33 protein-coding genes, 1 tRNA gene and 1 pseudogene are annotated in these 56,817 nt (G+C 50.5%); 24 read left to right on the forward strand and 11 right to left on the reverse strand.

What is annotated here, in order from left to right; all coding sequences use genetic code 11:
* Positions 1–310: 310 nt before the first annotated feature.
* Positions 311–384: transfer RNA gene (locus tag HMPREF1640_RS07985), tRNA-Ile, on the reverse strand.
* Positions 385–1,188: 804 nt separating this feature from the next.
* On the opposite strand from HMPREF1640_RS07985, the gene HMPREF1640_RS07990 reads away from it, so the two are divergent.
* Genes HMPREF1640_RS07990 through HMPREF1640_RS08000 form a run of 3 tightly spaced genes read left to right on the forward strand, consistent with a single transcriptional unit; the run spans position 1,189 to position 5,681 of the window.
* Positions 1,189–3,921: a calcium-translocating P-type ATPase, PMCA-type gene (locus HMPREF1640_RS07990; RefSeq protein ID WP_036893771.1), complete on the forward strand. Its 2,733-nt coding sequence runs from the start codon at positions 1,189–1,191 to the stop codon at positions 3,919–3,921.
* Entirely contained in the window at positions 3,902–4,849 is a 948-nt protein-coding gene (gene ribF, locus HMPREF1640_RS07995; RefSeq protein ID WP_036893773.1) for a riboflavin biosynthesis protein RibF, read from the forward strand. The genes HMPREF1640_RS07990 and ribF overlap by 20 nt, the downstream gene beginning before the upstream one ends.
* Positions 4,836–5,681, forward strand: coding sequence for a CPBP family intramembrane glutamic endopeptidase (locus HMPREF1640_RS08000; protein WP_156098758.1), 846 nt, complete (start codon positions 4,836–4,838; stop codon positions 5,679–5,681). Before ribF ends, HMPREF1640_RS08000 begins: the two co-directional genes overlap by 14 nt.
* A gap of 236 nt (positions 5,682–5,917) precedes the next feature.
* Here HMPREF1640_RS08000 and HMPREF1640_RS08005 read toward each other — a convergent pair whose 3' ends face one another.
* The 7 genes from HMPREF1640_RS08005 to HMPREF1640_RS08035 all read right to left on the reverse strand — a co-directional run bounded on the left by HMPREF1640_RS08005 (position 5,918) and on the right by HMPREF1640_RS08035 (position 14,509).
* Positions 5,918–6,412: a hypothetical protein gene (locus HMPREF1640_RS08005; protein WP_036893775.1), complete on the reverse strand. Its 495-nt coding sequence runs from the start codon at positions 6,410–6,412 to the stop codon at positions 5,918–5,920.
* A 113-nt stretch (positions 6,413–6,525) separates the two neighbouring features.
* A complete protein-coding gene (locus HMPREF1640_RS08010; RefSeq protein WP_036893776.1) occupies positions 6,526–7,038 on the reverse strand; it encodes an RNA polymerase sigma factor in 513 nt (170 codons plus the stop codon).
* A gap of 95 nt (positions 7,039–7,133) precedes the next feature.
* Positions 7,134–9,026, reverse strand: coding sequence for a biosynthetic arginine decarboxylase (gene speA / locus HMPREF1640_RS08015; protein WP_036893777.1), 1,893 nt, complete (start codon positions 9,024–9,026; stop codon positions 7,134–7,136).
* Between the two features lie 53 nt (positions 9,027–9,079).
* Positions 9,080–9,637: a shikimate kinase gene (locus HMPREF1640_RS08020; protein ID WP_036893778.1), complete on the reverse strand. Its 558-nt coding sequence runs from the start codon at positions 9,635–9,637 to the stop codon at positions 9,080–9,082.
* 24 nt (positions 9,638–9,661) lie between these two features.
* The gene (gene topA / locus HMPREF1640_RS08025) at positions 9,662–11,995 is read right to left on the reverse strand and encodes a type I DNA topoisomerase (RefSeq protein ID WP_036893779.1); all 2,334 of its coding nucleotides are present in this window, start codon (positions 11,993–11,995) and stop codon (positions 9,662–9,664) included.
* A 625-nt stretch (positions 11,996–12,620) separates the two neighbouring features.
* The gene (locus HMPREF1640_RS08030; RefSeq protein ID WP_036893808.1) at positions 12,621–13,190 is read right to left on the reverse strand and encodes an NUDIX domain-containing protein; all 570 of its coding nucleotides are present in this window, start codon (positions 13,188–13,190) and stop codon (positions 12,621–12,623) included.
* Positions 13,191–13,339: 149 nt separating this feature from the next.
* The gene (locus HMPREF1640_RS08035) at positions 13,340–14,509 is read right to left on the reverse strand and encodes a thioredoxin-like domain-containing protein (protein ID WP_036893780.1); all 1,170 of its coding nucleotides are present in this window, start codon (positions 14,507–14,509) and stop codon (positions 13,340–13,342) included.
* 166 nt (positions 14,510–14,675) lie between these two features.
* Here HMPREF1640_RS08035 and pnp point away from each other — a divergent pair, with 166 nt between their 5' ends.
* Complete coding sequence (gene pnp / locus HMPREF1640_RS08040) at positions 14,676–16,973, forward strand: polyribonucleotide nucleotidyltransferase (RefSeq protein ID WP_036893781.1); 2,298 nt, start codon at positions 14,676–14,678, stop codon at positions 16,971–16,973.
* A gap of 89 nt (positions 16,974–17,062) precedes the next feature.
* Here pnp and HMPREF1640_RS08045 read toward each other — a convergent pair whose 3' ends face one another.
* Positions 17,063–17,953 (reverse strand): DMT family transporter, encoded by an 891-nt coding sequence (locus HMPREF1640_RS08045; protein WP_036893809.1) that lies wholly within the window; start codon positions 17,951–17,953, stop codon positions 17,063–17,065.
* A gap of 292 nt (positions 17,954–18,245) precedes the next feature.
* Between HMPREF1640_RS08045 and pncB the strand changes: the two genes are divergently transcribed.
* Positions 18,246–19,463 carry a nicotinate phosphoribosyltransferase gene (gene pncB, locus HMPREF1640_RS08050; RefSeq protein ID WP_036893782.1) on the forward strand — a complete coding sequence of 406 codons (1,218 nt, stop codon included), beginning with the start codon at positions 18,246–18,248 and terminating at the stop codon, positions 19,461–19,463.
* 152 nt (positions 19,464–19,615) lie between these two features.
* Here pncB and HMPREF1640_RS08055 read toward each other — a convergent pair whose 3' ends face one another.
* Both HMPREF1640_RS08055 and HMPREF1640_RS08060 read right to left on the reverse strand, forming a co-directional pair.
* Positions 19,616–21,862: a glycoside hydrolase family 3 C-terminal domain-containing protein gene (locus tag HMPREF1640_RS08055; protein ID WP_052051766.1), complete on the reverse strand. Its 2,247-nt coding sequence runs from the start codon at positions 21,860–21,862 to the stop codon at positions 19,616–19,618.
* 276 nt (positions 21,863–22,138) lie between these two features.
* On the reverse strand, positions 22,139–22,714 hold the full coding sequence (locus tag HMPREF1640_RS08060) for a BACON domain-containing protein (protein ID WP_036893784.1): 576 nt from the start codon (positions 22,712–22,714) through the stop codon (positions 22,139–22,141).
* 293 nt (positions 22,715–23,007) lie between these two features.
* Between HMPREF1640_RS08060 and HMPREF1640_RS08065 the strand changes: the two are divergent.
* From HMPREF1640_RS08065 to HMPREF1640_RS08160, 19 genes and pseudogenes are all read left to right on the forward strand, one after another.
* Positions 23,008–24,294 (forward strand): annotated as a pseudogene (locus HMPREF1640_RS08065) (IS1380 family transposase).
* A gap of 206 nt (positions 24,295–24,500) precedes the next feature.
* Entirely contained in the window at positions 24,501–25,808 is a 1,308-nt protein-coding gene (locus HMPREF1640_RS08070) for an inositol-3-phosphate synthase (protein ID WP_036893786.1), read from the forward strand.
* Between the two features lie 280 nt (positions 25,809–26,088).
* A complete protein-coding gene (locus HMPREF1640_RS08075) occupies positions 26,089–28,821 on the forward strand; it encodes a substrate-binding domain-containing protein (RefSeq protein ID WP_036893812.1) in 2,733 nt (910 codons plus the stop codon).
* A gap of 175 nt (positions 28,822–28,996) precedes the next feature.
* Positions 28,997–32,113, forward strand: coding sequence for a TonB-dependent receptor (locus tag HMPREF1640_RS08080; protein WP_036893788.1), 3,117 nt, complete (start codon positions 28,997–28,999; stop codon positions 32,111–32,113).
* A 22-nt stretch (positions 32,114–32,135) separates the two neighbouring features.
* The gene (locus HMPREF1640_RS08085) at positions 32,136–33,875 is read left to right on the forward strand and encodes a RagB/SusD family nutrient uptake outer membrane protein (RefSeq protein WP_036893790.1); all 1,740 of its coding nucleotides are present in this window, start codon (positions 32,136–32,138) and stop codon (positions 33,873–33,875) included.
* 206 nt (positions 33,876–34,081) lie between these two features.
* The gene (locus tag HMPREF1640_RS08090; protein ID WP_231565868.1) at positions 34,082–35,767 is read left to right on the forward strand and encodes a DUF4980 domain-containing protein; all 1,686 of its coding nucleotides are present in this window, start codon (positions 34,082–34,084) and stop codon (positions 35,765–35,767) included.
* Between the two features lie 29 nt (positions 35,768–35,796).
* On the forward strand, positions 35,797–36,972 hold the full coding sequence (locus HMPREF1640_RS08095; RefSeq protein ID WP_036893791.1) for an MFS transporter: 1,176 nt from the start codon (positions 35,797–35,799) through the stop codon (positions 36,970–36,972).
* A 164-nt stretch (positions 36,973–37,136) separates the two neighbouring features.
* Positions 37,137–38,021 carry a carbohydrate kinase gene (locus tag HMPREF1640_RS08100; RefSeq protein ID WP_036893792.1) on the forward strand — a complete coding sequence of 295 codons (885 nt, stop codon included), beginning with the start codon at positions 37,137–37,139 and terminating at the stop codon, positions 38,019–38,021.
* A 1,039-nt stretch (positions 38,022–39,060) separates the two neighbouring features.
* The gene (locus HMPREF1640_RS08110) at positions 39,061–42,144 is read left to right on the forward strand and encodes a TonB-dependent receptor (protein WP_052051767.1); all 3,084 of its coding nucleotides are present in this window, start codon (positions 39,061–39,063) and stop codon (positions 42,142–42,144) included.
* Between the two features lie 20 nt (positions 42,145–42,164).
* Positions 42,165–44,069 carry a RagB/SusD family nutrient uptake outer membrane protein gene (locus HMPREF1640_RS08115; protein ID WP_036893797.1) on the forward strand — a complete coding sequence of 635 codons (1,905 nt, stop codon included), beginning with the start codon at positions 42,165–42,167 and terminating at the stop codon, positions 44,067–44,069.
* A 225-nt stretch (positions 44,070–44,294) separates the two neighbouring features.
* Complete coding sequence (gene rimP / locus HMPREF1640_RS08120; protein ID WP_036893798.1) at positions 44,295–44,762, forward strand: ribosome assembly cofactor RimP; 468 nt, start codon at positions 44,295–44,297, stop codon at positions 44,760–44,762.
* 3 nt (positions 44,763–44,765) lie between these two features.
* Entirely contained in the window at positions 44,766–46,040 is a 1,275-nt protein-coding gene (gene nusA / locus HMPREF1640_RS08125; RefSeq protein ID WP_036893799.1) for a transcription termination factor NusA, read from the forward strand.
* A gap of 177 nt (positions 46,041–46,217) precedes the next feature.
* Positions 46,218–49,142, forward strand: a complete 2,925-nt coding sequence (infB, locus tag HMPREF1640_RS08130; RefSeq protein ID WP_036893800.1) for a translation initiation factor IF-2 — start codon at positions 46,218–46,220, stop codon at positions 49,140–49,142.
* 199 nt (positions 49,143–49,341) lie between these two features.
* A complete protein-coding gene (gene sufB / locus HMPREF1640_RS08135; protein WP_036893802.1) occupies positions 49,342–50,799 on the forward strand; it encodes a Fe-S cluster assembly protein SufB in 1,458 nt (485 codons plus the stop codon).
* Between the two features lie 93 nt (positions 50,800–50,892).
* Positions 50,893–51,657 carry a Fe-S cluster assembly ATPase SufC gene (gene sufC, locus HMPREF1640_RS08140; RefSeq protein ID WP_036893803.1) on the forward strand — a complete coding sequence of 255 codons (765 nt, stop codon included), beginning with the start codon at positions 50,893–50,895 and terminating at the stop codon, positions 51,655–51,657.
* A gap of 130 nt (positions 51,658–51,787) precedes the next feature.
* Positions 51,788–53,134, forward strand: coding sequence for a Fe-S cluster assembly protein SufD (gene sufD, locus HMPREF1640_RS08145; protein WP_036893815.1), 1,347 nt, complete (start codon positions 51,788–51,790; stop codon positions 53,132–53,134).
* A gap of 230 nt (positions 53,135–53,364) precedes the next feature.
* Positions 53,365–54,591, forward strand: coding sequence for a cysteine desulfurase (locus HMPREF1640_RS08150; RefSeq protein WP_081935319.1), 1,227 nt, complete (start codon positions 53,365–53,367; stop codon positions 54,589–54,591).
* A 26-nt stretch (positions 54,592–54,617) separates the two neighbouring features.
* Positions 54,618–55,295, forward strand: coding sequence for a ribonuclease HII (locus HMPREF1640_RS08155; protein WP_036893816.1), 678 nt, complete (start codon positions 54,618–54,620; stop codon positions 55,293–55,295).
* Positions 55,285–56,190, forward strand: coding sequence for a YafY family protein (locus HMPREF1640_RS08160; protein ID WP_052051769.1), 906 nt, complete (start codon positions 55,285–55,287; stop codon positions 56,188–56,190). Before HMPREF1640_RS08155 ends, HMPREF1640_RS08160 begins: the two co-directional genes overlap by 11 nt.
* Positions 56,191–56,817 lie beyond the last annotated feature (627 nt).

Raw genomic sequence — 56,817 nt, forward strand, 5'->3', positions numbered from 1 at the left:
TTTTTTTTATATGTATTGCTGGTTGTTTCTTTACCTCGCCGAGAGATGCAGACAGCCTCTTGATACGCTTCGAGAACGTCTGCATCTCTCGACGAGGGGTACTCTTTTATTGCACTTCGATTTTTAATCTGCACGTAGAAATCTTACGATTTGAGGTTGTATAAGGTTTGTTAAAATAGGAAAAACAAAGGACAAATAGATAATGGATAATTATAATTGCATGTATTCTGTGATATCCCGTGTTCGCAATGTGTTCGCAAGCAAAAGAAAAAGGAGTTGCGCTAATAGCGTAACTCCTTGATTTTCAATGTGGACCAGATAGGGCTTGAACCTATGACCTCCAGATTATGAGTCTGTTGCTCTAACCAACTGAGCTACAAGTCCATGTATGTTTGCAATGACGCAAACGAGTTAAGTGGCCACAAAGGTAGTGGGTTTTTAGCAAAATTCCAAATGTTTTTGGCAAAAAAAAGGCAAAACGTGCAATTTTGACAACTTGATGCTCTGTTTTTGGTCTTGTGTGAGGTTGGGACTGACGTGACATGGCAAGGCAAACGCTGTTTTGACGACAGAAAACACTCTTGCCCGTGACAGAACGTCGCGTGGCATGCAATGCGGCGACGAGCGTTTGGCTCGCGCCGTTTTGAGGCGTCGATGGCATGTGTAAAAAACATGACAAAAAGGTCTCCATGCTTAGCGTACACACAAATGTGTCTTGTGTTTTTGTAAATGCGCCCTGATTTGGAGTTTTTATCAAATCATTGTGCTTCAGGATTTTATGGCAATGGAATGGCGTGTTGCGCGATAAAAGTTTTTTGTGGGTTTGCGTTTAGGGCTTAATCGCGTGGTGAATGAGCGTCAATCGCGGCGTCGTTGGGTGTCGGTCGCGCTTTCGTTAAGCGCTGAACGTGTCGCCATTAGTGCTTTCGCGCGTGCCGAAACAAAAAACGCGCTCTCTTTTATGGCTTGGATGGCATTATTGACTTGGGTCGGATGCCTTTCCCATCGCTAAAACACCCCCTCGTCCTTGCTTGTTTTTTGTGATTAAAATTTGACATAAAATATAAATCTTTGATGGTGGCATGCCATTGCGCGCTTTTTAGTTTGTGTTGCCGGAACAAATAACAAGCGAATATATTGGTCAATTTTTGTATTTTGAGTAACTTTGCCAATATAAAAACATTATTTATGACAGAGCAGACCTCCCGTGACATGTTGACGCGCGGATTGACAGACGAGCAAGTGTCGGCAAGTCGCCGAGAGCATGGCGACAACGTGTTGACGCCTCCCAAGCCAGCGTCGTTTTATAGACTTTACTTGGACAAATATCGCGATCCCATTATCCAGATACTGCTTGTGGCTGCTTTCGTGTCGTTGTTTTTGGCTTTCGTGGAGAACGATTTCGTGGAGACCGTTGGTATCTTCGCGGCCATATTTATAGCCACGACGGTAGGGTTTTATTTTGAGATGGACGCCGCCAAGAAGTTCAGGGTGCTCACTTTGATCAACGAGGACCAGCCCGTCAAGGTGCGTCGCGATGGCCACGTGACGCAGATACCGCGTCGCGACGTGGTGGTGGGCGACATCATGCTTTTGGAGGTGGGCGATGAAATACCGGCCGATGGGTTCTTGACAGAGGCTGTCAACCTGCAAGTGGACGAGTCGAGTCTCACCGGCGAGCAGATGGCCACCAAATCATTGCGTGCCGACACGCAGGCTAACGGCGTCGCGGAGAGTCTTGAGGGAGCTTCGTCGCGCCGGTCGTTTTCCACGGCCGCTTCTTTGCCCGACGCCGACAAGCATGCCGCCTATCCACCACATGTGGTGCTGCGCTCGTCGATGGTCATGAACGGACGGGGCGAGGCCGTGGTGACTCGGGTGGGCGACCATACCGAGATAGGCAGGGTGGCAATCAGCGCCACCGAGCAAACCGGGACCAAGACACCGTTGGGAACGCAGCTTGACAAATTGGCCAAGTTCATATCCAAGGTCGGCACGGCCGTGGCCATAGTGGCCTTTGTGGTTTTTATGGCGCGCGACATCCTCACCAACGCCATTTGGCAGGGCTCTGACTATCTTGGCATGGCCCACGTCGCGCTCAACTATTTCATGGTGGCGGTCACGCTTATCGTGATGGCGGTGCCCGAGGGCCTGCCCATGGCGGTGACGCTCGCGTTGGCGCTCAACATGCGGCGTATGCTCAAGTCGAACAACTTGGTGCGCAAGTTGCACGCCTCGGAGACCATGGGAGCCGTGACAGTGATATGCACCGACAAGACGGGCACGCTCACGCGAAACCGCATGGTGGTGAAAGCGTGCGTGGCGGCAGGCCCATCTGTGATGGATAGCGTCTTCAGGGGGGTGGCCGTCAACACCACGGCTCATCTGGATGGGCGCAAAGGCGTGGGAAATCCCACCGAGGTGGCGTTGCTGAGATGGTTGCAAGCGCGGGGGCAAGACTACCGGTCCATTCGCGCGGCGGCCCATGTGGCCAAGCAGCAGCCTTTCTCTACCGAGAGCAAGTACATGGCAACGGTGACTGATGACCGGCAAATCTACGTCAAGGGCGCGCCGGAGGTCGTTTTGAGCATGTGCGACATGCGAGCCGGTGAGCGCGCCGACGTGGCCGAAAAGCTGGCCTCCTACCAGCGCGCCGGCATGCGCGTGATAGCGCTGGCGTGTGGGCAAGGCGCGGATCTTGCCACCGCGGGCTTGCGCTACCAGGCCATGTTCGCCATAGAGGACCCAATCCGCCCGGACGTTCCGCAGGCTGTCGAAGAGTGCCTCAAGGCCGGTATAGAAGTGAAGGTCGTTACTGGCGACAACTCGGCCACGGCCATAGAGATAGCCCGGCAGATAGGTATATGGAACGATCACGATCCAAACGCGGAGGATCGGCATGCCCATGATTTCGAGAAACAAAACGAAGTGGATAGTTGGCACGTCACCGGCGAGGCGTTCGCGGCGTTGAGCGACGACGAGGCTTACGAGTTGGCGCCTAAGCTCAAGGTGATGTCCCGGGCGCGACCGGCCGACAAGCGGCGGTTGGTGCAATTGTTGCAGCGTCGAGGCGAGGTGGTGGCCGTCACGGGTGATGGCACCAACGACGCGCCGGCGCTCAACCACGCGCACGTTGGATTGTCGTTGGGGTCGGGCACGTCGGTGGCCAAGCAGGCGTCGGACATCACGATCTTGGATGACAGTTTCCGCTCGATCGCCGCTGCCGTGATGTGGGGACGCTCGCTCTACAAGAACATACAGCGCTTCCTCTTCTTCCAGCTTGCCATCAACTTGTCCGCGTTGACGCTTGTGCTCGCAGGCTCGTTCGTAGGCACGGAGGTTCCGCTCACGGTGACGCAAATGCTATGGGTCAACCTCATCATGGACACATTTGCGGCTATCGCCTTGGCCTCGCTCCCCCCGTCGCGTGAGGTCATGCTCGACAAGCCTCGCCAACCAACCCAATTTATCATTACCAAGGCCATGCGAAACGCTATTTTATGGTGCGGCACGCTATTTTTCGCGGCGATGCTCGCGTTTCTGCTTTGGTGTGAGAGACATGGCCCCGGCAGTGTGATAGATGTGCATGAGCTGACCCTTTTCTTCACCACGTTTGTCATGTTGCATTTTTGGAATCTCTTCAACGCTAAATGCCTGGGTAGCCATCACAGCGCGTTTCGCCACCTGGCGCGCGACCGCGGGCTGTTGTTCGTGTCGGTTCTCATCTTGGTGGGACAATGGGCCATCGTCACTTTTGGCGGCAGAGTGTTTCGCACGCTTCCTCTCAGCGCGGCGGAGTGGATGGCGATAGTGGGCGGCTCGTGCGTGGCGGTGCTTGGCTCGGGCGAGTTGACACGTGCCGTGGGGCGTTGGAGAATGGCCCGGAAACAAAAGGCTGACCATGAGAACGATATATCTTGATAGTGAAAGCGTGACGTTGGCGCGCCCTGTCGTGGCGACGGTGGGCTTCTTTGATGGGGTGCATCGGGGGCATCAGTATCTTGTGAGACAAGTGGTGGATCGCGCCCGCGCGTTGGGTTTGGGGTCCATGGCAATCACTTTCGACCGCCATCCGCGCTCTGTGTTGCGACAGGATTTCCAACCATGTCTACTCACCCCGCTCGACGAGAAGTTGCGATTGCTTGGGCTAACGGGCGTGGACGTGGCGGTTGTGCTGCGTTTTGACAAGGCGATGGCAATGTTGTCCGCTCGCCGTTTCATGGATGAGGTGCTGCGCGCGCGGCTGTGTGTCCGGCAATTGATTGTCGGGTATGACAACCGTTTCGGGCACGATCGCGCGGATAGTTTTGACGATTGCGTCCGTTATGGGCGCGAGATGGGCATGCGGGTTACGCGTGCGTCTGCCTTCGTGGCGGATGGCATGGCAGTCAGTTCGTCGGCGGTGCGGGCTTTTCTCCGTGCGGGCGACGTGGCGTCTGCGGCTCGCTGCTTGGGCCGCGACTACACATTGTATGGATGGGTGTCTGATGGTTACAAGGAGGGTAGGAAGTTGGGCTATCCCACGGCCAATCTCGACGTGTCGCGTATAGGTCAGTTGATACCGTGTAATGGTGTGTATGCGGTGATGGCAAGGGTTGGGTCGGCCGGCCGCTCGCTGCCCGCCATGACCAACATAGGGTTGAGGCCTACGTTCGCCGGGCGCGGGCTGACGGTGGAGACACATATCTTCAATTTTAGCGAGGATATATACGGGCAACGGCTCGGCTTGTCTTTCGTGCGTCGGGTGAGGCCTGAGCGCAAGTTCGAAGACGTCAACGCTTTGGCGGACCAACTAAAACTGGATGAGAAAGAAATAAAAAAAATATTAACGGAGAATGCTTTTGAATAAACAAGCTCGTGTTTTTTTTGACGTCGTGCTGTATGTGGTGATGTTTTTTGTCATACAGTATTTTGTGTTGGTTGGCGTGTCGGGAGCTGACGCTTGGCGTAACGGCATGTCGTGGGCTGAGTTCGCGGGCCATGTCTATCATGGGTCCATCGGCGTGGGCGGCAAGTCGTTGGTGGCTGTATCGGCGCTGAGCAGCGTTGTCACTGTCGTTGTGTTTGTGTACGCCCGATGGGCGCGCCTGACGCGCGCGTGGCTCTTTATGCGCGCGTGGACGGTCTTGGCGTGGGTGGCGTGCTTGGCCTTGGGCTCCATCTTGCCGGCGCAATGGTTGCAAGAGCGGATGAATCTTGCGATGCCCGAGAGTGCGATGCGGACGTTTGAGAGCATCATGAGTGAGCCGGTGGGGTACATGGCCATAGGCGTTTTGGCTCCTTTGGCGGAGGAGGTGGTGTTCAGGGGAGCTATCCTTGGCAAACTGTTGCATGTATTTGCTGGGCGCATGCATTGGATAGCCATTGCCATTTCTGCCCTCATCTTTGGCGCGGTGCATGGCAACGAAGCCCAATTCGCGCATGCCATGATTATCGGTTTGCTGTTGGGATGGATGTATTATCGCGCCAATTCCATAATCCCGGGTGTGGTGTTCCACTGGATAAACAACACGGTGGCCTATCTCATGTTCAACCTGCTACCCTCATCGGCGGATGGTCAACTCATCGATTTGTTTCACGGAGACAGTCGAACCATGTGGTTGGGGTTGTTGTTCTCGGTGTGTATCATCGTGCCAAGCCTGTATCAATTGGCGTTGAGACTGAGGCGACCGCGGGGTTGACACGCGATGATGCGAAGCGACACGACGCCTCTTTGGTCGCTTGGGGTGCGCCTTGCCATTGCTGATGGCTGCGCTTGTTTGGCCTGTGGGCATAAAATAAGGGGTCACGGCTCGATGTCGAGTGGTGACCCCTTCTCTACGTTAGTATGTTATGAAAAATTTGAGAGAAACGAAGCTTCACAGCCTCAAGTTGTTTTACTAAACATTATTTTATAGAGAAAGCATAGAAAATAGTCTTATTTCAGCATGGATTTGTCATGCGTTGTGGCTGGCAGAGCCATGGTTTGCTTCATGGTGTCGATAGTGGCGCTGTCGCCCATGGCCATTGGGTTTGCCTTGTCTATCTCCGGCATGGCGTAGCCGTCATAGCTGCTCATGGGGTCGGTGTTGTGACGATCGAACGAGAACTGCATGGCATTGCCCAACGTGAGGATGATGGCGACGGTGGCCGCGGCCTTGAAAAGCGGCTTGAAACGCTGTGTCATGGTGATCGCGCGAGCTTTGACCGGCTCGGGTTCGCCTATCATGGCCATCAGCTTGTTGTCGAAATCATCTCCCAACACATCGTGTTTGCGCTCGCTTTCTCCATAGCGGAAGAGAGCCTTGTAGCGCGACAACTCCACTGGAACGTTGTCTTGGCTGAAAAAAACGCGCAAGATATCCTCCTCCTCAAGGGTGGTCTCACAGCGCCAATAGCGCTCTAAGAGTTGGTCGATGTATTTGTAATCCATTGTCGATATTCTTGTTTGCTGTAATAATGACGATTGGGCGGGAGTAAAGTTACGGCGCGATGGCGTTTTAACTTTTGTTTTGTTTTCTGGGTGTTAAGATGTAGGCATGGTTTTCATAGTCCGTAAGCGTCCAAGTCTTGAAATCTTAGTTTGATGGTTTGGCGTGCCCTGAAAATGTTCACCTTGACCTGTTCGGCGGATATGCCGAGAATTTCGGCGATGTCTTTGTAGGTTTTGCCCTCGAAGTCGCGTAGTTGTATGCAGCTGCGTTGCTTCTCGGGCAGGTTGTCCACGATGCGCCGTACCAAGCTCACTTGGTCTCGCTGGATGGTTTTTTCGGATGGCGTGATGGTGTTGTCGGCATGTTCCACGGGTGTGTTGTCCAGCGATTGGTGCTGGTTGGCCTGCCGCTTGATGCTGTCCAAGGATAGGTTTCGGCAGATGGTGAAGCAAAAAGCCGGCATGTTTTCTATCCCGTTCCATCGATCGCGCTGGTTCCAAACCTTGATAAGCGTTTCTTGCACGATGTCCTCCGCCTCCGCATCGTCGAGTGTAATGCGTAGCGCCAGCCGGTACAGCTGGTTCTTGAGCGGCATGATATCGTTTCGAAAACTAATTTCTGACATGTTTCAAGGCTTTTCCCTCCACGTTTGCTCGCGTGGAGAGGGTTGTGCGATGGGCTCTCGCGAGTGTTTCGCGCGAGGCGGGGCAAGGTTTGGTCTCACTCTAAATAGGTGTAACCGTAAAGCCCCGATCGGTAGTTGTTGAGAAACTCTTTGCCCTCCGTGATTGATATTTTTCCCTGCTTGACACTCTTGGCCACCCATTGTTCCAATTGGCGCACGAGTTTCTTGGGGTTGTATTGTACGTATTCAAGCACCTCCTCGACGGTCTCCCCGTCAAAAATTTGGTCTATGTTGTATCGCCCATCCTTCACGCTGATGTGCGCCGCGGTGGTGTCTCCGAATAGGTTGTGCATGTCGCCGAGTATCTCTTGGTAGGCTCCGACAAGGAAAACGCCCAAGTAATAAGGCTCGTTTTTCCTCAAGGCGTGTAGTGGCAGCACGCTGCAAACGTGCCCGTCGGCCACGAAATTGCTGATCTTTCCGTCAGAATCGCACGTGATGTCTTGCAACGTGGCCTTGCGGGTGGGACGCTCGTTGAGCCGTTGCAAGGGCACGATGGGGAACAATTGGTCTATGGCCCAAGAGTCTGGAAGGCTTTGGAAGAGCGAGAAATTGCAGAAATATTTGTCGGCTAACAATTTGTCCAGGCTGCGAAGCTCATCGGGTACGTGTTTCATGCTTTTGGCAATGGTGTTCACTTCGTGGCAAACGCTCCAGTACATAGCTTCTATTTCGGCGCGCGTTTGCAGGTCTACGATGCCATGTGAGAATAGTTCGAGCGACTCTTCGCGTATTTGCTCGGCGTCGTGCCAATCCTCGAGCATGCGCTTGGGGTTGATGTTGCACCAAATATTGTACAGCTCTTTCACCAAGGGGTGGTCTTCTTCCGTGGCCTCGAACTCTTCGGGCATCTCTGGTAGCGACGCCGTTTCCAGCACGTCGATGACCAATACCGAGTGGTGAGCGGCCAAACTGCGCCCGCTTTCGGTGATGATGTTGGGATGCTGGATTCCGTTTTTGTCCGCGGCTTCTACGAAAGTGGACACGCAGTCGTTGACATACTCTTGTATGGAATAGTTCACCGAGCTTTCGCTGCTTGAGCTTCGGGTGCCGTCATAGTCCACGCCGAGACCTCCTCCACAGTCAACGAAGTTGACGGCGTAGCCCATTTTGTGCAGGTTGATGTAGTATTGCGCCGCCTCTCTCAGCGCGGTTTGTATGCGTCTTATTTTTGTTATCTGGCTGCCGATGTGAAAATGGATGAGCCTTAGGGAGTCGTGCATGCCCATTGTGTCGAGTTTGTGCAGGGCCTGTAGCAACTCGGTGGCTGTCAGCCCAAACTTGGAGGCGTCGCCACCACTCTCTTCCCACTTGCCCGAGCCTGATGAGGCGAGCTTGATACGTACGCCGAGGTTGGGTTCCACGTGTAGCTTTTTGGCCACTTTGGCTATGGTGTCCAGCTCGCTGAGCTTCTCCACGACGATGAAGATGCGCTTTCCCATCTTCTGCGCGAGCAATGCCAGCTCTATGTAGTCTTCGTCTTTGTAGCCGTTGCAGACGATGAGCGAGTCGCTTTGGCATTGCACGGCGATCACCGCGTGTAGCTCTGGTTTGGAGCCTGCCTCAAGGCCGAGGTTGAATTTCTTGCCGTGACCGATCACCTCCTCCACCACTGGCTGCATCTGGTTAACCTTGATGGGATAGATAACGAAGTTTTCCGCTTGGAAATTGTATTCTTCCTTGGCTTTGGTGAAACATGAGGCCGTCTTCTCTATGCGGTTGTCGAGTATGTCGGGAAAACGTAGCAGCACGGGTGGCGTGACGTCTCTCAGCGCCAATTCGTCCATTACGTCCCGGAGATCTATCTCTGTGTTGTCTTTGCACGGCGTGACGTACATGTCGCCGTTATTGTTGATGCCAAAGTAGGAAGTGCCCCAACCGTTGATGTTGTAAAGCTCTTTCGAATCTTCAATAGTCCATTTTTTCATGTCTGTAAGCGGGTCTTTTTATTAAAAAATGAATGTTGTGTCGCATACTGCCGTTATCCTATGCGCAACGTTTCTTTCAATTTGGCCACCGTGTTGCTTATTTTTAGGCAGCTGTCCATCAGCGTCACGTCCACCGTGTGCTTGGCCATGAGGTAGTATGGCTCGCGTTCTTCCAATTGGTCGGCGATGTATTTTTTCATTTCGTCAGAGTTTTTCCCGAGCAGCAGTGGTCGCACTGCCCGTCCCATGCGCAGGTGGGCGTAGAGTGTGTCCGGATGGCATTTCAGGTAAACGCTCCGCGCTTGTTGGTTGATGTACCGCATGTTGTCGAAAAAACATGGCGTCCCCCCCCCGCAACTGATGACCACGTCCTCGAACTCGGCCACCTCGTGCAGCATGTTTCGCTCAATGAGTCGAAAGCCTTCCTCGCCTCGCTCGTCAAAGATTTGGCTCACGCTTTTGTGCATGCGGTTTTGGATGTACCAATCGAGGTCGTAGAACGACAGCGCCAAGTCTTTTGCCAAAGCCTTGCCAATGGTGGTCTTGCCTGCCCCCATATATCCTACAAGCGCAATTCGGGTTATGTCCTTGCCGCGCGATTCGTTTGTCATGCCTTGCGCCGTTTTTGTGGGTGGTTATTTCTTGCGCCTGCTTGTCTTGGGCTCCGGGGCGTTTCTCACGATGTCCATGCACTCCTCGTAGCTCAGGTCTCCGGCCAAGGCGCGCTCGTGCAGTTTCTTGTCTATGCGATAATTTTTGCCGTCATAGGCCACGTACGGTCCGTAACGCCCTTTCAGCAACTCCATCTTGTTGTCTTGCTCGAACTGTTTGATGTGCCTCTCCTTTTCCTGTAGCCGTTTGGTCTCGATGAGCGCCACGGCTGTTCCAAGTGTCACCGTGAGAGGGTTCTCACCCTTGGGCAGCGATACGTATTTCTTGTTGTGCAGCACGTAAGGGCCAAACCTCCCGGTGCCGATGGTCACCTCGGACCCCTCAAACTCGCCAATGTGGCGCGGCAGCTTGAACAGTTCCAGCGCCTCGTCAAGCGTAATGGTCTCTATGCTCTTGTCCTTGGGCACCTGCGCGAAGCGCGGCTTCTCTTCGTCGTCGGCCGATCCTATCTGCACCACGGGGCCAAATCGTCCTATCTTGACAGACACTGGCTTGCCCGTCGCTGGTTCCTCGCCCAGCAGCCGTTCGCCCACCTTGTGCTCGGAGCGACTTTGTATCACCTTGTCCACTTCAGGGGCGAAATCTTTGGTGAATTGCTTTACCATGTCTTTCCACTCCTCTTTTCCCTCGGCGATAAGGTCAAACTGTTGCTCCACCTTTGCGGTGAAGTTGTATTTCATTATTTCCGGAAAGCTGTCCACCAAGAAGTCTGTCACCACGATGCCGATGTCGGTGGGCAGCAACTTTCCTTTTTCCGATCCTACCATCTCCGTTTTTTTGTCGGATGTTATGCCGTTGCCTTTCAGCGTGTCCACCATGTAGGTGCGCTCGTTGCCTGGCTTGTCTCCCTTTACCACGTACTCGCGCTGTTGGATGGTGGATATTGTTGGGGCGTAAGTGGATGGGCGCCCTATGCCGAGCTCCTCCAGCTTGTGCACCAAGCTCGCCTCTGTGTATCGGTATGGGCTTTGCGAGAAACGCTCCGTGGAGGCTATCTCCTGCCTCTCCAGCCTGTCGCTCACTCTTAGGGTCGGCAAGAGCGTGGCCTCCTCGCGGGTGTTGTCGTCTTCGTCGGTCGACTCGCGGTATACTTTGATAAATCCATCGAAGTCCAAGACCTCGCCGGTGGCCACGAATTTCTCGTCCACGCCTTCCACGTCAATGGTCACGATGGTCTTCTCCAGTTGGGCGTCGGCCATTTGCGAGGCTATCGTGCGTTTCCATATCAGGTCGTAGAGCCTGCGCTCTTGGCTTGAGAGGTCTTGCCCGCGCTCGCTCGCGAAAGTGGGCCTGATGGCCTCGTGCGCCTCTTGCGCTCCTTTGGAGTGCGTGTGATAGTTGCGAGGCTTGCTGTATTTCTCGCCGTACGACTTGGTGATTTCCTCCTTGCACGTGTTGATGGCCAACGTCGACAGGTTTACGCTGTCGGTTCTCATGTATGTGATGCGGCCGGCCTCGTACAGCCGTTGGGCCACCATCATGGTTTGCGACACGGTGAACCCCAGTTTCCGCGCGGCCTCTTGTTGTAGCGTAGAGGTGGTGAAGGGTGGGGCCGGCGTGCGTTTCGTGGGTTTTTTAACGATGTTGTCCACGGTAAACGTGGCGTTTTTGCATTTGTCAAGAAACGCCACCGACTCCTCGTGCGTCTTGAACCTGCGGTCCAACTCGGCTTTCACCTCGCTTTTGCTGCCATCCGTGTTTCTCACGGTGAAGATGCCGCTCACCCGATAGTAAGGCTCGGTGTTGAACGCTTGTATCTCTCGCTCTCGCTCCACGATAAGTCTCACGGCCACGCTTTGGACACGGCCGGCCGAGAGCTGGGGCTTCACTTTGCGCCAAAGCACGGGCGAGAGCTTGAAACCCACGATACGGTCCAGCAGGCGGCGCGCCTGCTGTGCGTCCACCAAGTTCATGTCCAAGTGTCGCGGATGGGCAATGGCCTCCTTTATGGCACTTTTCGTAATTTCATGGAATACGATGCGGGCGGTCTTCGCCTCGTCCAAGCCAAGCACCTCGCAAAGGTGCCAACTGATGGCCTCTCCCTCGCGGTCCTCATCCGACGCGAGCCAAATCTTGCCCGCTTGCTTGGCGTTTCTCTTGAGTTCCGCTACAATTTTTTTCTTCTCTTCCGGAATTTCATAACACGGGTCCAACGTGTTCTCGTCTATGCTTAGCTCCTTTTTTTTGAGGTCTCGAATATGCCCGTATGAGGACATCACCTTGTAATCTTTTCCGAGAAATTTCTCTATGGTCTTAGCCTTCGCCGGGCTCTCTACGATAACTAAATTGTCTTGCATACTTGCGTACATGTTATTTATATGGTTGGCAAAAGTAATTAAAACATTTTCTTATACATTATTATATATAATATTTTTTGTTTTTTTAATAGAAAAGAAAAGGTAATAATTCGTAATTCATAACGTACATTGCACATTTTCATGGTATGTGCGAGTCATGTTTTGAGTTTGAATTATGTTGACAAATATACGCTCATATTTGGCTTGCTTGCGCATGGACGTGCCTTTGCTTCCAAATATGCAAGAAATGGGCATGTTTGGTAACTGCCTGAAAGTCAGGGTCGTGTTACGATTGCTCGTTTGGCGTTAAACAATTCGTTTGCGTGGGTGGTGTCTTTAGGGCTTAATCGCTTCGCCATTAATGCTTAATCGTGGCGTGAATAGTATTTAATGGGTAAACGTTTAATGCTTTGTCGCGCCACGATTAAGGTTTGGACGCATAATGGCAGTGGCATTCGACCGCTAAAAATAGAGTTTAGACACCTCTTGTTGATGGGGTAAGGGCTGAAAAAGTTGATTTTCGTGTGCTATTAGACAAGTTTTTCTTGTCACGATTTTATGTATTTTTTTTTGACAGTTGTGCACATGTCTCATTCAAAACGGAGTGATCGAAATGCGTATTTTATCATACAAATTTCTCAATACTTCCACTTTCCGCCTCCCCGTTTCTCTGTTTGTCATACCAGTCTATAAAGTCGTACAGCCCCTGACGGATGGATCTCAAGCCGAAAAGCTCGGTGTGGATGTCGCGCAGCGAAATCCATTGGTAAGCGGCCGCGTCGTCCAAAGCTTTGACCACCGACACGTCTTTCACTTGGCAAAAGAAAAAACAGTCCGCGGTTCTCACCTCGAAGCCGGCGTACATGTACACGTTGGGCTGGCTGAAAAGAAATTTGGCGCGCGTCACGTCCAAGCCGGTTTCCTCTTTCACCTCGCGCGCCACGCCTTGCTCCACGGTCTCGCCGATGTCCACGAAGCCACCCGGCAGGTCGAGCGTGCCTTTGGCGGGGGCTTTTTTCCGGGTTAGCACGAGCAGCTCGTCATGGTCGTTGAGTATGATGGCCGCGGTGGCCGCGCTGGGGTTTAGGTAATATTCGAACCCACAGTTGTCACATTTCTTGCTTTTGTCGTCTTGCGCGTCAAAGTGCTTGCTTCCGCAAACGGGGCAGTACCTGAATTTTTCGAGTGGATGCATGGTGTGTTTTTTTTGCGTTCTTGGCCCGACGGCTTGGCTCGAGTGGCCGGCTTGGGATTGGCGGCGCTTGCCAGCCGCCGGGAGCCTTCGCCGCTGGAGCGGCGTTGGCGGTTGGCTTTCAGGATGTGGCCGCAAAACGCGTCGCGCCGTTATAGCATGGATTTGATTTCTTTGTCGATATCTCCAATTTGGGAGTCTCGCTTTTGCAGCACGTTGTTTTTGTCTATGAGGAAGAAGGTGGGCACGCTTTGCACGTTGTAGTGGGCGGCGTTCACGGACGACATGGCATCCTCGTCGCGCACGCATATCCAAGGCAGCGCGGCCACGCTCTCTTTCCAGAAGTGCTCGTCCGGGTCAAGGCTCACTTGGTATATCTCGAGCCCCCGGCGGCTGTACTTGTTGTATAGCTCTCGCAATTTCATGATGCGTTGCGCGCTGCCCTTGCTTTCGAACACGTGAAAATCTAACAGCACCACCTTTCCTTTCAGCGAGGTCAGCTTCCTGATGTTGCCTTTGTTGTCTGGCAAGGCAATCTCTATTACGCCTGCGTCCACAACTTTCGAGGCGTCTATGGCTTGTTTTTGGCCAGCTTGGATTATGCGCACGTTCTTCATGCCCTCGATGGCGATGTTGTGAAGGTTTTGCCCGCGCTCGGAACCTGGGTAGAAAGTGTCCCAGCTGGTGGCCACGGCGGCAAAGACTTGCACGTCGCTTTTCTTGCTGCGTGGGTCGAAGATGAGCATTGTCCTGCCGTTCACGGAAAAAGTTTGGAACAGCGCGAAGTAGGAGGATGTGGCCTTGGGCTCTTTGAAAATGAAGTCTTTCTTCACAATGTTTTTATAGGCTTCTATCACGGTTTGTATGCTGTCGGCCTCCTTTTGGTAAGTCACGTTTGGGTTTTGCGCGATGGCGTTCACCGCGATTTGCAATCGCGTCTGCATGGTGGCGAGCTGTTTGATCTTGGCGCACTGCTCCGATCCCTCCACGTGGTAGTCGGTGGACATTGTGGGATAGGAAGCCCTCACGCTGATGTTCTCGGTGGAATCCACGCCAATGTTAATGATTTGGCGGTCTATGCGCAGTCTGTAAAACTCGGGGTTCCCCTTGGTTTCTCCCTCGAAGGTGAACGAGCCGTCCGCTCCCAATTTGATGGAGTCTATCGCCACGGGGCCGTTCAGGCTCATGTTCTCAAAATAGAGCGTGGAGTCTTTGGCGTCCGAGATGTTGCCGCTCACCTTGAATTTTTCCCCGGAACAAGAGGAGACGGCGGTGGCGGCGAGCGCCAAGGCCACGGATACAATGAGTTTGTTTATCTTCATTTCTGTGTCACGGTTACTAAGTTGTTGATTGCAAAGTTAGTGCCTAATCGCCAAAAAAACAAAAAATATTGACGTTTTCTTCCCTTTTCTCGTGTTAAATGGGTAACTTTGCATCACTATATTTTATTAGATGTAAGTCAAAACAATAAGTTTTTTAGATTTTTAGATGAACGTAATTACAAAGACCGTTCAGTTGCCAGATGGCAGAACCATCTCAATTGAAACCGGAAAGGTTGCGAAGCAAGCCGACGGTGCCGCAGTCCTTCGTTTAGGGAACACCGTTTTGTTGGCCACGGTTTGCGCAGCCAAAGAGGCAGTTCCGGGTACAGATTTTATGCCTTTGCAGGTTGATTATCGCGAGCAGTACAGTGCCGCGGGTCGTTTTCCCGGCGGATTTACCAAGCGCGAAGGCAAGCCAAGTGACGAGGAGATACTCACCTCGCGCCTTGTGGACCGAGCACTTCGTCCACTTTTCCCAGCAGATTATCATTGTGAGGTTTATGTGCAAGTAATGCTACTCTCCGCCGATGGGGTGGACCAGCCGGATGCTTTGGCTGGATTTGCTGCGTCCGCGGCTATGGCATGCTCTGACATTCCTTTCGATTATACCATCTCAGAGGTCCGTGTGGCTCGCGTAAACGGCGAGTATGTGGTAAACCCCACGTTCCAGCAGATGGAAGAGGCCGACATGGATCTCATGGTCGGAGCCACCAAAGACAATATCATGATGGTGGAGGGCGAGATGAAAGAGGTGCAGGAGACAGACCTTATCGCCGCCCTCAAAGTGGCCCACGAGGCCATCAAGCCCATGTGCGAGTTGCAAGACGAGTTGGCCAAAGAGCTTGGCACCGACACCAAACGCGCTTACGAGGATGAGGTGAACGACGACGAGCTGCGCCAACAAATCAAGGACGAGCTTTACAAACCTGTGTATGACGTCAACCGCCAAGCGTTGGAGAAACACGCGCGCCACGACGCTTTCGACAAGATTATAGCCGACTTCCTTGAGAAGTACGACGCGGCGCACGCCGAATTGTCCGAGGATGAGCTTGAGGAGAAGCACGCGGAGGCCGCTCGTTATTACGAGGACGTGATGCGCGACGCTATGCGCCGTTGCATACTCGACGAGGGCAAGCGTCTTGACGGTCGCGCCACCACCGACATTCGCCCCATCTGGTGCGAGGTGTCTCCACTGCCAATGCCTCACGGAAGCGCTATTTTCCAGCGCGGTGAGACCATGAGCCTTTCTACCTGCACGTTGGGTACGAAGCTGGATGAGAAATTGGTGGACAACGTGTTGAACCGTGGATACCAGCGCTTCTTGCTGCACTACAACTTCCCACCGTTCTCCACGGGCGAGGCCAAAGCGCAACGAAGTGTGGGCCGTAGAGAGATAGGGCACGGACATTTGGCATGGCGTGGACTGAAAGATCAGATTCCATCTGATTTTCCTTACACCGTGCGTCTTGTGAGCCAAATATTGGAATCTAACGGCTCCTCGTCCATGGCGACTGTTTGCGCGGGTACGTTGGCGTTGATGGACGCTGGCGTTCCTATGAAAAAACCTGTCTCCGGCATTGCCATGGGACTTATCAAGAACCCGGGAGAAGACAAGTACGCCATACTGAGCGACATTCTTGGCGACGAGGACCACTTGGGTGACATGGACTTCAAGACTACCGGAACGAAGGATGGCTTGACCGCCACGCAGATGGATATCAAGTGCGACGGTCTGTCATTTGATATTTTGGAGAAAGCTCTGATGCAGGCTAAGGCTGGTCGTGAGCATATCATGGGCGAGATGATGAAGACCATGTCCGAGCCTCGCGCCGAAATGAAACCACAAGTGCCGCGCATTGTTGCCATAGAGATTCCCAAGGAATTTATCGGAGCTGTGATAGGCCCCGGTGGCAAGATTATCCAGCAAATGCAAGAGGACACGGGATCTACCATCACCATAGACGAGATTGATGGCGTTGGCAAGGTGCAGATATCCGCGCCCAACAAGGACAGCATCGATGCCGCGTTGGCCAAGATCAGGGGCATCGTGGCATTGCCCGAGGTTGGCGAGGTGTATGAGGGCACGGTGAAAAGCGTGATGCCTTACGGTTGCTTCGTGGAGATCTTGCCCGGCAAGGAGGGCTTGCTGCATATCTCGGAGATAGCTTGGAAACGTCTTGAGACGGTGGAAGAGGCTGGCATCTCGGAGGGCGACAAGATCAAGGTGAAACTCCTTGACATAGACGCCAAGACCGGCAAGTATAAACTTTCGCGTCGTGCGTTGCTTGAAAAGCCCGAAGGATATGTGGCTCGCGAGCGTCGCCCGCGTCGCGAAGACCGCAACGGTGGCGAGCGCAGGCCACGTCGTGACAATGATCGCCATGGCTTCAGCGGTGATCGCGGAGGCGATCGCGCCGAGCGTAACAATGACGACGCGCGCAACGACAACGGTTCTGCCGAGTAAGCCAAGAGCGAATTTTTCGATATAACGATAGCCCCACAACGTCAAACGTGATGTTGTGGGGCTTTTGGGATGTCTCTAATTGTGAAGCGTCAGCGGCGCGTGGTCACGATATAGGCGCTCAGCAATACCAAGACGAGAGCTGTGGGCTTGTCCCATGTGAGCGTGTCTTGCCCGATGGCGATGGCCACTGCCGACGCCACGATGGGTTGTAGGTTGGTGTAGACGCTCACCGTGGTGGCCCGAAGGTAGCGCATGGCGAATGGTATGGCAAAATAGCCGGCCACGGTGGCGAACGCCACGATGAAGCCCATCTCTAACATGCCGCTCCATTGCCACGCCGCGCTATAGAGCGGGGCCGATAGCAAGTCGGGCCATGAGAATGGCAATACCGCGACGGTCGATACCAAGAAAATCCACTTCATCTGTGTCACGGCGGTGTATTTAACCGATACTTTGCGCGTGACGATGAGGTACACAGCCCATGTGAGCAGGCTCAATATGGCCAGCCCAATACCTAACAGGTCGTTGCTGCCACTGCCACGTTGCCATCCCATCAGCACCATGAGCATGGCTCCGACGATGCCCACTGCCACTCCTACAACGCCACGCTTTGACATTTTCTCTCCGATGAAGAGGGCCGCGCATACCATCGTGGCCACCGGCGTGAGCGTGGCGATGAGGCTGAAGTACACGGGCGTGGTATAGTTGAGTGCCCAAGCCGTGAGCGTTTGCGAGATGACAAATCCCAACAATCCACCTATCATAATCACCAAGAGGTCTTTTCGCTCCACGTTTTCTTTGGGCATGAACAGCGATATGAGCCAGAAAATGGCCGCCGCGCCGATGCAACGCGTTGCCATATAGGCCATGGGCGATACCCATTGCTCCAAAAGCGACTTGGTCACGGGCACGCCGAGACCGAAAATGATATTGGCTAACAGGACGGCTGTGTGTCCTTGAATCTTTGTTTTTTCCATCATGCCGACAAAGTTAAGCATTATTCGTTATTTAATGAAGCTTGGATGCTGTAAAAAGTGAGACGAGGAGTTTGAATGTAATCATTTTTATTGCTTTCCCAAGCAAATTCGCTTCCCAATCGGCAAACGCATTCCAGTACATGCGATAATTTTTGCCCGCGGTGGCTTATTGGCGCACGTTTGGTACGCATTATATTTCACCATTTCATGTCAAATGAAAAAATCATGGCGCGCGCGTTGCTTTTTTCGGAAAAAAAGATGTAAGTTTACGCCTTGTAACCATATCGTAAAAAGAATGAAACCTATCATTAGCCATTTCACCGACGATGACCTTTACAAGTTTTCGATGTGTTGCGCCGTTATCGACAATTATCCACGGGCTCGAGTGAGATACTCGTTTTTTGACCGAAACGACACTGTATATCCAGACGGTTTCGCCGAATTGGTGCGCGAGCAAATCAAAATGTTGGAGGCTCTTGTCATTACGGACGAGGAGATAGCCTTTATGAGACGTGAGTGTTATTATATACCTTGCTGGTTTTACACCTATCTTAAAGGGTTCAGGTATAAGGAAGAGTGGGTGGACGTGTCACAAGACGCGGAGGGAAAACTGCACATTGAGATAGAGGGCAACTGGTCTGACACCATCCTGTTGGAGGTGAAAGTGCTTGCCATTGTCTCCGAATTGTACTACCAAGTGACCGGGCAGGACGCGGCGTTCGATTATGACGACTACTATCGCAAGGCTTACCACAAAGCCGAGCGGCTTTTGAAAGCTGGGTGCATATTCTCCGATTTTGGCACGCGCCGTCGCGCCTCGTTCAAGGCCGAGGACACCGTGGTGAGGGCCTTCAGGGATTGTTCCGACAAGATGGGCAAATCCGCCACGGGCAAAATAGTGGGTACCAGCAATGTTTATCTGGCCATGAAATATGGCTTCAAGCCTGTGGGCACCATGGCGCACGAGTTCGTTTGCGCCTTGGGCGGCATGTTCGGCCCACAGATGGCCAACCATTTGGCCATGGAGGCGTGGCGTGGCACGTTTCGTGGAGCCTTGGGCGTGTATCTCTACGACAGCTATGGCTGGGACATCTTCTCGTTGAACTTCTCTGAAGACTTTGCCAATTTGTTCAAGGGTTTGCGTGTGGATAGTGGCGACAACCGTGAGGAACTGCGTAAAATCGTGCGGAAATACGAGTCGTTCAACATCCCGTCGCGAACCAAGCAAGTCATCTTCTCCAATGGGCTCACCACCGATGACGCCATTGAGATACAGGGATACGCAAAGGATTTTTGCCATCCATCGTTCGGGATTGGCACTCATTTCACCAATGATTTTAAGGGAATTGTCCCTATGAACACCGTCATCAAGTTGGTGGCGGTAAAGATTACGGAGTCGTGGCCATTCTATAACGACACCTGCAAGCTCTCGGAGGATACTGGCAAGCACACTGGCAAGCCCGAGGTCATCAGGCGATTTATGGCAAGTCTCAACATGAAGGGCGATGCCTGACGCGTTTTTCGCGACATGGAGGGACTGGGTAGCTTGCCACAAAAAAATCTCACGATGGCTCGTGAGATTTTGTGTTTTACCCGGGACGGGGCTGTTTGGCTAATCGCTTGTCTTGTTAGATCTGCCTTGGGTGCGTTAAAGCGAGAGCCAGCCTATAACAAGACGAAGCTCTTTCTCAGTTTCAACTTGTCGGAGCTGTTTCCCACCAATATGGTGAACTCGCCCGGCTCGGCCGTCCATCGTTTGTTTTTCTCGTCGTAAAAACTTAACGCGTCTTTCCCGATGGTGATAGTCACGTCTTGCCGTTGGCCTGCCCGAAGCTCCACTTTGGCGAAGCCTTTGAGTTCTTTCATGGGCCTGTCCACGGATGCTTGGTTGTCGCGCACGTAGAGTTGTACGGTCTCCTTGCCGTCGCGAGGGCCAGTGTTTCTCACCGTCACGGTGACGCGCAGGCTGTCGGAGGCGCGCATGGTGGTTTTGTCAAGACGCAGGTTTGACAGGGCGAAAGACGTGTAGCTCAGTCCGTGGCCGAATGCGAAGAGCGGCTTGGTATGTGCCTTGTCCACCCATCGGTATCCCACGTAGATACCCTCTTTGTACTCTTGGTCTATCACCTTTTTGTCGGCGCGCCATGTGCCGGGATAAGCGCCGAGTGCGTGAGCGCCCACGTCCTCGAGTCTCGCTGGCCATGTAAACGGTAATTTGCCCGAGGGATTTACGTCTCCGCTAAGCACGTCGGCTATGGCATGGCCTGCTTCGGAGCCGATGTACCATCCCTGCACGATGGCTTGCACTCGGTCTCGCCACGGCATGGCCACGGCGTTGCCTGATATATTGACAAAGATGACGCGTTTGTTGACCCGTGCCAGCGCGTAGACGAGCTTGTCTTGGGCGTATGGCAAGGCGTAACTCTTGCGGTCGTGCCCCTCGCAGTCTTGGTAGTCGCTCTTGTTCAGGCCACCGATCACCACCACGTAGTCGGCCCCTTTAGCTTTCTCGACGGCATCGTTGATGAGTTGGCTCTCGGAGCGATGGTCCGCGAGGTTTTGGCCGGTTGTCACCCCATTGTAGTTGCCGGTGGTGTCGCCAACGTATCCGCGCTCATAGTCCACTTGCATGACGTGCCCCAGTCGCGCCTTGATGCCATCCAATGGAGACACCTCTCGCTGCGCTTTCAACGAGGAAGAGCCTCCCCCCACGGTCATCATCTTGATGGCGTTCTCACCCACTACCAACAGCTTGGCTCTGCGATGCGTTGACGATGACGGAACGATGGGCAGCGTGTTGTCTTTGTTTAGCAACAGCACGATACCTTCTCCGGCTATTTTCCGTGCGGCCTCATAGTGACTTTCGGAGCACAGGAAACCACGATTGGGCTTGTGAGCCATCGTTGTCCGAAAGTATAATCTGAGCACTCGGCGCACCTTGTCGTTAAGCTCTCGCTCAGTATATTTGCCCTCGAGGATAAGTTTCTTGTAAGGTTCGGCCAAGTGATAGCTGTCGTATGCGTTGGTCTTGCCCATGGTAAGGCCGTCTGTCCATGTGCCAAACTCCATGTCGAGTCCGTTCGTGATGGCTTGGTCGGTGTCGTGCGCGCCTCCCCAGTCGCTCACCACTACGCCGTCAAACCTCCAGTCTCGCTTAAGGATTTGGTTGAGCAATATGTCGTTGTGGCAGTTGTGCTGGTTCTTATACATGCCGTATGACCCCATGATGGCCCATGCTTTCCCTTTCTGTACGGCCGCCTTGAAAGCTGGCAGGTATATCTCGTGCAGGGCTCTGTCGGAGACAATGACATTGACATTGTGACGGTTCTCCTCGTCGTTGTTGAGCGCGTAGTGCTTCACGCAGGCCGCCACGCCATTTTGTTGCATGCCTATGATGTATGGCGCTACCATGGTCGAGGTGAGGAATGGGTCTTCGCCCATGTATTCAAAGTTGCGTCCATTGAGCGGCGTGCGGTAGATATTCACGCCCGGTCCGAGAATCATGTCCTTGCCCCGGTATAGCGCTTCCTCGCCCAAGCTGTGGCCATAGATCAGCGCCAGTGATGGGTTCCAAGTGGCGGCAAGGCACGTGAGTGCTGGGAATGCCACGCAGGAGTCGTTTGTTTGGTCCGCCTGTTCCCATTCGTCCCATAGCACGTCTGGGCGCACGCCGTGTGGGCCGTCGTCGGTCCAAAAGTCGGGCAGCCCGAGACGCTTTACGCCCGGGGCCGAGAATTTGCTTTGAGCGTGTATCACGGCTATTTTTTCGTTTAATGTCATACGGCCGAGTGCGTCTTCCACTCGTTGCTCAATGGGCTTGTCGCTGTCAAGATACACGGGTGTCTGCGCCTTGCTGTGCAGCGCAATTAGGCAAGGCAGGCAGAATGTGAAAAGATTTTTAGCAAATGTCATAATCAATTATATATTGATAAATATTTAGTGTTTGCCTTTCGTGTCGGAGGAACAGATGTGTCTTACCGTCACCATTGTACATGGGCGAAATATTGATACGATGTTTTTTATCATTTCTTTTGATAGACGCGTACATAGTCTACCTCCATCGTGGCGGGCAGAGCGGTCTCATCAACGCCCTTTTGTCCACCCCAAGCACCACCTCAAGCGAGGTTTAATATGAGGTAGAATGGTTTGTTATACGGCCAAGTGCTGATATTGTTGGCACCGTTATTTTCAAATCTTAGCAGTGGCTCGCCATCCTTTGTTAACATTAGCATAGACACGCCCAGAGTATACGTTTACGCCCTCTTTAAAGGCGGTTATACGAAGTGTTCCATCTTTTATCTCCGTGACGCACCGTCCATTGTGCTCTCCGTTCACGTAGGTTTGCAATTCGTTGTTTACCCATCCAGGACCTCGAACCTCATGCATCCAATGGTCAGGATTAAGTTTAGAACCTGTGCTAAACTCGTCGTTCCACACCAATTTGTAGCCCTCAGGAGCCTGTGGTCCATTTGGATCAATTTTGCCGGGATTTTGCTTTACGTTAATTGTTTTGCGTGCCGTCCCGGCCATGATGGTGATATGCCCCATGCGTGCTTCATCGGTGGCGTTGGTTGAGGCCGAGATGGTAGCTTCAATAGATGTTTGTGTAGATTTGTTTGGACTGATGGTGAGCCATTTTTCAGAAGAAATAGCTCCCCATTCATGGTTGGTTTTGATGGTAACCATGGCCGATCCGACATCACCATTGATTGTTACATCGAGCTGTGAGATGGTTATTGTATTGGTTTGTACGTTTTTTTTCATCGTTGTTACCGCTACCACACGCAACAAGGGAACATGCGGCAAGCAGCCATCCTATCATCATATTGTTGTTCATTTGTTTTTTGATAATAAACGGTAGAAAACTTTTAAAAGTCTTTATAGCCTTTATTGTAAGGTGTATTTTATTTTTTACTGTATACCTTAATTCCGCAACACTATTATAAATTAAACTTTTTAAGTACCTGATCAACAAAAAGTTGCTCAGAATTTTGCCATGTCAGAATTTTCACTTATCTCAGTGTTGCAAAAAAAAACAAGAGAATCCGACGATAGACATGGCGAAGATACAAATTAAATCTGAGAGACTCACTCCTTTTGGGGGATTATTTTCAATCATGGAGCAATTTGACTCCACATTATCATCTGTAATCGACTCAACCCTCGGTCTAAGGTGTAAATCGTTCGGTTATCAGTACAGCGAAATCATCCGTTCTCTCATGAGTATCTACTTCTGTGGCGATTCATGTACCCCAGGATGTCACTACTCATTTGATGAACCACCTCTCGCTTCATCCGACACTTCGCACTTGTAGCTCTGATACTATCCTCAGAGCGATAAAGGAGTTGACGCAAGAAAACATTTCATACACATCAGATATGGGCAAGACCTACGATTTCAATACGGCTGACACTCTCAATACTTTATTGCTCAATTGTATATTTGCGTCTGGCCAACTGAAAGAGGGTGAGATGTATGATGTTGATTTCGACCATCAGTTCATAGAGACAGAGAAGTATGACGCAAAGCCTACATACAAGAAGTTTCTTGGTTATCGCCCTGGCGTGGCGGTTGTTGGCGATTTGACAGTCGGTCTAGAGAATAGCGATGGTAGCACAAATGTTCGTTTCCATTAGAAGGACACGCTGAAGAGGTTCTTTGAGAGATTTGAACAGAATGGGATCACTATCAATCGCTTCAGGGCTGACAGTGGATCATGTTCCGAGGAAATCGTGGAGGAAATAGAAAAACATTGCAAGTCCTTCTATATCCGTGCTAACCGCTGCAGTTCGATCCACAATGACACCTTTGCTCTCAAAGGCTGGAAAACTGAGGAAATCAATGGCATTGAGTTTGAATTGAACTCTATCCTTGTTGAGAAGTGGAAAGGTAAGGCATATCGACTTGTGGTTCAAAGACGGAAATGGATGGATGGTGTGCAGGATTTTTGGGAAGGAGAATACACACACCGTTGTATCCTGACTAACGACTATGATTCTTCTGTAAGAGAAATTGTCGAGTTCTATAACCTTCGTGGAGGAAAGGAACGTATCTTCGATGATATGAGCAATGGTTTCGGGTGGGACAGATTGCCCAAATCCTTCATGGCAGAGAACACTGTGTCCTTCTTCTTACGGCACTTATCTGCGACTTTTACAAGGCCATTATTCAAAGACTTGACGTAAAGAAGTTCGGGCTCAATGCAACAAGTCGCATAAAAGCGTTTGTCTTCAGGTTTATCTCTGTACCAGCCAAGTGGATTAGGACATCAAGGCGGTATGTGCTGAATATCTATACCTGTGATAATGCTTACGCAGATGTTTTCCAGACTGATTTTGGATAATGCCTACAACTTATGGGAATGATATTGTGTATTGCCTCAAGTCACATTGTGGGGTAAGGGGACGTTGTAGGCAGAAGTGGGGGGCTTCAAGTTCAAATTATCTGCAAATTCAGTAATGAGAGGACGTGTAAACGCAATAAGGACGTTCAAGGGTTTAGTTGCGGATTTGAGGTTAACTATACTTGATTCTAAAAACTATAAACGCAATGAAAAACGAGAATGCGAAACCCGCAGAGGGCAAATTAGGTATCATGGTGGTGGGCTGCGGAGCCGTGGCCACGACTTTTATGACAGGTGTGCTCATGGCTCGCAAGGGATTGGCCAAGCCCATAGGTTCCATGACCCAATACGACAAGATACGTGTGGACAAGGGAGAAGGCAAGCAATATCTTCATTATGGCGACATAGTGCCCTTGGCTAAGCTCTCTGATATTGTTTTTGGCACATGGGACCCATATCCACAAAACGCCTATCAGGCTGCCATGTACGCTGAGGTGTTGAGAGGAAAGGATATCAACCCCGTTCGTGACGAATTGGAAAAAATAGTGCCCATGCCAGCAGCTTTCGGCCACAACTATGCCAAACGTATAGAAGGCGACAATATAATGAAAGGTGCCACGCGCTGGCAGATGGTGGAAAATCTGCGCAAGGATATTCGTCAATTTAAAGAAAAGAATGGCTGCGCGCGCATAGTGGTGATCTGGGCAGCGTCGACAGAAATATATGTTCCTTACGACGAGAAGTGCTACAGCACTATTGCCAGCCTTGAGAAGGCTATGAAAGATGACGATCGGCAGCATGTGGCTCCATCGATGTGCTATGCCTACGCGGCCTTAAGCGAGGGTGCTCCGTTTGTGATGGGAGCGCCAAACACCACCGTGGATATCCCGGCAATGTGGCAAATGGCCGAAAAGACAAGAATGCCGATAGCTGGCAAGGACTTTAAGACAGGTCAGACACTCGTGAAAAGCGGTTTTGCGCCAATCATTGGCACACGCTGTCTCGGCTTGGACGGATGGTTCTCCACAAATATTCTTGGCAACCGAGACGGTCTTGTATTAGATGAACCGGAAAACTTCCACACCAAGGAAGTGAGCAAGCTCTCTACTTTGGAAAGCATATTGAGAGCCGAGGATCAACCCGATCTGTATACAGACTATTATCACAAAGTACGCATCAACTACTGTCCGCCTCGTAATGATAACAAGGAGGGATGGGACAATATTGACATTTTCGGTTGGATGGGCTATTCCATGCAGATCAAGATCAACTTTCTTTGTCGCGACTCCATACTCGCAGCGCCGTTGTTACTTGACCTGACACTGCTCGGTGACCTTGCTGCCCGTGCTGGGCGATATAGCATACAGCGGTTCTTGAGTTTCTTCCTCAAGTGCCCCATGCACGATTTCACAAAAGACGAGCAACCTGTAAACAACCTCTTCCAGCAATACACCATGCTGAAAAACGCCATTAGGGAAATGGGTGGATATGAGGCTGACGAGGAGATAGATTAAGTTTTGTTACTTTCATATTTTTTTTTCATGGGGGAGGTCAAGGCCGTGGGCCGTGACCTCCCTTTTGATTGATGTGACATGGGCGTTTGCGTAGAGCATACGCCATGACCCGTTGGGCGGCTGTGACAAGTGTAATGATCGTATCAAGCAGTGACAGCACTGTGCCCACGACGAAGTTATGGCTTTGACAGGGCATGTCCGGTTTTGAAAGTTTTTGGCGTGCTGGAATGAATTACCGCACCTTTTTGTTATCTTTGCAAAGATGATAAACCATGAGTCTATGCGAAAGACATCGTTTGCCTTGTTCCTTATATTGCTACTTCTGGGTTGTGAAGACCATCATAAGAAATACGTGATAGGTGTTTCGCAGTGCAGCGAGGACATCTGGCGAGACAAGTTGAACAGGGAGTTGAAAACCGCTGAATACTTTAACGACTCGTTGGAGGTGGTACTCGCCTCTGCTAATGACAACAGCCAAAAACAGATAGCACAAATCAACCATTTCGTGAATGCCGGAGTGGACCTTATCATTGTGGCCCCCAACCAGTACAAGTCCATCACCACTGCCATAGAGAATGCGTATCGAAAAGGCATCCCGGTGATACTGTATGACCGCAAGGTGGCCACTGACAAATACACCGCTGCTATTGGTGGCGATAACTATGGCATAGGTAAGGCTATGGGCAATTTTGTGGGACACAGGCTGCATGGTCATGGGCGTGTGGTGGAGATAAGGGGCTTGGAGGGCTCTTCGCCTGCCACCGAGCGGCATAAAGGGTTTGTAGACGCGCTCAAAGCATTTGAAGACGTGCGCTTGGTGGCCTCGGAGGCGGGCGACTGGAAAGAAGAGAGCGGCATCAAGGCCATGGACAATATATTGGAAAGAACACGCCAATTTGACTATGTTTTTGGACATAACGATCGCATGGCTTGGGGGGCATATATGTCATTGTGCAAGCATGGTGTGGAGAGAATGCCCAAGTTTGTAGGCGTGGATGCTTTGGCCACGGAGGGAGGAGGATTGGAATTGGTGCGTGACGGCTTGTTCGAGGCATCATACGTGTATCCCACCAAAGGCGATGAGGTCATCGCTTTGGCCATGAAGATATTGCGCGGGCAGCCATACAGACGTGAAAATCCGCTCACGACTACCATCGTGACTCGTGAAAACGCAGAACTATTGCTCATGGAAGCCAAGGATATGGCACGACAAAATTCCAATCTCGACTTGATGCACAAGAAGGTAGATGCCTATTTTAACCAATACACCATGCAACGGTGGTTTATTGTGCTGTTGGCAGTGGTCCTGGTTTGTATAATCATTGCCGTTGTCGTGACATACAGGGCGTATTTGGATAAGGCTAAACTCAACGCGAAACTGACTGATAGCAATGTGGAGTTGCAACGGCTGAACGCTGAGGTGAAAGATATGACGCAGGCCCAATTGGCCTTTTTTACCAACGTGAGCCACGAGCTGCGCACGCCCCTCACGCTGATAGCCGATCCGATAGACCGCCTCCTCGAGTCGACCGGCATGCAAGTTAGCACAAGACAAACACTTGAGATGGTGCGCCGCAATGTGCGTGTATTGGCGCAATTGGTTAACGAGATACTGGATTTTAGAAAAGTGCAGAGTGGCAAGATGGAGTTGCGGCTCGGTCGCTTTGCCATTGCTCGGGAACTGCGCGAGTGGTGTGCCGCTTTTAAGTCGGCTGCCGAGGCCAAAGGTGTCAGGTTGGTTATGGAATGTCATGTGGACGACGAAGAGACCATTATGGCCGATGCGGAGAAGATTAATCATCTCTACATGAACCTGATGAGCAATGCACTGAAATACACATCCGGGGGTGGAAGTGTAACCACAATAATAAAAAGGCAAGGCGACCATTATATAATATGTGTGGAGGACACGGGCGTCGGCATGGCGAGAGAAGACCTGCCAAACGTCTTTGACAGGTTCTACCAAGCACATGGAACTGTCGGCGGAACGGGCATAGGGCTTGCCTTGGTCAAGGCTTTCGCCGAGTTGCACCAAGGAAAGGTTAGCGTAGAGAGCGAGATGGGCAAGGGAACTCGTTTTGTGGTGAAGTTGCCTGTACGGCAGGCGGGAGCCATCGTAAATGAAAGGACGAGTGTTGGAACAACCACCATGCCTGTTGCGTGGCATGAAGAAGGGCCAGTTAACGTGGATACCCACTTGGACGACGTGGTATCGGCGGACAAAACAGCCAAACCCGAAATACTTGTCATTGATGACAACGACGACGTACGCTCTTATCTGAAGTCTATATTGAGAGGTCGTTACCATGTGATGGAGTCTGCTAATGGTAAAGATGGTTTGGCTTTGGCTCGAAAAATGGTGCCAGATGTGGTTGTTTGTGACGTGATGATGCCCGTGATGGATGGGTTGGAGGTTACCCGAGCGTTGAAGACGCACACAGAGACAAGTCACATTCCGGTAATTTTGCTCACGGCAAGGACGTTGGATGAGCAGATGACAGAAGGCTATGAGACGGGTGCAGACTCGTATATCACTAAGCCGTTCAGTTCCAAAGTGCTTTTGGCTCGTATCGGCAACCTGTTACAAAACCGCGAGCGACTGCGCCAATTGTTTGCCAAAGGCGAGACGGCAGAGTTTGGGCGGGGAATGGAGACCAAAGCTCCCGAAGCGTCTGCGAGACCATTGATGGGCGACAGGGATACGCGTTTCATCGCCAACCTGCGCGCTATCATACAAGCGTCGCTGTCAGATCCTGACCTTAACGTTGAACGTATAGGCGAGGAGGTAGGACTGAGCAGGGTGCAACTTTATCGCAAAGTGAAAGCCCTCACGGGTAGATCGCCAGTGGAGCTCTTACGGACGGCCCGACTTCTGCGTGGTAAAAAACTACTCGAGACCACGGGACAAAGCATCTCAGAGGTGGCTTACGCCGTGGGTTTTACATCGCCTTCTTATTTCACCAAGTGTTTCAAGGATGAGTTTGGCGCGAGTCCGAGTGAACTTATGAGTTGAGGCGCAAAGGCAATAAATAGTTTTCCTCAAGTGCAAAAAATCTTTCATTGAATAACAAAAATGTTACGTGGTTTACGTTTTTGCTATTCAATGAACGATATTTTAATGACGGCATGACAACTTTGCTCTAATTTTGTGAGCGTTAAACCTAAGTACTAACGTAAACGAACATTCGATGGAAAACCTAAAAAGGACAATCATGAGCCTTGCGCTCATAATGGTTTGCGCGGTCACGAGCGCGCAACAACTCAAGGCTTCGGGCTCTATTGTCGATGGGACAGGCTTGGAGGTAATCGGTGCAACGGTCATGGAGAAAGGTACGAATAACGCTACCGTGACCGACATAGACGGAAATTTTAAGTTGGAGGTGACTAAGGGGGCAACGCTTGTCATCTCTTATGTAGGCTATCGCACAATGGAGTTTCCTGCCGCGGTGGCTATGAAAATCATCCTTAAGGAAGATGCCAACGATCTTAACGAGGTAGTAGTGACGGGTTATACCACCCAACGCAAGGCCGACTTGACCGGGGCGGTATCGGTAGTGAAGACCAATGCCATAAGGACATCGCCCGATGCGGATCCTATGAAAGCGCTTCAGGGACGTGTGGCAGGTGTTACCATCACAGACACAGGGTCGCCTAGCGGTACAGCCACGGTTCGCGTGCGAGGCATAGGGTCTTTCAACTCTTCGCAAGAACCTCTGTATATCGTGGATGGTGTACCATTAACATCGGCCATGAACACTTTCAACTCAAACGACATCGAAAGCATGCAAGTGCTCAAAGATGCTGCATCGGCCTCTATTTATGGTAGCAGGGCCGCCAATGGCGTGATTATAATCACGACAAAGCAAGGCAAGAAGGGAGACAAAATAAAAGTGGACTTCTCGGCTAACCTCACCGCACAGTTCTACACGCCACAGTCAAAGATGAAACTGTTAGATACCAAGGGATACGCTACGGCTATGGCACAAGCCGCCCTGAACGATGGGATGGATCCTGTGGCTTATGCCGCCAATTATGGTTTAAACCTAAAAGCGGAAAAAGGCGTGGATATTACGGCGTGGAATCCTATAGCCAAACGTTATGAAAACTTTACGGTAAATGGTCGCTATGATGGCTATATCAACTCTAAACGTAGTATGGTTTGCTCGGATACTGACTGGATGGGAGAAATCTCGAGAGTGGGTTTCTCTCGCAACTACAATGTATCTCTATCAAGTGCGACGAATAAAACCACTTCCATGTTTTCATTGGGGTATAAGAAAAACGATGGAATCTTGAAATATACCGATTTTCAAAGTATTGCGGCTCGATGGAACAACTCTTATCAAATAAACAAAATGGTGAAGGTAGGAGAGAACTTTACATTGTCGTATAATAAGCAAGTGGATAGTGCACCCATGGAGAACGCACTCAAAATGTCGCCCACAGTACCTGTCTATGAAAAAGACGGGGTGACATTCGCAGGACCTGTGGGTGGTATGAGCGACCGCCAAAACCCTATGCGAGAACTGTATCATAATAAAGACAACCATTTGGACTTTTGGAAACTCTTTGGCAACGCCTACGTGGAAGTTACACCACTGAAAGGTCTCTTGTTCAGATCTAACTTCGGTTTGGATTACACCACGTCGTTTATCAATGCCTTGACGCATACCTATGCTTCTGATATTGTGAATAACAATGTAGCCAAAACAGATTTGGGACAGACTAATAACACCAATTATACATGGTCTAACACGCTCAACTACCTATTTGATTACAACAAAAACCATCATTTTAACGTGCTACTTGGCTCAGAGATCAACAAGCAGAGCTTGGTGGATTTTCACGCCCTTTCCGAAGGGTACGCTTTAGAAACCAAGCACTATATGTGGCCTAATGCAGCCACGGGAGCTGCGCATAATATGGGAGCGAAAGTGGGATACCGCCTTGCGTCGTTCTTCGGAAAGGTAGATTATAACTATAGAGACCTGCTATTGGCTTCGTTCACGTTACGTCATGATGGCAGCTCTCGATTTGGAGAGAAGCACCGTTGGGGCGATTTTCCCGCAGCCACACTCGGTTTTCGCTTTTCTGAACTAATGCACGCGAGATGGATAGACGATTTGAAACTGCGCCTTTCGTGGGGTAAAACTGGTAATCAGGGTATTGACAATAATGCACATTACGGCCTTTACGTAGCCGACTATGGCCTTGATCGCACCACGTCCACGGCTTACGACCTAAGTCTCGCAGGCAGTGGCACGTTCCCGTCGGGCTATAGAGCCATACAAAGGGCTAACGAAAACTTGAAATGGGAAACCACCACGCAGTATAATATAGGCTTGGACTATATGTTTTTTGACAATGCGCTATATGGCACGGTGGACGCGTATATCAAGGATATCACGGACATGCTCATCAATCCAGCGTATCTGGCGGTGATGGGTGAGGGTGGGGCACAATGGTCCAACGGCCCATCGCTACGCAACTGGGGTATGGAGTTTATGATGGGCTATCGCCAAACCTTGGCTAATGGGCTGGAAATAGACATAAACGGAAATCTCGATTTCTTCCGCAATAGGGTAACACAACTACCATCTTCGACCACAGGCTCTTACGCACACACTACAAAACAAAACTTAGTGGAGGCTCGCAAACCTTACGGCTCCATCGTCGGGTATGTTACCAACGGATTGTTCCAAACGAAAGAAGAGGTGCTTGCCTCAGGGCAACCAAATGCTAGACTTGGTGGCTTGAAATATGCGGACTTGGATGGAAACGAGCGTATTACCGAGGCAGACCAAACTTGGATATTCAATCCAGTGCCCGCTTTCTCGTATGGCTTGAACGTAGCCTTGAACTATAAGGGGATAGATTTAAGCATGTTTTGGCAGGGCGTGATGAACCAAGATGTGTACAACAACCAAAAATTCCAAACAGATTTCTGGAGTGTTACGGACGCAGGCTCCAATAAAGGTAACCGAATGCTATCCGCTTGGACCACCGATAACACTACCTCCACCATCCCTGCGCTTACCACCAATAATACGGCCGACGAGGGACGTGTCTCCAATTACTATGTGGAGAATGGCTCATATCTCAAGTTGCGAACTTTGCAGGTAGGATACAGCCTTCCACAAAATATCGTCTCCAAGTGGCGCATGGCAAGTGCTCGAGCTTATATTTCTGGGCAAAACCTGCTGACCGTGAAGAGCAGCAGTCTCACATGCTCAGACCCAGAGAATCCCAACTGGGCTTACCCATTGGCCACATCAGTATCGTTTGGTCTGCAAATTGGTTTCTAACAACTTTTTATCTCTTTCTGAAATGAAAACAAATATATTATCCTCCATATTTGCAATTGCTGTCGCGACGGTGACAATCGGTTGCAACGACTTTCTTGATTACAAACCAACAGCTATCGTAGACGAGGATCTGGCATTCTCAGACCCTGATGGTATGGTGACGTCGGCCTATGCTATCCTGGGCGACGACTGGTACACTTATCCTTTTAACCTTTGGCCTTACGGCGATCTGGCCTCCGACGATTGTCTCAAAGGTGGATCGGGTACCTCCGACACGGAATATCATGCCGTGGAGGTGTTCAGCGCATTGACACCAACATTGGGACATTTGGACGAGTTATGGTATCATCTTTACGTAGGTATTAGCCGGTGTAACAGAGCTTTATTATCGTTGGACACCTATGGGAAATCCAAGCTCGGTGAGCAAGTTACCGCCCAAAGAATAGGCGAGGTGAAATTCCTAAGGGCGCATCTCTACTACAAACTATTGATGGTTTTTAATAAAATACCTTGGATTGACGAGATGGTCTATAAAGAAGGCAAGCAAGAGCAAATAAGAAACGACGCACTCTCCCATAAACAATTGTGGGACAAAGTTATAGCTGATTTCAAGCATGCATACGACGTCTTGCCCGCCAACCAGTATGAGGGTGGGCGAGCCAACAAAGTGGCGGCAGCGGCCTATTTGGCCAAATGCTACCTGAACATAGCATGGGGTAATGGTTACGAGGACAGCACCGGTATAAAATTCATCAACAAAGACTATATGCAGAAGGTGGTAGAATATACAGACGTAGTCAAAAACTCCAACTATGGATACCTCGATGATTATGGCGACATATTTCTTCCTGAGCATAAAAACAGCAAAGAGTCGGTGTTTGCGGTACAACATTCCAATTACGAGGATGACAATACGAAATACGGCAGGGCCAATTGGGCTAACACGTTGAATGGCATGTGGGGCATGTGGTCGTGCGGATGGGATTTTCACAAGCCATCGCAAGATTTGGTCAACGCCTTTAAAACCAAGGACGGGTTACCCTTGTTTGATGATTATAACCGTTCCAACGACTATCCAGTCAACGGTTTCCCAACCGCACAGAAGTGGGACCCGCGCTTGTTCCACACGGTGGGCATGCCCACGTTCCCTTATAAATATGAGCAAAACTATATGCAGACGAAAGCCAATTCACGCACCCCAAACACCTATGGCTACTATTCTTCCCTGAAAGAGGTGTCGCAACGCGGCAAGGGCGAGACATACAACACGCCGTGGCAGGCTTTTGCCATGAATGATTATGTCATTCGATACACAGATGTAATGCTTGACAGGGCCGAGGCACTTATAGAGATTGGGCGTCTCGCTGAGGCCAGAATTATAATTAACCATATACGGCAGCGCGCGGCAAACTCTATCAATAAGCATATCAATTATGCCGCAAACCAGTGCGAGATAGCACTTTACCCTGACAAATATTTCGCCACACAGGCTATGGCCCGTGAATGCTTGAGATGGGAGCGACGTGTGGAGACGGGTATGGAGCACGCGCGTTTCTTTGACCTCAGGCGTTGGGGATTGCTCTCTAAGACACTCAACGAGTATTTCAAGCGTGAGGTAGAAGACAACTACGAGGGGCAAACTTATGCCAAATACTACAGGGATGCACACTTCACGCCGGGTAAGAACGAATATTTCCCGGTACCATACAATCAGCTTTATTACATCCCTGGCCTCTACTCACAGAATAAAGGATATGAATAGGGGTAATAAAGTTGGACCCTATATCCCATTTTGTCGCATGCGTGTCAGGCGTTTAAGACGTGTTTAGCCATAGGCTAAGAGAGCGTTTAAATAGCATGATAAACTGTAATTGCCATGACAGGCATGCTTTGGCCTCATTTTAAAAAAAAGAATGACTCATAAAAACCTATATGATGTTTAGCACACTTAAAACTACGATTGCCACTATGACGTTGATTTGCCTCTGCGTCATAGCTAACGCACAGCCTTTCGAGACTATGTTTCTCGGCTCTACCCACGCCATGCTGCGTGTGAGCGCTACGGCTAAATACCTACTTTTGCCTGTAGAGGAAAGTCAGGAGAACGCACATCTACGCCTCATCAAAGGAGATAGGGTGGTCAGAGAATTCAATTGCAAATTGGCTGTGAGCAAGGTGGACTATGTTGTACCGCTCCCTCTCGATACTCTTGGCTCATCCCAGGGAATACTTGACATCAGCTTTCCCGATAAGAACGCCAGGACAGAGATGGGCAATGACATACCAATAAACGAATACGTTTGCTGGAAACAGGTACGATACACTGACACTTTCGACACCACCAATCGCGAGCGTCATCGCCCAAGATACCACCACACACCTTTGTGGGGATGGATGAACGATCCCAATGGTATGTTTTACAAGGACGGTACGTGGCACCTTTACTTCCAGCACAACCCCTTCGGGTCACAGTGGGAGAACATGACTTGGGGTCATTCCATCTCGCGCGATTTGGTAAATTGGACTTTCGAGGGCGACCCTGTGCTTCCTGATGCGTTGGGAACCATCTTTAGTGGCTCGGCTGTTGTTGACAAGGATAACACAGCAGGATTTGGCGCTGGAGCTATTGTGGCCATGTACACATCTGCCGCTCGCAGCCAGACTCAGAGTTTGGCGTACAGCGTTGACAACGGCAAGACGTTCGTCAAATATGCTGGTAATCCCGTGCTCGTTTCCAACACCCCCGACTTTCGCGATCCGCATGTATTTTGGAATGAGGAGATTGGCAAATGGAACATGATCTTGGCCGAGGGGCAGCACATGAAAATATACACTTCGCACAATCTCAAAGAGTGGACTTTCGAGAGTGATTTTGGCGAGGGCTACGGCTGCCACGGCGGCGTGTGGGAATGTCCAGACCTGCTGAATATGGGCGATCGATGGTTGCTCATCTGCAACATCAATCCCGGAGGTCCCTTCGGTGGCTCGGCCACCCAGTATTTCGTGGGCAGTTTTGACGGTCGCAAGTTCGTGTGTGAGGACACTCCGGGCGAGATCAAATGGATGGACTGGGGTAAAGATCACTATGCCACCGTCACTTTCTCCAACGCTCCCGACGGCCGTCATGTGGCCATGCCATGGATGAGCAATTGGCAATATGCAGGGCAAGTACCCACGCGGCAGTATCGATCGGCCAATGGCTTGCCGCGTGATCTCGGCCTGTTCACCTATCGAGGCGAGAGCTATTGCAGTGTGAAACCATCCCCCGAGGTGTTGCGCGCATTTAGGGACAAACCATCGAGAAAGCTTGCCGATGCCTGTCGCATAGACGTGAAGCTGCGCGGAAACGCCACCATTACGCTGTCTAACGCCAAGGGAGAGTGTGTGGTGATGACCTACGACGTAGCCAACGAGACATTCAGCATGGATCGTTCCAAGAGCGGCGATACCGCTTTCTCTGCCGATTTTGCTGTCGTGACCAACGCACCCACCCGAGGACGCATGCGCCAACTCCAAATATTTGTGGATAAAAGCAGCATAGAGGTGTTTGACGCAGATGGCAAAATGGCCATGTCTAACATCGTGTTTCCATCGTCTCCCTATACCTCACTTGTAGTCAAGGGTGGCAAAGCCCGCGTCTATGAATTGAGATAAATCATCCAAAGTCTCCAAAAACTTAAATCATGAGTAAAACTAATAAAATAGCCTTCATACCCGTGATGCTCTGTTTCTTTGTCATGGGCTTCGTGGATTTAGTGGGCATCGCATCCAATTATGTCAAGTCAGACTTAGGGTTGACCGACTCGGTGGCCAATGTACTGCCATCGTTGGTGTTTTTCTGGTTTCTTATTTTCTCCGTACCTACGGGTGTATTGATGAACAAGATAGGGCGCAAGAAAACGGTGCTACTCTCGCTTGTCGTCACTATCGTGTCGTTGCTGCTGCCTATTTTCTCAGCGAGCTTTTACGTCATGCTTGTCGCTTTCTCACTTTTGGGCATAGGCAACGCACTCATGCAAACCTCACTCAACCCTTTGGTGTCCATGCTTATCAGTGGTCATTTGGCCTCGACGCTCACCTTCGGTCAGTTTGTTAAGGCCATTGCTTCGTTCATGGCACCCTACATTGCCATGTGGGGAGCCACTGCCGCCATCCCTTGTTTTGGGCTGTCGTGGCGCGTGCTTTTTCCCATCTATATGGTTGTGGCCATTGTGGCCATGCTGTTGCTGGGGCTTACACCTATAGACGAGGAGCGAGCCGACGAGGGGGCGGATACGGAAAATTCTGTGTTGAGGCTTTTCGCAGACAGCTTTCGTCTTTTGGGCATGCCGATTGTGTTGCTCAGCTTTCTTGGTATCATGTGCCACGTGGGCATTGATGTGGGCACCAATACCACGGCACCAAAGATTTTGATGGAGCGCTTGGGCATGTCGCTCAACGAGGCAGCCTTTGCTACGAGCCTATATTTCATCTTCCGAACCGCAGGCTGTCTCACTGGTAGTTATTTCCTGCGCATTATGTCTATCCGATCGTTCTTTGTCATCAGCGTCTCCATGATGGCGTTGGGCATGGCAGGATTGGGTGTCGGCACGGAGCGATGGGCACTCTATGTTGCTATTGCGCTGCTCGGCTATGGCAACTCCAATGTGTTTTCCATTATTTTTTCTCAGGCTCTTCTCTCGGTGCCCACCAAGAAAAACGCGGTAAGCGGCTTGATGATCATGGGGCTTTTTGGTGGTACTGTTTTCCCGCTGTTCATGGGTTTTGCCAGCGATGCCATCGGTCAGGTTGGCGCAGTAATGGTGATGGCGGTAGGCGTGCTGTATCTGTTGAGTTATATAGGTCGTATCAATAAATAACCTGCTACCATATACCGTTCGATCAATAGCGCGCGCATAGTGTATGAAAACATTTTCTGAAATATTACAAACCATATAAATTAAGTTCCGCGCAGGCCTTTAGATTACCATATCGCATTTGCTATCGATGAGGCTCGGAGGCCTCGCGCGGACAATCTGTCATTATGAAACAATATATAGTAGGACTTGGAGAGGCGTTGTGGGACATGCTTCCGCAAGGTGCCCAACTTGGCGGTGCGCCAGCAAACTTCGCGTATCATGCTGGTCAGTTTGGTCAAGATGCAATCGCTGTCAGTGCATTGGGTAACGATATCTTGGGCGACGAGACTCTCAGGCAGCTTGATGGCAAAAGACTTGATTACATCATGCCCCGCGTGGGTTATCCCACAGGTACCGTAGGCGTAGAACTTAACGACGATGGTATACCCACTTACGACATCAAAAACAATGTGGCTTGGGATAACATACCATTCACGCCCGAGATGCAAGATGTGGCGGCCAATGCCCGGGCCGTGTGTTTTGGTACGTTGGCTCAACGTGACGCGACTTCGCGCGGCACTATTCACAGCTTTTTAGATGCCACGCCAGAGAGTTGCCTTAAGATTTTTGACATTAATCTGCGTGGCAATTTCTATACCAAGGAGATCATTCGAGACAGCCTGAGACGGTGCAACGTGTTGAAAATTAACGATGAAGAATTGGTTATAATCGGTCGCATGTTCGATTATCCCGGGCTTGACATGGAGAACAAATGCTGGCTCATCCTTGGCAAATACGACCTTGATATGCTGGTGCTGACATGTGGCACCAATGGCAGCTATGTCTTCGCGCCCGGTACCAAGAGCTTCAAAGAAACACCGAGCGTTAAAGTAGCGGACACTGTTGGGGCTGGCGACTCATTCACGGGCAGTTTCACAGCCGCTATTCTTGCGGGCATGTCCATTGCCGAAGCACACAGTTTGGCCGTGGACGTGAGCGCTTACGTGTGTACGCAAAAGGGCGCAATGCCAACGTTGCCCGCCGAATTGGTGAGTCGAGCGCGAGATTGATAGTTTGGTTTCTTGACGCTTGCATTTGTCAGCAAGCGGCTATAGAGTATGTCCATAATGGGCTGATGCCCATTATGGACATACTCCATACCCTATAAAAAATCTCAAAAAAATCTGACAAAAGGCGGTTTGTGCCTCGCGTATTTGAATTTTTTCTTGCATTAACTCGGAATATTGTGAAAACGGATAGATTTTTGCAACTATCTTGTAGATAGTGTTTTATAGCGTTTTTACGTTATTTTATATCTTTGCGTTCGTTTTTTATTTTCGGATTAAGGTCTAAAGCCGATGCGATTAAGCCTTAAACACGTCTCGTTTAGTTCTTAAACGCAGGTTGTATAGCCTCTAAACGTCACCTGATAAGTACTCAGACGCGTTGCGATTGAGATATTTGGGGTGTCATTATTTTACTTTTTTTGAAATATTAAGAGGTTTGGGGATTGTAGAACGCTTTGTTTTTCTCTAAAATGACAAGTATGGAAGCACATTTTTTTGTGAGTTTAATTTTACACATACACAATCTGCGTTGAGAAATAAGACGATATAGTAGCGTTTTATGCGGTGTGATAGAAAAATGGTTACAGGCATGGCTTGGTTATCGACAATACTGTGTCATGTGGGTAGAGAAGGGTTGGTATGGGTATCATGAGGTCGTGGAGATAATTTGTTAAAAATAAATAAAAATAAACATAAATTTTTGCACGAGCCTGTAATTTGAAGAAAATAAATTAATTTTACATCCTTGTAAGCGGTAGAGAGCATTTCGTTAAAACAAATTAACAAATCATTTCTGTAAGAGGGAGTATAATACAGAAGGATTTAGATGCTTCGTTCGCATGTTACTTACATAATAGTGAAGTATCATGCGATATGCTCAAGTCCAAGATCTTGGTAGAGCAAAGATGTGGCGTAGTTACAATCGCGAGATAGATGACGCCTATCATTTTTAAAAAAACTTGTCTTTACGATGCGCTCCAGTCTCCTTTTTTGTGTATTAAGCACATAGGTTATATTCTTTAAATTTATAAAACATCCATTTATGAACACAAAAAGACTTATTTTGTTTGTCTCGTTTGTATTCTCCATGTTGTCTGTTATGGCACAAGACAAGACCATAACAGGTGAAGTTCGCGGAGAAGCGGGCGAAACGATTGTGGGCGCCACGGTCAGATTGAAGTCTGACGCCCGGAGGGCTACCATCACAGACGTGAATGGCAAGTTTAGCATCAAGGCCAAAGAGGGGGACAAAATATTGTTCTCGTATGTAGGCTACAAAAGCTCGGAAGTGGCTGCTCATGACGGCATGAAGGTGGAGTTGCGTCCTTCTTCGACAGAATTGAATGAGTATGTGGTCACCGCATTTGGAACGGGACAAAAGAAAGTTTCCATCGTCGGGTCTGTGCAGACCATCAGGCCACGTGAGTTGAAGATTCCCACTCCCAACCTTTCGGCGGCGTTCGCCGGCCGAATAGCTGGTATGATAGCTGTGCAACGGTCTGGCGCGCCAAGGTCTGACGGAGCCGACTTTTGGATAAGGGGAATGTCCACGACGAGCCCGGCCACATCGCCGCTAATCATATTGGATGGTGTGCAGATTACCGCGGACGACCTCAACGCGCTCGACCCAGAGGTGATAGCTGAATTCTCGGTACTCAAAGATGCCACGGCCACGGCCCTCTATGGCAGCAGAGGCGCCAATGGCGTGATAATAGTGACTACCAAAACAGGTGAGAACCAAGCTAAACCATCGGTCAGTATTCGTGTGGAGGGGTATGTAAACACGCCTACGAGATTGCCAAAATTTGTGGATGGACCACGTTTTATGGAACTGTTTAACGAGGCGATAGCCAATCTTCCCACTGGTGCCACCCCATATTCGAAAGAGAAAATAGAGGGCACGAGACAAGGGCTCGACCCATACGCGTTTCCAAATGTGAGATGGTATGACGAACTGTTCAGAAACCATACGTTCAACCAAAAGGTAAACATGAACATCAGTGGTGGAGGAAAAAGGCTCAACTACTTCATGTCTGTGACAGTGGACCACCAGACTGGCATGCTTAAAAACGTGAGTCAAAGGTACTATGGATATAACAATCAACTGGATTATTGGCGCTACGCGTTTCAAAACAATATACAAATGAATCTCACGAAGAGCACGACGATAGCGCTCAGGCTAAATACGCAGATAGGCAATTCGAGTGGCCCAAACAGTAATGTGGGTGGTATTTTCAATGCCGTGATAAACTCAAATCCTGTTGATTTCCCTATCAACTATCCGGCAACAGACTATCAAAACTACGTGAGATGGGGCTCCAAAAACTTGGGATGGATGGGAGCGCAAAACCCCATGGCCGACGCCGTAAACGGCTACACCAACAACTTCAGCTCCACTGTTATCGCCAATTTACAATTGGACCAGGACCTCTCGATGTTGGTTCATGGACTAAAGCTCTCGGCGCTCGCCTCGTTCAAGAACTGGTCGTACACTGACACGGAAAGAATGAGAGACCATAACTTTTTTGAGCTTAGGAGCTACACTAAGAAACCTGACGGCACGTACGACCTGAACCTCCAGCCCATAGGCAGGGAGCAGGACACAAGCCTGCGCTCCAATGGGTGGTCGCAAGGTAACAGGTCTGTTTATTTTCATGTCATGCTGCTGTGGAATCAAAAGTTTGGCGAGCATGAACTGGGCGCCATGCTCAATTACAACCAAGACGAGTTGGCAAGGAACGTGACCGATCGCAACTTGCTGGGAAACCTTCCTTACCGCAAGCAGGGATTGGCAGGCCGCGTGACTTATGGGTACGCGAACAAATATTTGTTCGAGGCCAACTTTGGATACAATGGCTCCGAGAATTTCGCGAAGGGCAATCGTTTCGGATTTTTCCCCTCTGTGGCTGTGGGATACAATGTTTCTGAAGAGCGTTTTTGGACACCTTTAAAAAGTTACATCTCGTTCTTCAAGTTGAGAGCAAGTTACGGATTGGTGGGCAATGACCAAATAGGTGGCACTCGCTTCGCTTACATGTCTAATATTTACATGACCGGCGGTCCGAGCTACACCACGGGCATCAACCAAGACTACTCCAAGTCTGGCCCGAAATACGAGCAATTTGAGAACAAAGGCATTACATGGGAAGTGGGCCAAAAGCTTAACTTGGGATTTGACATGCGTTTGTTCGATGGGTTGTCATTGAGCGCGGACTTCTTCAGGGAGTATCGCAAGAACGTATTCCAACGCCGTGGCGTGGTGCCAAACTACATGGGCACGCTCCGTACCAAGCTCTATGGCAACCTCGCAGAGATTAGCAACAAGGGCGTGGACATGTCGCTCGACTATAACAAACAGGTTACGAGGGATTTATATGTGGGGCTTCGTGGCACTTTCACTTATTCGAAGAACAAGATAGAAAAATGGGATGAGCCTGCGTACCAAGAATACCCGCGACAGGCGTATGTTGGTGCGTCGCTGCAAACCATATATGGGTATGAGGCCGAGCGGTTGTTCATGGACGAGGCGGACGTGAAAAACAGCCCGTCGCAAAAGGCGTTGTCACCTAACGTGTCGGCTGGTGACATCAAATATAAAGACCAGCCCAACGCGGAAGGCAAATGCGACGGCAAGATAGATGGAAACGACGTCGTTCCGTTGGGGTACCCCAAAGTGCCGCAAATGGTCTATGGATTTGGAGGAAACGTCAAATTCAAGAAAATAGATTTTGGAATGTTCTTCCAAGGCGTGGCCCAAACGTCAATGTTGCTCAGCTATTTTCATCCGTTCGGGTCGTTCAGCAACAGGAACGTGCTAAAATTTATAGACGACGACCACTGGTCACCGGAGAACAAGAACCCATACGCCGCATACCCTCGCTTGACCAAGGACGACATGCCCAACAACACCCAAGCGTCTTCTTATTGGCTTCGTGACGCTTCGTTCCTGAAGCTCAAGAATGTGGAGCTGGGTTATTCTTTCAAGCAGGTACGTGTCTACTTGTCGGCCATCAACGTATGTACGTTCTCTAAGTTTAAATTGTGGGACCCCGAGATGGGTGGCGGCAATGGGTTGGCTTATCCCACCCAAAGGACATTCAATTTAGGTTTGCAAATGAATCTGTAATCAAGAAATGGCATAAAGATATGAAAAAGAAATTACTATATTCAATATGTAGCCTTGTCATGGCGTGTGCGGTGGCAAGTTGTGACTACTTGGACATCGTGCCGGATGGTACGCCGACAGAGAAAGACGCTTTTGCCAATCAGGGCACCACGGAGGGTTACCTATACAGTTGCTATGGCTTTATTCCCAACAACGGCAACACGCAAAGCGCCATCGATTTCTTGTCTGGCGACGAGGTGGTGACCGCGTTTGAGTCTGACCCTTTCGCCGCGTTCTCGCAGGGAACGTACACGGCCATCAGTCCGCACATGTCTTATTGGGACGAGTTGATGGGCGGCATGCGTTATTGTTACACATTGATTAACAATGTTGATGGCGTGCCAGGTATGAGCAAGAAGATGGCAAGTGACTACAAGGCGCAAGCCAAGTTTCTCATAGGCTATTTTTACTATCTGCTCATACAAAGCTATGGTCCGGTCATAATAGTCAAGGGCGTGGAGGATGTCAATGTGCCTATAGATAAATTCAAGGCGCGAGCGCCCATGTCGGAATGTGTGGATTTCGCCGCCAATATGTTGGACGAGGCTGCCAAAGATTTGCCTCCCACACGAGATGGAGACGAATATGGACTGGCTACAAGCGTGGCTGCCAAAACTTTAAAAGCCAAATTGCTGGTGATGGCCGCCTCGCCTTTGTTTAACGGCTACGCTCCCCATAAAAACATAAAAAACGCTGACGGCGTTTTTCTGTTCGAGCAAAAGTTCGACCAGTCCAAATGGGACAGGGCGTACGAGGCTTGCCAAGAGGCTGTGAGGATGGCGGAGAAATCTGGCTTCGCGCTTTATAGGGCTGTTCCGGGCACTAACGTGAACGCTCCGGAACCTGCCGACATGACACAGCGGAGCCTGAGATTCGCTATCATTGACAAGGGAAACTTGAGCGAGACAATATGGGGTAACACCAAGGGGCAATCGAATAATGACATACAAGCCAAGTCGGCTCCATACGCCCAAGGTGACAAGGGACGATTCGCGCTTAACGCCATCGCCCCCACGCTTGCCATGATGGAGCGTTTTTACACCGACAAGGGGCTTCCCTTGGACGAGGATCCATCGTTCCCGGGCAGAAAAGATTGGTGGAAAGTGGTCGACGCGCCAGCTGGCTGCTCGTACGCCGAGGGCAAAGTGCCCGCTTTTGTCTGTCACCGCGACCCGCGAATGTACGCTTGGACAACCTTTGAGAATGGATATTACGAGATAGCTGGCGACAAGCCCGAGGGAAGTAATTATGACAAAAAATACCGTAGGGGCAAGGCTGAGGGCAAAATCGTGATGAAGATGATGATAGGCGAGCCGAGCGGAAGAGGCGCCAACCTGAACACGTTGCGCAATAACAACTACTCGCCAAGTGGATTTTTGAACAAGCGTTTGGTGGATCCGCTGAAGCCGGCGTCATCCCCCAAAATCAATTATATACATCCATATCTCACCATGGCCGACTTGTACCTCCTTGCGGCAGAGGCCGCGGTAGAGGTGAACAAACTTGGAGAGGCCAAGACTTACCTTGACAAAATAAGGTCGAGGGCCGGGCTTCCATCGGTGGATGACGCCTGGGCACATGCCGCGCATCCTGACAAGGCCAACGGCAAAGATGGCATGCGTGAAATAGTTAGGCAGGAGAGACTGATAGAGATGTACATGCTCAATCAAAATTTTTGGGATTTGCGTCGTTGGCTCATGGCCGAGAGGTGCATGGGCAAAGCCCCTGATGGAGTTAATATTCTTGCCGATAATATCGACGCATGGTGGAAACCAACTCAGGTACAGGTAAGCAGGGCTTTCACTGCGCCGACCAATTATCTCATGCCAATACCTCAAGAAGAAATAAAGAAAAATCCAAAAATAGTTCAAAATCCTGGATATTGACAATCAAAACAAGATGAAAGGTATGCTTTAAAGATAAGGAAACGTTCGTCAACTATGCCCTAAGGCTTATTCGATAGCTGTTTTGGAGATAGCGTGGAAAAGTCCGCGCGGACAAGAAAAAGCCAGAAAAATTCTTGCGTGAACGTTTTTTTTTTAGTAACTTTGCATCGTTCAGTGGAATGAGGGGCTCCGAGAGAGCTCCTCATTTTTTATAATAACAGGTTTATGATAGACAAAAACGTCGTAAGAAACTTAGTGGATGAATGGCTGGCGGACAAGGAGTATTTCTTGGTGGATGTGATGGTCAGCCCTGACAACAAGATCGCGGTGGAGATAGATCACGTTGATGGCGTGTACATCAACGACTGTGTGGAACTCAGTAAATATATCGAGAATCATCTCGATCGCGAGAAGGAAGATTTCGAGTTGGAGGTAGGCTCCGCGGGTTTGGGCCAGCCTTTCAAGGTGGAGCAACAATACCATAACTATGTGGGGCAGCCGGTGGAGGTGCTGGACGACAGTGGAAAGAAAGTCAGGGGCACGCTCAAAAGCGTGGACGGCCGCGACTTCGTGGTGTCGGTAAAGGAGAAAGTTAAGGTGGAAGGCAAGAAACGCCCCGTGATGATGGATGTGGACCACCAATATAGCATGGACAATATAAAATATACTAAATACTTAATAAGTTTTAAATAAGCTATGGCAGCAAGAAAAAAAGACGACGAGCAGATGAGTATGATCGACTCCTTTCGTGAATTTAAGGAGATGAAGAACATCGACCGCACTACGTTGGTAAGCGTGCTCGAGGAGACATTTCGCAGCGTGCTCGCAAAGATATATGGCAGTGACGAGAACTTTGACGTTATCGTTAACCCGGACAAAGGCGACTTTGAGATTTATCGCAACCGTGTGGTGGTGGCCAATGGCGAGGTGGAAGACGATAACAAGCAGATAAGTTTGGCTGATGCCCAAAAAATAGAAGACGACTATGAGGTGGGTGAGGATGTGTCTGAGCCAGTGAATTTTGCAAAATTTGGTCGTCGTGCCATACTTACATTGCGCCAAACTTTGGCCAGCAAGATATTGGAGTTGGAACACGACTCGCTCTATAACAAATACAAGGATCGTGTGGGGCAGCTCATAGCGGCCGAGGTTTATCAAGTGTGGAAACGAGAGGTGCTGTTGGTCGATGATGACAACAATGAGTTGATCTTGCCCAAATCGGAGCAGATCCCGGCCGATCAATATCGCAAGGGCGAAACTATACGCGCCGTCATTGAGCGCGTGGACAACGAAAACAACAATCCCAAGATAATACTCTCGCGTACCAGCCCAACGTTTTTGGAGCGCCTCTTGGAGCAGGAAGTCCCGGAGATAGCCGATGGACTCATTGCCATTAAGAAGGTTGCGCGCATGCCCGGGGAGCGTGCCAAGATAGCGGTGGAGAGCTTTGACGAGCGCATAGATCCCGTGGGGGCTTGCGTGGGCGTGAGGGGCAGCAGGGTGCACGGCATCGTGCGCGAGCTGTGCAACGAGAACATAGACGTGGTAAACTGGACGGCCAACACCAAACTGTTTATTCAGCGCGCTTTAAGTCCTGCCCAAATATCAAGCATAGCCCTTGATGAGGAAAACAAAAAGGCCGACGTGTATTTGCTGCCCGAAGAGGTAAGCTTGGCTATTGGGCGTGGCGGACTGAATATAAAATTGGCCTCGATGCTCACCGAATATACCATTGACGTGTATCGTGTGGTGAACGATGGCGAAACGAACCACGAGGAGGATGACGTGTACTTGGAGCAATTCAATGACGAGATAGACCAGTGGATTATAGACGCTATTAAGTCGATAGGGCTCGATACGGCCAAGGCGGTACTTAACGCGCCACGCGAAATGTTGGTGGAAAAGGCCGATTTGGAAGAGGAGACCGTAGACCACGTGATAGAAGTGCTTCGCAAAGAGTTTGAGAATTAGGCCGTGTCTAATTGACAAGATGAGCAATCCTTTAATCCCGAGACGACCATGTAAAAGCGAGCAGTGAAAAAAGGTGGGAGAAAGACGATTGATAACAGAGAAAAAAAACAGACAAGGTGAGGAAGTGAGGGTTTTACCTTTTTGCCCTTTGGCTTGCTCCCTTTCAAAGTAGAATATATGAGCATCAGATTAAACAAAGCGTTACGAGAATTAAATATAGGGCTCCAGACGGCAGTTGAGTTCCTTGAGAAGAAGAGTGAGCTTGGTGAAGTGAAGGCGGAACCTACCTTCAAGCTGAGCGACGGGCAGTATCACGCCTTGATAGAGGCGTTCAAACAGGATGCCGCCGTTCGCAACGAAGCCGAGAAACTCTTTAAAAAACCAAAAGAAAAGAAGCGTGCCTCACAACCCAAGAAAGAAGACCATCGGGCGGAAAGCTTGTTGGAGAGCAATCGACGCCAGCAGTACCGTCCATTAGGCAAGATAGATCTTAACCACGTGGGAGAGAAACCTGCGCCCCAATCATCTGATGCCACCAAGCCCGCCAATATGTCTCAGGACAAGGTTGCTGCCGTCAGCCCTGAGCCTGAACGACAAGAAGTGCAAGAGACCACCAAGCCTACTGCGTTGGAGAATACGGAAGTACCTGTAAAAGAAATAAGTGCCCAAAAGGAAAAACTGCCGGAGGAGGCACGGCAAGAAGCTGGGACAACGGCTTCTCCTACGCCTAAGCAAACAGAAGAAACGAAACAAGAAGAAAACGTGAAAGCAGTAGAACGTCCTCAGGAGGCGAGTCAGGACGAAAACGCCGAAAGCGTGTCGGCCACACCAGAGACAATTGATAAAAAGCCGGAGAGCTCCCAAGAGGAAAGCGATGGTCCGAAGCTGTTCCAGTTGAAAAGCGAGAAGAAAATTCTTAACGCACCCAAAGTAAACGTTTTGGGAAAGATAGACCTTGACGCCATCAACCAAAACATGCGCCCTCGGAAGAAGACAAAAGAGGAGCGTAGAAAGGAACGCGAGGACAAGAACAAGCAACAAGGAGGCGGCACGCGTCGCAAACGCCAGCGCATTAACAAAGACAAGGTGGATATCAATGCGGCCGCCAACCAGCAAAATGCCAAGAATGGTGGTGGCGGCAAGGGCAAGAACAATAGTAACAAGAACAGGAAACGCTCGCAGAAACCCCTTGAGGTGAACGACGAGGATGTGGCGCGTCAGGTAAAAGAGACTTTGGCCCGCTTGACAAGCAAGCAGAGCCAGACCAAAAAGGGAGCCAAATATCGTAAAGAAAAACGAGAGGCTGCCCAAGAAAAACTATCTGCTGAGGCCAAGGCAGAGAGCAAAGACAGCAAGGTGCTGAAGATAACCGAGTTCGTGACCGTGTCAGAATTAGCCACGATGATGAACGTGGGCGTTACCCAAGTGATTTCAACCTTGATGAGTATAGGCGTGATGGCATCCATCAACCAGCGTCTTGACGCGGAGACTATCAACTTGGTGGCCGACGAGTTCGGCTTCAAAACTGAATACGTGAGTGCCGAGGTGCAAGAGGCCGTGAACGTGGAAGAGGACGATGAGAGCGACCTTGTGCCTCGTTCGCCTATCGTGACGGTGATGGGACACGTGGACCACGGCAAGACTTCGTTGCTCGACCATATACGCAACACCAATGTTATCGCAGGCGAGGCGGGCGGTATCACGCAGCACGTGGGCGCGTACAGCGTAACCCTTAACAACGGCCGGCACATTACATTGCTCGATACGCCGGGTCACGAGGCTTTTACCGCCATGCGCGCCCGTGGCGCGCAAGTCACGGACATCGCTATTATCATTATTGCCGCGGACGATTCTGTCATGCCTACTACCAAGGAGGCGATAGCCCATGCGCAAGCGGCGGGTGTGCCAATGGTGTTCGCCATTAACAAAATAGACAAGCCGGGAGCCAACCCGGACAAGATACGCGAGGATCTTTCGCAGATGAACTTGCTGGTAGAAGATTGGGGAGGTAAGTACCAATGCCAAGAAATCAGCGCGAAGAAAGGCATTGGCGTGGACGAATTGCTTGAGAAAGTGCTTCTTGAGGCTGACATGCTCGACCTCAAAGCCAATCCTAACCGTATGGCCACGGGTACTGTGATAGAGAGTGCCTTGGACAAGGGGCGCGGCTATGTCAGCACGGTATTGGTTAGCAATGGCACGCTGAAAGTGGGCGACTTTATCATCGCTGGCACAAGCTGGGGACGTATCAAGGCCATGTTCAACGAGCGCAACCAGCGCATAGAAGAGGCCAAACCCGCCGAGCCATGTGTTATTCTTGGCTTGAATGGCGCCCCGACGGCCGGCGACCAGTTCCATGTGCTGGAAACGGAACAAGAGGTTCGCGACATCGCCAACAAGCGAGAGCAGTTGCAACGTGAGCAAAGTTTGCGCACGCAAACGCGTCTCACGCTGAGCGATATATCTCATCGTATAGCCCGTGGCGAGTTCCACGAGATGAATATCATTGTCAAGGGTGACACCGATGGTTCCATTGAGGCGTTGAGCGACTCGTTTATCAAGCTCTCCACGGAGAAAGTTCAAATCAACGTTATATTCAAGGCCGTGGGACAAATCTCCGAGAATGATGTGACGTTAGCCGATGCGTCAGACGCGATTATCGTGGGTTTCCAAGTTCGCCCGTCAGCCGCGGCTCGTCGCTTGGCAGACTCGAATGGGGTTGAAATCAATACATACTCCGTGATTTACGACGCCATAGACGATGTGAAAGATGCCATGGTGGGCATGCTTGACAAAGTGAAGAAGGAGATTGTGACTGCACAGATTGAAGTGAAGCAGGTTTACAACATCTCGAAAGTGGGTGTCGTGGCTGGAGGATTGGTGATCGAAGGCAAGGTGCACAACAAGGACAAGGCTCGTGTTGTGCGTGAAGGCATCGTGGTCAAGACGGCGCCCATTGCGGCGTTGAAACGCTATAAGGACGACGTGAAAGAGGTGGCCACAGGCTTGGAGTGCGGTGTCTCTTTGGCAAATTGCAATGATATCCAGTCGGGTGACATACTCGAGACATTCACGGAGATTGAGGTTGAGCAGAAACTTTAAAAGGGATGTGACATAAAGAATGACATGCTGGCACGCTTCTTGAAAGTCACGGCTAATGGCTTGATGGCGTAAGGGCGGTCTTGGCAGCATTTCTTCCTTATAATATATAGTGACATCCCAGTTCCGGGGTGTCACTATTTTCATAATAAATGTAAATGTTGTAAAGTGTGGCATAATCCTTGCGCGATTATGATTAGATATGAAAGCAGAGCAAAACAAACAAGAAAAAAACAAGTTTGTCAAGCAAGTCGCGGAGCAGAAATACGAGTTTGGTTTCACCACCGACGTGGAGACCGAGGTTATTCCCGTGGGTTTGAATGAGGATGTGGTGCGACTTATCTCAAAAAAGAAGCATGAGCCTGACTGGCTTTTGGATTTCCGTTTAAAATCTTTCCGCTATTGGCAAACTCTCTCGATACCCACGTGGGGGCATCTCCACTTGCCCAAGATAGATTTCCAAGGTATATCTTATTACGCTGACCCGATGGCCAAGAAGCCTGCCAACAAAGAGATTGACCCCGAATTGGAAAAAACTTTTGACAAGTTGGGAATACCTTTGGAGGAGCGTTTGGCTTTGAGTGGAACGGCCGTGGACGCCATCATGGATTCGGTATCTGTGAAAACCACGTTCAAAAAGCAGTTGGCCGAGAAAGGGGTCATTTTTTGTTCCATCGGCGAGGCTGTACGCGAATATCCCGATTTGGTACGGCAATACCTTGGAAGCGTCGTCCCATACCGTGATAATTTTACCGCCGCGCTCAACTCCGCGGTGTTTAGCGATGGCAGTTTCGTGTACATTCCAAAAGGCGTGAGATGCCCCATGGAGTTGAGCAGCTATTTTCGCATCAACTCAAGAAACACAGGGCAGTTTGAGCGCACGCTCATTATCGCTGACGATGATGCGTACGTGTCATATCTTGAAGGCTGCACGGCGCCCATGCGCGACGAAAATCAGCTGCACGCCGCCATTGTCGAGATTGTCGTGATGGACAATGCCGAGGTGAAATATTCCACCGTGCAGAATTGGTATCCGGGCGACGAGCGGGGGCGTGGCGGCGTGCTCAACTTGGTGACCAAGCGAGGCGACTGTCGTGGCGTAAACTCCAAACTCTCGTGGACGCAGGTTGAGACGGGCTCGGCCATCACGTGGAAATACCCCAGTTGCATACTTCGCGGGGACAATTCGCAGGCCGAATTTTACAGCGTTGCGGTCACCAACAACTTTCAAGAGGCCGACACGGGAACCAAGATGATACACATAGGCAAGAACACCACTTCCACCATCATCTCAAAAGGCATATCCGCCGGGCATAGCCAAAACTCTTATCGCGGACTCGTCAGGGTTGCCGCCAATGCCGAGAACGCGCGAAACTACAGCAGTTGCGACTCGTTGTTGTTGGGGTCGGAATGTGGCGCCCACACATTCCCTTACATGGACATACACAATCACACCGCCATCGTGGAGCATGAGGCCACCACTTCCAAGATATCCGAGGAACAACTCTTCTACTGCAATCAGCGAGGCATTCCCATGGAAGACGCCGTAGGGCTCATCGTCAACGGTTATGCCAAGGACGTGCTCAACAAGTTGCCTATGGAATTTGCCGTTGAGGCCCAAAAACTTCTTAATGTCTCGCTTGAGGGAACGGTAGGGTGATTTGGCGCGTGATTGTTCGTCAAGACATACAAAACCAATTGAATTATAAAGTTTAAGATAGTTAACCTCTGGTTAATCCAAACAAAATACAATATGCTACAAGTCAAGAACCTTCATGCCACCATAGCGGGCAAACAAATATTAAAAGGTATCAATCTAACCGTCAATGATGGAGAGATACACGCCATCATGGGTCCCAACGGCTCCGGGAAATCTACGCTCAGCGCCGTGCTTACCGGAAATCCTCTTTATACCGTAACCGAGGGGTCGGCTGTGTTCAACGGCAAGAATTTGTTGAGCATGCCACCCGAGGACCGTGCGTGCGAGGGGCTTTTCCTTTCGTTTCAATATCCCGTGGAAATACCGGGTGTCTCAATGACCAATTTTATGAAAGCGGCTGTCAATTCACGTCGTAAATATCATGGCTTGGAGCCTCTGAAGGCTGCCGAGTTCATGCAGCTCATGCGCGAAAAACGCGCCATCGTGGAACTTGACTCCAAACTGTCGCGTCGCTCTGTCAACGAGGGATTCTCTGGCGGAGAGAAGAAACGCAACGAGATTTTCCAAATGGCCATGCTCGATCCGCAGCTTAGCATTCTTGACGAAACCGACTCCGGGCTCGATGTCGACGCCATGCGCATCGTCGCAAACGGCGTGAACAAACTCTTCACTCCACAAAAATCTATCATCGTCATCACCCACTACGAACGTCTGCTGGATATGATACAACCACAGGTTATACATGTCTTGTACAAAGGTCGTATCGTAAAAACAGCTGGACCGGAGCTCGCGCGAGAAATAGAGAAACGTGGATACGACTGGATCAAGGAAGAGGCCGATGCCCTAAACAATGAATAATGGCATGGAGGCGAATGGTTGGCGCGAGCGAAAAGTCAACCCCGTCACCACGCGTCGTTACATGGCAGGGCGCCGTCTTAATTCTACGGTGCGACAATGCTTCACTTCTAAATTTAAAAAAGCCAGTTTCATGAACAGTGAAAAACAATATATAGATTTGTACTCTCAAGCCAGACAGCTCATCTTCGACCATTCCGCGGCGGTGATGAATGCCGCGCGCGACAAGGCTTTCGAAGACTTTAAGGCGCAGGGTCTGCCCAACAGAAAAGTTGAAAACTACAGATACACTGACATGCAAAAGATTTTTGAGCCAGACTATGGCCTGAATCTTAACCGTCTCGACATACCCATCAACCCCCATAAAACCTTCAGTTGCGATATTCCCAACATGAGCACGTCGCTCTATTTTGTGGTCAACGACTCATTTTACAACAAAACTCGTCCCAAGGTAGACCTGCCGGAAGGTGTCGTTTTGGGCAGCCTGAAAGAGGCGGCCGAGCTTCATCCTGAGTTCATTGCGCGATATTATACCAAGATCGCGCGCACGGAAAAGGATCCGTTGACCGCCCTCAACACCATGTTGGCACAAGATGGCCTGTTCGTCTACGTGCCGAGTGGCGTCAAAATAGAACGTGCCATTCAGGTTGTCAACATCCTTCGGTCAGACGTGGACCTTATGGTCAACCGTCGCGTGCTCATCGTTTTGGGTGAGGGAGCCGAGGCGAAGTTCCTCTTTTGCGACGATTCCGCCGACGACCGCAATTTTCTTGGCACGCAGGTTATAGAGGCTTACGTGGGCGAGGGAGCGTCGTTGGATCTCTATTGCCTCGAGGCAACCCACCGCAAGAACGTAAGGTTGTCCAATGTCTACATAGAGCAGCGGGCTCGCAGCCGTGTCAACCATAACGTCATCACGCTGCAAAACGGCATCACCCGCAATATGCTTCAGCTCGTGTTCAAGGGTGAGGGAGCTGCCTGCAACTGCAATGGGTGCGTCATTGCCGACCAAGACCAGCATGTGGACAACAACACATTGATAGACCATCAAGTGGGACATTGCACGTCAAACGAACTTTATAAATATGTGCTGAATGGCAAGGCCGTTGGTGCTTTCGCTGGATTGGTCCATGTTCGCCACGACAGTCAAAAGACCGAGTCGCAGATGACCAACCAAAATCTGTGTACCGCCAAGACGGCCCGCATGTTCACCCAGCCCATGTTGGAAATATACGCCGATGACGTGAAGTGTGCCCACGGTTCCACGGTGGGCCAGCTCAACGCAGCCGCCATGTTCTATATGCGCCAGCGGGGCATTTCGGAGAGTGAGGCCAAGCTCCTCCTTGAGTTTGCTTTCATCGGCGAGGTTATAGATCAAATCAACCTCGAGCCTTTGCGAGACCGTCTCCATCACTTGGTCGAAAAGCGCTTCCGTGGAGAGCTTAACACTTGTGAGGGGTGCAAACTGTGCAAAGATTGATTTGCGAACGTGGATCTTTTAATGTCAAATGACGGTCCGCGAGTGTTAAATCCAGATAAGGACAAATGGCAAATGGGTGGATGTTCCAATTTTGAAACTTGAGTTGTGAATTTTGTGTTGCGCGCGCTTTCATTTTTATCGTTTGTCTAATTGTGGATTGAAAATTGCGCAATATGGGTTACAACCCTTTCATCTCCCCTCGCTATAACTTCAAATATGAATTTTGAATTATGAATATTGAATTGCTAAGGTCTGATTTTCCCATTCTTTCTCGCAGGGTTTACGACAAGCCTTTGGTTTATCTCGACAATGCCGCCACCACGCAGAAACCCTTGGTGGTGCTTGACGCCATGCGCCAAGAATACCTTAATGTCAACTCCAATGTGCATCGCGGCGTTCACTGGATGAGCCAGCAGGCCACTGAGCTTTATGAGCAAGCCCGTCAAACTGTATGCCAATATATCAACGCGCCGAGTGTTTCCGATATTGTTTTCACGCGTGGGACCACCGAGGGTATCAATCTTGTGGCGCACGGTTTTTGCCAATCGTGCATGCGTGAGGGCGATGAGATTATTCTCTCCACCCTCGAGCACCACTCCAATATCGTGCCTTGGCAGTTGCAAGCCGAACGTTTGGGGCTTGTCATCAAGGTCATACCCATCACCGACGATGGCCAGTTGGACATGCAAGCCTTTGTTAATCTCATCACTGAGCGCACGCGTATCGTCGCCGTGACGCATGTGAGCAATGTGCTCGGCACGGTCAATCCTGTGGCTCGCATCGTACGCTTGGCTCACGAGCGTGGCGTGCCCGTGCTTGTCGACGGCGCGCAGAGCGCGCCCCATTTCAAGGTGGACGTTCAGGCCATGGATTGCGATTTCTTCGTCTTCAGTGGCCACAAGGTCTATGGCCCCACCGGTATAGGCGCGCTCTATGGCAAGGAAGAGTGGCTGGACCGGTTGCCACCCTATCAGGGAGGTGGCGAGATGATAGCGCGCGTCACGTTCGAAAAAACCACCTTCGAGCGTCCGCCGCTCAAGTTTGAGGCTGGCACACCCGACTATATTGCCGCGCATGGGTTGGCCACGGCACTCAATTATGTGTCTCAAATAGGTCTTGACAATATCGCCAAGCATGAGCATGAGCTGGCTCGCTACGCCATCGACCGTCTTCGCGCCATCGATGGTGTCAAGATTTATGGCCATGCCGATGGCGAGACAGCCCATGTCCACGAGCCTGTTGTCAGTTTCAACGTGGCCGATATACATCACATGGATATAGGGACGCTGCTTGACCGTCTTGGCATTGCCGTGCGCACGGGGCACCATTGTGCCCAACCGCTGATGGACAGGTTAGGTGTCCTTGGCACCGTCAGGGCGTCGTTCGCGCTGTACAACACCATGGAGGAGGTGGATCGTTTGGCCGATGGCATAGAGCGCGTGGCCAAAATGTTTTGAATGTCAAAACCCTGAACACTGCCTTCATGCTTAAAAATCATTTTTTTACAGATCTTGTCGAGGCTGGATGTGACGAGGCTGGTCGTGGCTGTTTAGCCGGCAGCGTCTATGCCGCGGCCGTCATCTTGCCTTACGATTATGACAATCCAGCCCTCAACGACTCCAAACAGTTGTCGGCCAAATGTCGAGACGCATTGCGCGCGCAAATCATGCGCGATGCCGTGGCTTGGGCTGTTGGCGTGGCTACGCCCGAGGAGATAGACCGTTTGAACATCCTTCACGCCAGTTTCTTGGCCATGCACCGCGCCATAGACCAGCTCACCACGCGCCCGCAAGCCCTCATCATAGATGGCAACAGGTTCGATCCATACAAACCTGTGTCCGAATCGCCTTTCGGGGGCAGGATAGAACGTGTCGCGGCGCATGCTGACGACCGAGATACATTACCTTTCGAGTGCGTTGTCAAGGGCGATGGCAAGTACCAATCTATAGCCGCGGCCAGCATTTTGGCCAAGACTTTTCGCGACGACTATATGATGGGGCTGCACGCTCAATACCCTGCTTACCATTGGGACAGCAACAAGGGCTATCCCACCCGCGACCATCGCGCGGCCATCGCGACGCATGGGATAAGTCCCTATCATCGTCGCAGTTTCCATCTCCGCCAGGCCACCCAACTCAAAATAGATTTCGATGGCAAGTAGCCCGGCAAGATTTGAGCGTTGGTTTCAGCTTATTCTCACCATGCTCGACGGCCATGACCACACGGCTATTGAGCTCGCGGGCGCGCTGGGTACCACCCGGCGCAACTTGTATTATGTGTTGCGGCTGTTTCGCGGCATGGGATTTCGAGTGGTGCGCGATCGAACCTTTTATTATATAGACCCACGCTCCCCCTTCCTTCAGCGTGTCGCTTCGGCTGTCGAGTTTGCCGACGACGAGGTGGTTTATCTTCACGCCCTGATGTCGAAACTGGCTGGGCAAGACGTGATGGCCAGTGTCGTCAAGCGCAAATTGGAGCGATATTATGACATAGACCATCAAGATGGCATGCGCGACATGCGCCATTTGTCAGACAACATCGAGGCCCTCGAACGGGCCATGGAGCAGCGACGAGTGGTCATTCTGCGCGACTATTCGTCTCCTCACAGCCATAGCGTCAGCGACCGCGTGGTGGAACCATTCTTGTTTCAAGGCGCGAAGACTGACGTAAGGGCTTTCGAAATCAAGTCTAAGCAAAACAAAACGTTCAAAATAGCGCGGATAGGGCGAGTGGAAGTGGTGGACGCGCCATGGTTTAACACCGATCGCCATCGAGAGGTTTTCACGGATATGTTCATGTTTAGCGGCGAGGAGCAGTTGCGCGTCAAGTTGCGTCTTAGCTTGTTGGCGCACAATCTCATGCTTGAGGAGTACCCACGCTCAGCGCCAATGCTCTCGCGCGAGGACGACAATCATTGGATTTTCGAGGCCACTTTGGTCAACTACGTGGGTATCTCGCGTTTCATACTCGGTTTGTTCGACGAGATAACCATTCTTGGTGACGAGGGGCTGCGTGCCTACGTGAGACGAAAAATTGCGGACATGTCAAGATATTGACACCATGTACACCATCCATCCGTCCAAGTGCCTTGCCCCTATCCTTGCGGTCCTCGGCGTTCCGATGCGCCTCTTGTGGCAGTGCTACGCCATCGGATATTAGCCCTTGACAAACAATACCGAACTGTAGGCAAGCCAAAATGTGAAGGCGCGGCGTCAAGGAGCGAGATGATACAAGGGGTGAACGAAGCCCATTGCGTTAACCAAAATAGGCTGGACATATTTTTTGCTCCTTGTAGTCTATGCTAATCTTGTATTTTCTTTAAGTCTTTGATTTCCAATTATGTAAGATAGTAAATGGCTGCACACTTTCCAAAGCCTGTATAGGGCGTTTGCCATTAGTGCCTATTCACGCTGCGATTAGTACTTAATCAGCGTGCGATTAGTACTTAATCGGTGAGCAACTAATCAACGAAAATGAAGAAATATCGAAGTTGATGTAAATCGACTGATAATGAGCAGGAAACGGAATAATTTGCATAGAAGTGCTCTTTTCAAAAAGGGTCATAATGTGCAGATTTAGGCAGAAGTTCAGTTACCAGAGCGTTACCCGATTTCGTCATAGGTAACGATGGAGTAATGTTCGGTAACTGAATTATTTTCGCTCGTGTGGCTGTTGCTACGGTT

The organism is Prevotella sp. S7-1-8 (genome assembly GCF_000758925.1).
GTDB lineage: Bacteria > Bacteroidota > Bacteroidia > Bacteroidales > Bacteroidaceae > Prevotella.

What these genes read in the sequence shown, in the direction of transcription:
- HMPREF1640_RS07990 (WP_036893771.1), top strand. Translation starts at nt 1,189, where the DNA reads ATGACAGAGCAGACCTCCCGTGACATGTTGACGCGCGGATTGACAGAC.
- ribF (WP_036893773.1), top strand. Translation starts at nt 3,902, where the DNA reads ATGAGAACGATATATCTTGATAGTGAAAGCGTGACGTTGGCGCGCCCT.
- HMPREF1640_RS08000 (WP_156098758.1), top strand. Translation starts at nt 4,836, where the DNA reads ATGCTTTTGAATAAACAAGCTCGTGTTTTTTTTGACGTCGTGCTGTAT.
- HMPREF1640_RS08005 (WP_036893775.1), bottom strand. Translation starts at nt 6,412, where the DNA reads ATGGATTACAAATACATCGACCAACTCTTAGAGCGCTATTGGCGCTGT.
- HMPREF1640_RS08010 (WP_036893776.1), bottom strand. Translation starts at nt 7,038, where the DNA reads ATGTCAGAAATTAGTTTTCGAAACGATATCATGCCGCTCAAGAACCAG.
- speA (WP_036893777.1), bottom strand. Translation starts at nt 9,026, where the DNA reads ATGAAAAAATGGACTATTGAAGATTCGAAAGAGCTTTACAACATCAAC.
- HMPREF1640_RS08020 (WP_036893778.1), bottom strand. Translation starts at nt 9,637, where the DNA reads ATGACAAACGAATCGCGCGGCAAGGACATAACCCGAATTGCGCTTGTA.
- topA (WP_036893779.1), bottom strand. Translation starts at nt 11,995, where the DNA reads ATGCAAGACAATTTAGTTATCGTAGAGAGCCCGGCGAAGGCTAAGACC.
- HMPREF1640_RS08030 (WP_036893808.1), bottom strand. Translation starts at nt 13,190, where the DNA reads ATGCATCCACTCGAAAAATTCAGGTACTGCCCCGTTTGCGGAAGCAAG.
- HMPREF1640_RS08035 (WP_036893780.1), bottom strand. Translation starts at nt 14,509, where the DNA reads ATGAAGATAAACAAACTCATTGTATCCGTGGCCTTGGCGCTCGCCGCC.
- pnp (WP_036893781.1), top strand. Translation starts at nt 14,676, where the DNA reads ATGAACGTAATTACAAAGACCGTTCAGTTGCCAGATGGCAGAACCATC.
- HMPREF1640_RS08045 (WP_036893809.1), bottom strand. Translation starts at nt 17,953, where the DNA reads ATGATGGAAAAAACAAAGATTCAAGGACACACAGCCGTCCTGTTAGCC.
- pncB (WP_036893782.1), top strand. Translation starts at nt 18,246, where the DNA reads ATGAAACCTATCATTAGCCATTTCACCGACGATGACCTTTACAAGTTT.
- HMPREF1640_RS08055 (WP_052051766.1), bottom strand. Translation starts at nt 21,862, where the DNA reads ATGACATTTGCTAAAAATCTTTTCACATTCTGCCTGCCTTGCCTAATT.
- HMPREF1640_RS08060 (WP_036893784.1), bottom strand. Translation starts at nt 22,714, where the DNA reads ATGAAAAAAAACGTACAAACCAATACAATAACCATCTCACAGCTCGAT.
- HMPREF1640_RS08070 (WP_036893786.1), top strand. Translation starts at nt 24,501, where the DNA reads ATGAAAAACGAGAATGCGAAACCCGCAGAGGGCAAATTAGGTATCATG.
- HMPREF1640_RS08075 (WP_036893812.1), top strand. Translation starts at nt 26,089, where the DNA reads ATGCGAAAGACATCGTTTGCCTTGTTCCTTATATTGCTACTTCTGGGT.
- HMPREF1640_RS08080 (WP_036893788.1), top strand. Translation starts at nt 28,997, where the DNA reads ATGGAAAACCTAAAAAGGACAATCATGAGCCTTGCGCTCATAATGGTT.
- HMPREF1640_RS08085 (WP_036893790.1), top strand. Translation starts at nt 32,136, where the DNA reads ATGAAAACAAATATATTATCCTCCATATTTGCAATTGCTGTCGCGACG.
- HMPREF1640_RS08090 (WP_231565868.1), top strand. Translation starts at nt 34,082, where the DNA reads ATGACGTTGATTTGCCTCTGCGTCATAGCTAACGCACAGCCTTTCGAG.
- HMPREF1640_RS08095 (WP_036893791.1), top strand. Translation starts at nt 35,797, where the DNA reads ATGAGTAAAACTAATAAAATAGCCTTCATACCCGTGATGCTCTGTTTC.
- HMPREF1640_RS08100 (WP_036893792.1), top strand. Translation starts at nt 37,137, where the DNA reads ATGAAACAATATATAGTAGGACTTGGAGAGGCGTTGTGGGACATGCTT.
- HMPREF1640_RS08110 (WP_052051767.1), top strand. Translation starts at nt 39,061, where the DNA reads ATGAACACAAAAAGACTTATTTTGTTTGTCTCGTTTGTATTCTCCATG.
- HMPREF1640_RS08115 (WP_036893797.1), top strand. Translation starts at nt 42,165, where the DNA reads ATGAAAAAGAAATTACTATATTCAATATGTAGCCTTGTCATGGCGTGT.
- rimP (WP_036893798.1), top strand. Translation starts at nt 44,295, where the DNA reads ATGATAGACAAAAACGTCGTAAGAAACTTAGTGGATGAATGGCTGGCG.
- nusA (WP_036893799.1), top strand. Translation starts at nt 44,766, where the DNA reads ATGGCAGCAAGAAAAAAAGACGACGAGCAGATGAGTATGATCGACTCC.
- infB (WP_036893800.1), top strand. Translation starts at nt 46,218, where the DNA reads ATGAGCATCAGATTAAACAAAGCGTTACGAGAATTAAATATAGGGCTC.
- sufB (WP_036893802.1), top strand. Translation starts at nt 49,342, where the DNA reads ATGAAAGCAGAGCAAAACAAACAAGAAAAAAACAAGTTTGTCAAGCAA.
- sufC (WP_036893803.1), top strand. Translation starts at nt 50,893, where the DNA reads ATGCTACAAGTCAAGAACCTTCATGCCACCATAGCGGGCAAACAAATA.
- sufD (WP_036893815.1), top strand. Translation starts at nt 51,788, where the DNA reads ATGAACAGTGAAAAACAATATATAGATTTGTACTCTCAAGCCAGACAG.
- HMPREF1640_RS08150 (WP_081935319.1), top strand. Translation starts at nt 53,365, where the DNA reads ATGAATATTGAATTGCTAAGGTCTGATTTTCCCATTCTTTCTCGCAGG.
- HMPREF1640_RS08155 (WP_036893816.1), top strand. Translation starts at nt 54,618, where the DNA reads ATGCTTAAAAATCATTTTTTTACAGATCTTGTCGAGGCTGGATGTGAC.
- HMPREF1640_RS08160 (WP_052051769.1), top strand. Translation starts at nt 55,285, where the DNA reads ATGGCAAGTAGCCCGGCAAGATTTGAGCGTTGGTTTCAGCTTATTCTC.